Origin of the sequence: Burkholderia sp. RF4-BP95, from assembly GCF_001521985.1 — a bacterium.
In the GTDB taxonomy this organism is placed as follows: domain Bacteria; phylum Pseudomonadota; class Gammaproteobacteria; order Burkholderiales; family Burkholderiaceae; genus Burkholderia; species Burkholderia diffusa.
This window is the reverse complement of record NZ_LOSX01000033.1, coordinates 1-57,671: the sequence shown is the minus strand read 5'-3', so window position 1 is coordinate 57,671 and position 57,671 is coordinate 1. Positions and strand designations below refer to the sequence as shown.

General features: G+C 68.3%; 48 protein-coding genes (1 of these 48 running past the window's edge). 13 read left to right on the top strand and 35 right to left on the bottom strand.

What is annotated here, in order from left to right; genetic code table 11:
• On the bottom strand, positions 1 to 1,000 hold the 5' portion of the coding sequence (locus WS46_RS14230) for a methyl-accepting chemotaxis protein (RefSeq protein ID WP_059690903.1). Its footprint begins 674 nt before the window's first position; 1,000 of the gene's 1,674 nt are visible here — the first part of the coding sequence; its start codon is at positions 998 to 1,000; the stop codon falls past the left edge of the window.
• A gap of 399 nt (positions 1,001 to 1,399) precedes the next feature.
• On the opposite strand from WS46_RS14230, the gene WS46_RS14225 reads away from it, so the two are divergent.
• Positions 1,400 to 2,638 (top strand): MFS transporter, encoded by a 1,239-nt coding sequence (locus tag WS46_RS14225; protein ID WP_059690902.1) that lies wholly within the window; start codon positions 1,400 to 1,402, stop codon positions 2,636 to 2,638.
• 66 nt (positions 2,639 to 2,704) lie between these two features.
• Here the strand turns inward: WS46_RS14225 and WS46_RS14220 are convergent, their stop codons facing one another.
• Together WS46_RS14220 and WS46_RS14215 are read right to left on the bottom strand one after the other, a co-directional pair.
• The gene (locus WS46_RS14220) at positions 2,705 to 3,502 is read right to left on the bottom strand and encodes a 5'-methylthioadenosine/adenosylhomocysteine nucleosidase (protein ID WP_059690901.1); all 798 of its coding nucleotides are present in this window, start codon (positions 3,500 to 3,502) and stop codon (positions 2,705 to 2,707) included.
• Positions 3,499 to 5,862, bottom strand: a complete 2,364-nt coding sequence (locus WS46_RS14215) for a UvrD-helicase domain-containing protein (RefSeq protein ID WP_059524132.1) — start codon at positions 5,860 to 5,862, stop codon at positions 3,499 to 3,501. Before WS46_RS14215 ends, WS46_RS14220 begins: the two co-directional genes overlap by 4 nt.
• A 214-nt stretch (positions 5,863 to 6,076) precedes the next feature.
• Here WS46_RS14215 and WS46_RS14210 point away from each other — a divergent pair, with 214 nt between their 5' ends.
• Both WS46_RS14210 and galU read left to right on the top strand, forming a co-directional pair.
• Positions 6,077 to 8,944 (top strand): valine--tRNA ligase, encoded by a 2,868-nt coding sequence (locus tag WS46_RS14210; RefSeq protein WP_059690900.1) that lies wholly within the window; start codon positions 6,077 to 6,079, stop codon positions 8,942 to 8,944.
• 88 nt (positions 8,945 to 9,032) lie between these two features.
• Positions 9,033 to 9,917, top strand: a complete 885-nt coding sequence (galU, locus tag WS46_RS14205) for a UTP--glucose-1-phosphate uridylyltransferase GalU (RefSeq protein WP_059690899.1) — start codon at positions 9,033 to 9,035, stop codon at positions 9,915 to 9,917.
• 60 nt (positions 9,918 to 9,977) lie between these two features.
• Here galU and WS46_RS14200 read toward each other — a convergent pair whose 3' ends face one another.
• From WS46_RS14200 to WS46_RS14170, 7 genes are all read right to left on the bottom strand, one after another.
• Positions 9,978 to 10,592: a DUF4136 domain-containing protein gene (locus tag WS46_RS14200; protein WP_059524125.1), complete on the bottom strand. Its 615-nt coding sequence runs from the start codon at positions 10,590 to 10,592 to the stop codon at positions 9,978 to 9,980.
• A gap of 37 nt (positions 10,593 to 10,629) precedes the next feature.
• Entirely contained in the window at positions 10,630 to 13,017 is a 2,388-nt protein-coding gene (locus tag WS46_RS14195; protein ID WP_059524123.1) for a CHASE2 domain-containing protein, read from the bottom strand.
• 10 nt (positions 13,018 to 13,027) lie between these two features.
• A complete protein-coding gene (locus tag WS46_RS14190) occupies positions 13,028 to 14,389 on the bottom strand; it encodes a FecR domain-containing protein (protein WP_059524122.1) in 1,362 nt (453 codons plus the stop codon).
• On the bottom strand, positions 14,386 to 15,090 hold the full coding sequence (locus tag WS46_RS14185; RefSeq protein WP_006402120.1) for a response regulator transcription factor: 705 nt from the start codon (positions 15,088 to 15,090) through the stop codon (positions 14,386 to 14,388). The genes WS46_RS14190 and WS46_RS14185 overlap by 4 nt, the downstream gene beginning before the upstream one ends.
• A gap of 264 nt (positions 15,091 to 15,354) precedes the next feature.
• Positions 15,355 to 15,792: a hypothetical protein gene (locus tag WS46_RS14180; RefSeq protein WP_059524120.1), complete on the bottom strand. Its 438-nt coding sequence runs from the start codon at positions 15,790 to 15,792 to the stop codon at positions 15,355 to 15,357.
• 226 nt (positions 15,793 to 16,018) lie between these two features.
• Entirely contained in the window at positions 16,019 to 16,246 is a 228-nt protein-coding gene (locus tag WS46_RS14175; protein WP_006753156.1) for a sulfurtransferase TusA family protein, read from the bottom strand.
• 127 nt (positions 16,247 to 16,373) lie between these two features.
• On the bottom strand, positions 16,374 to 17,309 hold the full coding sequence (locus WS46_RS14170) for a LysR family transcriptional regulator (protein WP_059690898.1): 936 nt from the start codon (positions 17,307 to 17,309) through the stop codon (positions 16,374 to 16,376).
• Between the two features lie 107 nt (positions 17,310 to 17,416).
• On the opposite strand from WS46_RS14170, the gene WS46_RS14165 reads away from it, so the two are divergent.
• Entirely contained in the window at positions 17,417 to 18,937 is a 1,521-nt protein-coding gene (locus tag WS46_RS14165) for a CoA-acylating methylmalonate-semialdehyde dehydrogenase (protein ID WP_059690897.1), read from the top strand.
• A 62-nt stretch (positions 18,938 to 18,999) separates the two neighbouring features.
• On the opposite strand, the gene WS46_RS14160 is transcribed toward WS46_RS14165, so the two are convergent.
• The 8 genes from WS46_RS14160 to WS46_RS14120 all read right to left on the bottom strand — a co-directional run bounded on the left by WS46_RS14160 (position 19,000) and on the right by WS46_RS14120 (position 28,070).
• Entirely contained in the window at positions 19,000 to 19,884 is an 885-nt protein-coding gene (locus tag WS46_RS14160) for a MurR/RpiR family transcriptional regulator (RefSeq protein WP_059524114.1), read from the bottom strand.
• A 284-nt stretch (positions 19,885 to 20,168) separates the two neighbouring features.
• Positions 20,169 to 21,341 (bottom strand): Gfo/Idh/MocA family protein, encoded by a 1,173-nt coding sequence (locus tag WS46_RS14150; RefSeq protein WP_059690895.1) that lies wholly within the window; start codon positions 21,339 to 21,341, stop codon positions 20,169 to 20,171.
• A gap of 55 nt (positions 21,342 to 21,396) precedes the next feature.
• Entirely contained in the window at positions 21,397 to 22,323 is a 927-nt protein-coding gene (locus WS46_RS14145; RefSeq protein ID WP_059690894.1) for a TIM barrel protein, read from the bottom strand.
• Positions 22,324 to 22,408: 85 nt separating this feature from the next.
• Positions 22,409 to 23,422, bottom strand: a complete 1,014-nt coding sequence (locus WS46_RS14140; RefSeq protein WP_059690893.1) for a Gfo/Idh/MocA family protein — start codon at positions 23,420 to 23,422, stop codon at positions 22,409 to 22,411.
• Positions 23,423 to 23,495: 73 nt separating this feature from the next.
• Positions 23,496 to 24,410: a sugar phosphate isomerase/epimerase family protein gene (locus WS46_RS14135; protein ID WP_059690892.1), complete on the bottom strand. Its 915-nt coding sequence runs from the start codon at positions 24,408 to 24,410 to the stop codon at positions 23,496 to 23,498.
• A 37-nt stretch (positions 24,411 to 24,447) separates the two neighbouring features.
• Complete coding sequence (locus WS46_RS14130; RefSeq protein WP_040143986.1) at positions 24,448 to 25,473, bottom strand: ABC transporter permease; 1,026 nt, start codon at positions 25,471 to 25,473, stop codon at positions 24,448 to 24,450.
• Between the two features lie 27 nt (positions 25,474 to 25,500).
• Positions 25,501 to 27,075 (bottom strand): sugar ABC transporter ATP-binding protein, encoded by a 1,575-nt coding sequence (locus WS46_RS14125; RefSeq protein WP_059690891.1) that lies wholly within the window; start codon positions 27,073 to 27,075, stop codon positions 25,501 to 25,503.
• Between the two features lie 68 nt (positions 27,076 to 27,143).
• Positions 27,144 to 28,070, bottom strand: coding sequence for a sugar ABC transporter substrate-binding protein (locus tag WS46_RS14120; protein ID WP_059690890.1), 927 nt, complete (start codon positions 28,068 to 28,070; stop codon positions 27,144 to 27,146).
• Between the two features lie 308 nt (positions 28,071 to 28,378).
• On the opposite strand from WS46_RS14120, the gene iolC reads away from it, so the two are divergent.
• From iolC to WS46_RS14095, 5 genes are all read left to right on the top strand, one after another.
• Entirely contained in the window at positions 28,379 to 30,337 is a 1,959-nt protein-coding gene (iolC, locus tag WS46_RS14115) for a 5-dehydro-2-deoxygluconokinase (protein WP_059690889.1), read from the top strand.
• Positions 30,338 to 30,383: 46 nt separating this feature from the next.
• Positions 30,384 to 32,267: a 3D-(3,5/4)-trihydroxycyclohexane-1,2-dione acylhydrolase (decyclizing) gene (gene iolD, locus WS46_RS14110; RefSeq protein ID WP_059690888.1), complete on the top strand. Its 1,884-nt coding sequence runs from the start codon at positions 30,384 to 30,386 to the stop codon at positions 32,265 to 32,267.
• Between the two features lie 61 nt (positions 32,268 to 32,328).
• The gene (gene iolE / locus WS46_RS14105) at positions 32,329 to 33,258 is read left to right on the top strand and encodes a myo-inosose-2 dehydratase (protein ID WP_059690887.1); all 930 of its coding nucleotides are present in this window, start codon (positions 32,329 to 32,331) and stop codon (positions 33,256 to 33,258) included.
• Positions 33,259 to 33,300: 42 nt separating this feature from the next.
• Entirely contained in the window at positions 33,301 to 34,119 is an 819-nt protein-coding gene (gene iolB, locus WS46_RS14100; protein WP_059690886.1) for a 5-deoxy-glucuronate isomerase, read from the top strand.
• A 92-nt stretch (positions 34,120 to 34,211) separates the two neighbouring features.
• Positions 34,212 to 34,706, top strand: a complete 495-nt coding sequence (locus WS46_RS14095; protein ID WP_059690885.1) for a heme-degrading domain-containing protein — start codon at positions 34,212 to 34,214, stop codon at positions 34,704 to 34,706.
• Positions 34,707 to 34,728: 22 nt separating this feature from the next.
• Here the strand turns inward: WS46_RS14095 and WS46_RS14090 are convergent, their stop codons facing one another.
• The 8 genes from WS46_RS14090 to WS46_RS14055 all read right to left on the bottom strand — a co-directional run bounded on the left by WS46_RS14090 (position 34,729) and on the right by WS46_RS14055 (position 41,752).
• Positions 34,729 to 35,475, bottom strand: coding sequence for a glucose 1-dehydrogenase (locus tag WS46_RS14090; protein ID WP_059524088.1), 747 nt, complete (start codon positions 35,473 to 35,475; stop codon positions 34,729 to 34,731).
• A gap of 164 nt (positions 35,476 to 35,639) precedes the next feature.
• Positions 35,640 to 36,344 carry an ABC transporter ATP-binding protein gene (locus tag WS46_RS14085; RefSeq protein WP_059690884.1) on the bottom strand — a complete coding sequence of 235 codons (705 nt, stop codon included), beginning with the start codon at positions 36,342 to 36,344 and terminating at the stop codon, positions 35,640 to 35,642.
• Positions 36,341 to 37,090: an ABC transporter ATP-binding protein gene (locus WS46_RS14080; protein WP_059690883.1), complete on the bottom strand. Its 750-nt coding sequence runs from the start codon at positions 37,088 to 37,090 to the stop codon at positions 36,341 to 36,343. Before WS46_RS14080 ends, WS46_RS14085 begins: the two co-directional genes overlap by 4 nt.
• Entirely contained in the window at positions 37,087 to 38,313 is a 1,227-nt protein-coding gene (locus WS46_RS14075) for a branched-chain amino acid ABC transporter permease (protein ID WP_059690882.1), read from the bottom strand. The genes WS46_RS14080 and WS46_RS14075 overlap by 4 nt, the downstream gene beginning before the upstream one ends.
• Positions 38,306 to 39,241: a branched-chain amino acid ABC transporter permease gene (locus WS46_RS14070; RefSeq protein WP_059690916.1), complete on the bottom strand. Its 936-nt coding sequence runs from the start codon at positions 39,239 to 39,241 to the stop codon at positions 38,306 to 38,308. Before WS46_RS14070 ends, WS46_RS14075 begins: the two co-directional genes overlap by 8 nt.
• Positions 39,242 to 39,254: 13 nt before the next feature.
• Positions 39,255 to 39,692, bottom strand: a complete 438-nt coding sequence (locus tag WS46_RS14065; protein WP_059606502.1) for a thioesterase family protein — start codon at positions 39,690 to 39,692, stop codon at positions 39,255 to 39,257.
• Positions 39,693 to 39,831: 139 nt separating this feature from the next.
• Positions 39,832 to 40,368 carry an NUDIX domain-containing protein gene (locus tag WS46_RS14060; RefSeq protein WP_059690881.1) on the bottom strand — a complete coding sequence of 179 codons (537 nt, stop codon included), beginning with the start codon at positions 40,366 to 40,368 and terminating at the stop codon, positions 39,832 to 39,834.
• A gap of 121 nt (positions 40,369 to 40,489) precedes the next feature.
• Complete coding sequence (locus WS46_RS14055) at positions 40,490 to 41,752, bottom strand: YbfB/YjiJ family MFS transporter (protein ID WP_059690880.1); 1,263 nt, start codon at positions 41,750 to 41,752, stop codon at positions 40,490 to 40,492.
• A gap of 124 nt (positions 41,753 to 41,876) precedes the next feature.
• On the opposite strand from WS46_RS14055, the gene WS46_RS14050 reads away from it, so the two are divergent.
• Positions 41,877 to 42,794, top strand: coding sequence for a LysR family transcriptional regulator (locus WS46_RS14050; protein WP_059690879.1), 918 nt, complete (start codon positions 41,877 to 41,879; stop codon positions 42,792 to 42,794).
• A 141-nt stretch (positions 42,795 to 42,935) separates the two neighbouring features.
• On the opposite strand, the gene alaS is transcribed toward WS46_RS14050, so the two are convergent.
• Positions 42,936 to 45,560, bottom strand: coding sequence for an alanine--tRNA ligase (alaS, locus tag WS46_RS14045; protein WP_059690878.1), 2,625 nt, complete (start codon positions 45,558 to 45,560; stop codon positions 42,936 to 42,938).
• 239 nt (positions 45,561 to 45,799) lie between these two features.
• On the opposite strand from alaS, the gene WS46_RS14040 reads away from it, so the two are divergent.
• On the top strand, positions 45,800 to 47,020 hold the full coding sequence (locus WS46_RS14040; RefSeq protein WP_059690877.1) for a CaiB/BaiF CoA-transferase family protein: 1,221 nt from the start codon (positions 45,800 to 45,802) through the stop codon (positions 47,018 to 47,020).
• Positions 47,021 to 47,105: 85 nt separating this feature from the next.
• Here the strand turns inward: WS46_RS14040 and WS46_RS14035 are convergent, their stop codons facing one another.
• Together WS46_RS14035 and WS46_RS14030 are read right to left on the bottom strand one after the other, a co-directional pair.
• Positions 47,106 to 47,654, bottom strand: coding sequence for an alpha/beta hydrolase (locus WS46_RS14035; protein ID WP_059524070.1), 549 nt, complete (start codon positions 47,652 to 47,654; stop codon positions 47,106 to 47,108).
• A gap of 169 nt (positions 47,655 to 47,823) precedes the next feature.
• Positions 47,824 to 48,033 carry an ornithine acetyltransferase gene (locus tag WS46_RS14030; protein WP_006497729.1) on the bottom strand — a complete coding sequence of 70 codons (210 nt, stop codon included), beginning with the start codon at positions 48,031 to 48,033 and terminating at the stop codon, positions 47,824 to 47,826.
• Between the two features lie 252 nt (positions 48,034 to 48,285).
• Between WS46_RS14030 and WS46_RS14025 the strand changes: the two genes are divergently transcribed.
• A complete protein-coding gene (locus WS46_RS14025; RefSeq protein WP_059524069.1) occupies positions 48,286 to 49,995 on the top strand; it encodes a glutamine--tRNA ligase/YqeY domain fusion protein in 1,710 nt (569 codons plus the stop codon).
• Between the two features lie 111 nt (positions 49,996 to 50,106).
• On the opposite strand, the gene WS46_RS14020 is transcribed toward WS46_RS14025, so the two are convergent.
• From WS46_RS14020 to WS46_RS14010, 3 genes are all read right to left on the bottom strand, one after another.
• Positions 50,107 to 50,577, bottom strand: coding sequence for an NUDIX hydrolase (locus WS46_RS14020; RefSeq protein ID WP_059524067.1), 471 nt, complete (start codon positions 50,575 to 50,577; stop codon positions 50,107 to 50,109).
• An 11-nt stretch (positions 50,578 to 50,588) separates the two neighbouring features.
• The gene (locus WS46_RS14015) at positions 50,589 to 50,975 is read right to left on the bottom strand and encodes a hypothetical protein (protein ID WP_059524065.1); all 387 of its coding nucleotides are present in this window, start codon (positions 50,973 to 50,975) and stop codon (positions 50,589 to 50,591) included.
• Positions 50,976 to 51,087: 112 nt separating this feature from the next.
• On the bottom strand, positions 51,088 to 52,446 hold the full coding sequence (locus WS46_RS14010) for a cytochrome-c peroxidase (RefSeq protein ID WP_059690876.1): 1,359 nt from the start codon (positions 52,444 to 52,446) through the stop codon (positions 51,088 to 51,090).
• Between the two features lie 222 nt (positions 52,447 to 52,668).
• Here WS46_RS14010 and WS46_RS14005 point away from each other — a divergent pair, with 222 nt between their 5' ends.
• On the top strand, positions 52,669 to 54,255 hold the full coding sequence (locus WS46_RS14005; RefSeq protein WP_059690875.1) for an acid phosphatase: 1,587 nt from the start codon (positions 52,669 to 52,671) through the stop codon (positions 54,253 to 54,255).
• Positions 54,256 to 54,359: 104 nt separating this feature from the next.
• Here WS46_RS14005 and WS46_RS14000 read toward each other — a convergent pair whose 3' ends face one another.
• The 3 genes from WS46_RS14000 to WS46_RS13990 are packed head-to-tail and all read right to left on the bottom strand — an operon-like array spanning position 54,360 to position 57,456.
• Complete coding sequence (locus WS46_RS14000) at positions 54,360 to 55,850, bottom strand: alginate export family protein (protein WP_059690874.1); 1,491 nt, start codon at positions 55,848 to 55,850, stop codon at positions 54,360 to 54,362.
• Positions 55,847 to 56,545, bottom strand: coding sequence for a YoaK family protein (locus WS46_RS13995; RefSeq protein WP_059524057.1), 699 nt, complete (start codon positions 56,543 to 56,545; stop codon positions 55,847 to 55,849). The genes WS46_RS14000 and WS46_RS13995 overlap by 4 nt, the downstream gene beginning before the upstream one ends.
• Positions 56,542 to 57,456 (bottom strand): hypothetical protein, encoded by a 915-nt coding sequence (locus WS46_RS13990; RefSeq protein ID WP_059690873.1) that lies wholly within the window; start codon positions 57,454 to 57,456, stop codon positions 56,542 to 56,544. The genes WS46_RS13995 and WS46_RS13990 overlap by 4 nt, the downstream gene beginning before the upstream one ends.
• Between the last annotated feature and the right edge of the window lie 215 nt (positions 57,457 to 57,671).

The following is a 57,671-nucleotide window of genomic DNA, read 5'->3' as shown; positions in this document are numbered from 1 at the left end:
CGGTGCGGCGTGACAGGTCGAGGTTGCCGGTCGAGATCTCGCCGGACGCGGCCGCGATCGCCTCGGCGCTGACGGCGATCTCGCCGACGGTCGCCGCGAGCCCGGTCTGCATGTCGGACAGCGCACGCACCATGCTGTCGCGGTCGTGCCGGCCGAGCGATATCGGCCGTGCGAGGTCGCCGCGCGCGATGTCGGCGGCGATCGCCTTCGCCTCCGCGGGCTCGCCGCCGAGCTGCGACGCGAGGCGGCGCACGACCCCTTCGGCAATCGCGATCGCCAGCACGATCAGTGCGGCCGTCATCGCCGCGATCATCGCGAACGACGACGAGAAGATCGTTGCGGACGCATCGAGCGTCGCCTTCGACTTCGCGCCGCGCGTCTTCACGAGCATCGCGACGAGCTTCTCGAGCTTGCCGGTCTCGACCAGCAGCGACACGTCCTGCGTGCCGACCTGCCAGTTCATCTGCGACAGGTCGAGCGGCTGCGCCTGCACGAGCGCGACGAAATCGCGCAGATGGCCGCTCCACGTGCCGACCGCCATCGAGAATGCGCGCAGTCGCGCGGAATCGTCGGCATCGGCCGGATCCGCGTAGCGCTGCAGCGTCGCGAGCGCCTGGCCGATCGACGCGAGCCCCGCGCCGACCTCGGCGCCCAGGTCGTCGCGCTCCTTCGCGGTGGTGGCGGTCAGCAGCATCTTCTGCGCGCGGCTCGCGCGCAGCACCTCGGCGCGCACCTCCTCCGCCGCCCGGCTCGCGACGTGCCCCTGCTCGTAGACCGACGCAATCGACGCGTTCAGCCGGTTGATCTGCCACAGCGAAAACACGCCGATCGCGAGCGTGCCGGCCAGCAGGATCGCGAACGCGGCGCGCAACGTCGCCTTGACCGTCCACGGCCGGGATTCGCGCCGGGCTGCGCGCGCACGACGTGCGGCGGGCCGGGCGGCTGCGTCGGATGCGGCGGCGGCCGCAACCGGCCGCGGATGCAATGAAGCTGCTTTCATCGATATATCCCCGTATTGATCATGCCGCCGGAAAGGTCGGTTCCGGCGGCCGGCATTCCCGCGCTGGCCCGCCATGCCGCGCGCCCTGCGCTCGCCCGGCTCGTGGCCGGTGCCGCACTGTGATGTCATTGGTCCTTCTACGGCCGCCATCGGCGCGCCTTGAGTCCGGGCAAACACCGATCCGGTCCCGCGCGGCCCGACGAAAGCCGGACGTGCCGCAGCGTTATACCTGGCCAAAAAACGGCGTCATGGCCGAATCGTCACAACAATGTCCGAATCGCGACAAAACTTGGCCTGACATTCTCGATACGCCACATTAGACTTCTTTGACGCAACAACGATTCGAACGCGCCGATCCCCATCAGAGCGCGTCCCGCCACCTCAACTCGCTCAGCTCACATGGAAACCAGCCTCGATACGGGCGTCGGCGCGACAGCCGCAGCCCAGCCGTCTGCCCCACCCGCTCCGCGTACCGTCTACCCCGTGCTCGGCGCGATCAGCTTCTCGCACATGCTCAACGACATGATCCAGTCGTTGATCCTCGCGATCTATCCAATGCTCAAGAGCCAGTTCGCGCTGTCGTTCGCGCAGATCGGCCTGATCACGCTGACCTACCAGATCACCGCGTCGCTGCTGCAGCCGCTCGTCGGCCTGTACACGGACAAGCAGCCGAAGCCGTATTCGCTGCCGGTCGGGATGGGCTTCACGCTCGCGGGGCTGCTGCTGATGTCGGCCGCGCAGAACTTCCCGACGCTGCTGGCGGCGGCGGCGCTGGTCGGCTGCGGCTCATCGGTATTCCATCCGGAATCGTCGCGCGTCGCGCGGATGGCATCGGGCGGCCAGCACGGGCTCGCGCAGTCGCTGTTCCAGGTCGGCGGCAACGCCGGCTCGGCACTCGGGCCGCTGCTCGCCGCGCTGGTGATCATTCCGCACGGCCAGCACAGCATCGCGTGGTTCTCGGCGGCCGCGCTCGTCGCGATGGTCGTCCTCACGCAGATTGGCCACTGGTACAAGAAGCATCCGTCGATGAAGAAAAAGGCCGCGGCGGCCGGCCATCCGACGCTGTCGCAGGGCCGCGTGCTCGCCGCGATCGGCGTGCTGGTGCTGCTGGTCTTCTCGAAGTACTTCTATCTCGCGAGCATCAACAGCTATTTCACGTTCTACCTGATCGACAAGTTCCACCTGTCGGTGCAGGCCGCGCAGATCCACCTGTTCGTGTTTCTCGCGGCAGTCGCGGCCGGCACGCTGATCGGCGGGCCGGTCGGCGACCGGATCGGCCGCAAGTACGTGATCTGGGTGTCGATCCTCGGTGTCGCGCCGTTCACGCTGCTGCTGCCGTACGCGAACCTGTTCTGGACGAGCGTGCTGAGCGTGATCATCGGCGTCGTGCTGGCGTCGGCGTTCGCCGCGATCCTCGTCTACGCGACGGAGCTGATGCCCGGCAAGGTCGGAATGGTCGCGGGCCTGTTCTTCGGCTTCGCGTTCGGCCTGGGCGGCGTGGGTGCCGCCGTGCTCGGCCAGCTCGCGGATGCGACGAGCATCACGTTCGTCTACAAGGTGTGCTCGTTCCTGCCGCTGATCGGCGTGCTGACGGTGTTCCTGCCGAACCTCGAAAGCAGCCGGCGCAAGCAGGCGTGACGAACCGGCCGCGGCATGTGTGCCGCGGCCGGTCGACCGATTCGAAGGGAAAGTACGACGGCGGCTTCAGGCCGCCGTCGTCGCATGCAGCGTCAGGAAACGCTTGAGGATGCCAGACGAATAGTTGCTCGCGATCGCCGACAGGAAGTGCGAGAACGACTGCGTCGCATGATCGTCGGCCGTATCGGAGATCGTGCGCACGATGGCGAACGGCACGTCGTGCTCGGCGCACACCTGCGCGATCGCCGCGCCTTCCATCTCGACCGCGAGCGCGTCCGGCAGCGCGTCGCGCAGCGCGACGACTTCCCGCTCGCTCGACACGAAGCGGTCGCCGCTGATGATCAGCCCGCCGTGCAACGTCGCACCCGCCAGCCCGAAACGCTCGGCGAACCGCGCGCCCTCCTCGGCGACGAACAGCGTGCATGCGGCCTTCAGACGAGCCGTCAGCGCCGCATCGGTCGCGAACCGCGTGATGCCGAGCAGCGGCACCTCGTAGCGCGGAAACAGCGGCGACGCATCGAGATCGTGCTGCAGCAGCAGATCGGCGACGACGACGTCGCCGACGCGCACCGTGCGCGACACGCCGCCGGCGACGCCGGTGAAGACGATGCCGGACACGCCGAACACGTGAATCAGCGCGCTGACCGTCGCGGCGGCCGCCACCTTGCCGACCCGCGCGAGCGTGACGACGCAGGCCGCCCCGTGCACGGTGCCGACGTGATAATCGCGGCGGCCGAGCGTGATGGTCTTCATCGCGCCTTCGTCACGCATCGCGGCGATCAGGTCGCCGAGTTCCTCGGGCAGCGCGGCCAGAATGCCGAGCGGGCGCGTCGAAACCGTTTCAGCCATGTCGATGCCCATCATTCCACCGCCTGCAGTTTCGCGACCGCCAGCGCGAGCCACTTCTCGCCGTGCCGTTTGAACTTCACTTGCGCCTTCGCATCGGCGCCGTTGCCTTCGAGCGCGGTGACCGTCCCCTCGCCGAACTTGGTATGGAATACCTGCTGGCCGATGCGGAAGCCGGTGTCGGCCGCGCGCTGCTTGTCCGCGAACGCCGGCAGCGGCGCGGAGACCGCCGCGTCGACGACCTGTTCGCGACTGCCGCCGCCCGGCCGCGCGAACCAGTCGCGCCCCCAGCCGGCGTTGTCCGAGCGGCCGCCCCAGCGCGAGCCCGCCTCGACCTTCGGCGTGAGCCACTTCAGCACGTGCTCCGGCAATTCGTCGAAAAAGCGCGAGCGCACGTTGTAGCGCGTCTGGCCGTGCAGCATCCGGCTTTGCGCGAACGACAGGTAGAGCCGCTCCTTCGCGCGCGTGATCGCGACGTACATGAGCCGCCGCTCTTCCTCGAGGCCGTCCGATTCGAGCACGCTGTTCTCGTGCGGGAACAGCCCTTCCTCGAGGCCGGTGATGAACACGGCCGAGAATTCGAGCCCCTTCGCCGCGTGCACCGTCATCAGTTGCACCGCGTCCTGGCCGGCCTGCGCCTGGTTGTCGCCGGCTTCCAGCGACGCGTGCGACAGGAAGCCCGCGAGCGGCGTCATCGTGTCGGGGTTCTGCGCGGGGTCGCCGAGCGGCGCCGGATCGAGCACGTCGACCGTCGGATCGTCCGCGTCCACGCCGAGCTCCGGCGCCGCGATCGCGCCCGCGCGCAGCGGAATCGAGCGGGCCGGCGCATCGAGCCCGTAACCTTCCTCGCTGACGAACGCGGTGGCCGCGTTCACGAGTTCCTGCAAGTTCTCGAGGCGGTCCTGGCCTTCGCGCTCGCCCTGGTAGAAATCGGCGAGGCCACTCGCGCGCACGACGTATTCGACCGTCTCCGGCAGGCTCATCTGCTGCGTCTCGGCGCGCATCTTCGCGACGAGGTTCGCGAACGCGCCGAGGCTCGTGCCGGCCTTGCCGGTGACGTACGGAATCGCCGCGGCCATCGAGCAGTCGTACAGGCGCGCGGCGTCCGCGAGCTGCTCGATCGAGCGCGCGCCGATCCCGCGCGTCGGGAAATTCACGACGCGCACGAACGCGGTGTCGTCGTTCGGGTTGTCGATCAGGCGCAGGTACGCGAGCGCGTGCTTCACTTCCTGGCGCTCGAAGAAGCGCAGACCGCCATACACGCGATACGGGATGCCCGACGTCATCAGCGTGTGCTCGATCGCACGCGACTGCGCGTTGCTGCGATACAGCACGGCAACCTCGCTGCGCGACATCCCGGTGTTGATCAGCGAGCGGATCTCCTCGACGATCCAGCCGGCCTCCTGCGCATCGGTGCTGGCCTCGTACACGCGCACGGGCTCGCCGTGGCCGGCGTCGGTGCGCAGGTTCTTGCCGAGGCGATGCGAGTTGTTCGAGATCAGCTGGTTCGCCGCGTCGAGGATGTTGCCGTGCGACCGGTAGTTCTGCTCGAGCTTGATCAGGTTGCGCACGCGGAATTCGTCTTCGAAGTCGCGCATGTTGCCGACGTTCGCACCGCGGAACGCGTAGATCGACTGGTCGTCGTCGCCGACCGCGAAGATCGCGTTCTCGCCGCCCGCGAGCATCTTGAGCCACGCGTACTGCAGCTTGTTGGTGTCCTGGAACTCGTCGACGAGAATGTGCTTGAAGCGCGCCTGGTAGTGCGCGCGCAGCGGCGCGTTGTACGCGAGCAGCTCGTAGCAGCGCAGCAGCAGCTCGGGGAAGTCGACGACACCCTCGCGCTGGCACTGCTGGTCGTACGCCTGGTAGAGCTCGACGAACTTGCGGTTGAAGTTGTCGGACGCGTCGACCTTGTCGGGACGCAGCCCCTGCTCCTTCGCGTTGTTGATGAAATACTGGACGTTCTTCGGCGGATATTTTTCGTCGTCGACATTCGCCGCCTTCATCAGCCGCTTGATCGCCGACAACTGGTCGGCCGTGTCGAGGATCTGGAAGGTCTGCGGCAGGCCGGCGTCGCGCCAGTGCGTGCGCAGCATCCGGTTGCACAGCCCGTGGAACGTGCCGATCCACATGCCGCGCGTGTCGATCGGCATCATCGCCGACAGCCGCGCCATCATTTCGCGCGCGGCCTTGTTCGTGAAGGTGACGGCAAGCACGGTGGCCGGCGACGCGTAACCCTGCTGGATCAGCCACGCGATACGCGTGATCAGCACGCGGGTCTTGCCGCTGCCCGCCCCCGCGAGGATCAGCGCCGGTTCGTTCGGCAGCGTGACGGCGGCGTATTGTTCAGGGTTCAGATTGGCGAGCAGATCGGGCATGGAGCGGCAGCGGACGTGCGAGAAAAATGCGGACCCGCCATTATAAGTCGGCCGCGCGATGCCGTTTCCGATCCGTTCCGACGCCTGCCGTCGCCCGCGTTGCGGCGCCCCCGCGACCTGCCCGCCCGGGCAAGCGATGGCTGGCCGATGTGCATCCATTTATAATTGTCAGATTCGGCATCCAATTCACGCATTTTTCGGCAGATTTCCAACCATGAGCGACAGCACGCTTGCGAAGAGTTTCGAGCCCCACACCATCGAGTCCCAATGGGGGCCGGAGTGGGAAAAACGCGGCTATGCCGCACCGGCATTCGATCCGGCACGCCCCGATTTCGCGATCCAGCTGCCGCCGCCGAACGTCACCGGCACGTTGCACATGGGCCACGCGTTCAACCAGACGATCATGGACGGCCTCGCCCGTTACCACCGGATGCTCGGCGAGAACACGCTGTGGGTGCCCGGCACCGACCACGCGGGGATCGCGACCCAGATCGTCGTCGAGCGCCAGCTCGATGCACAGGGCGTATCGCGCCATGACCTCGGCCGCGAGAAGTTCGTCGAGCGCGTGTGGGAGTGGAAGCAGCAGTCCGGTTCGACGATCACCGGCCAGGTGCGCCGTCTCGGCGCGTCGACCGACTGGTCGCGCGAATATTTCACGATGGACGACAAGATGTCGGCCGCCGTGCGCGACGTGTTCGTCACGCTCTACGAACAGGGCCTGATCTACCGCGGCAAGCGCCTCGTGAACTGGGATCCGGTGCTGCTCACCGCAGTGTCGGATCTCGAGGTCGCGAGCGAAGAGGAAAACGGCCACCTGTGGCACATCCGCTATCCGCTCGTCGACGGTTCGGGGTCGCTGACCGTCGCGACCACGCGCCCGGAAACGATGCTCGGCGACGTCGCGCTGATGGTCCATCCGGAAGACGAGCGCTACGCGCACCTGATCGGCAAGCTCGTCACGCTGCCGCTGACGGGCCGCGAGATTCCGGTGATCGCCGACGACTACGTCGACCGCGAGTTCGGCACGGGCGTCGTGAAGGTCACGCCCGCGCACGACTTCAACGACTACCAGGTCGGCCTGCGCCACAACCTCGCGCCGATCGAGATCCTGACGCTCGACGCAAAGATCAACGACAACGGCCCCGAGCAGTATCGCGGCCTCGACCGCTTCGACGCACGCAAGGCGATCGTCGCCGACCTCGATGCGGAGGGTTTCCTCGACTCCGTCAAGCCGCACAAGCTGATGGTGCCGCGCGGCGACCGCACCGGCGTCGTGATCGAGCCGATGCTGACCGACCAGTGGTTCGTCGCGATGACGAAGCCGGCACCGGAAGGCACGTTCAACCCGGGCAAGTCGATCACCGAAACGTCGCTCGACGTCGTGCGCAACGGCCAGATCAAGTTCGTGCCGGAAAACTGGACGACCACCTACTATCAATGGCTCGAGAACATCCAGGACTGGTGCATCTCGCGCCAGCTGTGGTGGGGTCACCAGATTCCCGCATGGTATGGCGAAAACGGCGAGGTGTTCGTCGCGCGCAACGAGGAAGAAGCGCGCGCGCAGGCCGCCGCGAAGGGCTATGCCGGCGCGCTGAAGCGCGACGAGGACGTGCTCGACACGTGGTTCTCGTCGGCGCTCGTGCCGTTCTCGTCGCTCGGCTGGCCGAACGACACGCCTGAACTGCAGCACTTCCTGCCGTCGTCGGTGCTCGTCACCGGCTTCGACATCATCTTCTTCTGGGTCGCCCGGATGGTGATGATGACGACGCACTTCACCGGCAAGGTGCCGTTCCACACCGTCTACGTGCACGGCCTCGTGCGCGACGCGGAAGGCCAGAAGATGTCGAAGAGCAAGGGCAACACGCTCGACCCGATCGACATCGTCGACGGCATCGACCTCGAAACGCTGGTCGCGAAGCGCACCACGGGCCTGATGAACCCGAAGCAGGCCGCCACCATCGAGAAGAAGACGCGCAAGGAATTCCCGGACGGCATCGCCGCGTTCGGCACCGACGCGCTGCGCTTCACGATGGCGTCGATGGCGACGCTCGGCCGCAACGTGAACTTCGACCTCGCGCGCTGCGAAGGCTATCGCAACTTCTGCAACAAGCTGTGGAACGCGACGCGCTTCGTGCTGATGAACTGCGAAGGCCACGACTGCGGCGCCGACAAGCCGGAAATGTGCGGCGCGGGCGACTGCGGCCCCGGCGGCTACCTCGACTTCTCGGCGGCCGACCGCTGGATCGTGTCGCTCCTGCAGCGCACCGAGGCCGACATCGCGAAGGGCTTCGCCGATTACCGCTTCGACAACATCGCCACCAGCATCTACAAATTCGTGTGGGACGAGTACTGCGACTGGTACCTCGAACTCGCGAAGGTGCAGATCCAGAACGGCACGCCGGAACAGCAGCGCGCGACGCGCCGCACGCTGCTGCGCGTGCTGGAAACGGTGCTGCGCCTCGCGCACCCGATCATCCCGTTCATCACCGAAGCGCTCTGGCAGAAGGTCGCGCCGCTCGCCGGCCGTTATCCGCAAGGCAAGGCCGAGGGCGAAGCGTCGCTCATGACGCAGGCGTATCCGGTCGCGAACCTGCAGAAGATCGACGAGGCGTCGGAGCAATGGGCGGCCGACCTGAAGGCGATCGTCGACGCGTGCCGCAACCTGCGCGGCGAGATGAACCTGTCGCCGGCGACCAAGGTGCCGCTGCTCGCGGCCGGCGACGCCGAGCGCCTGCGCTCGTTCGCGCCGTACGTCCAGGCCCTCGCCCGCCTGTCGGAAGTGCAGATCCTGGCCGACGAAGCGACGCTCGACCAGGCCGCGCACGGCGCGCCGATCGCGATCGTGGGCCCGAACAAGCTGGTACTGAAAGTGGAAATCGACGTCGCGGCCGAACGCGAGCGCCTGTCGAAGGAAATCGCGCGCCTGACGGGCGAAATCGCGAAGTGCAACGCGAAGCTCGGCAACGAGGCGTTCGTCGCGAAAGCGCCGCCGGCCGTGGTCGAACAGGAGCAGAAGCGTGTCGCCGAATTCCAGAGCACGCTGGAAAAATTGCGCGCTCAGCTCGATCGGTTGCCTGCGTAACAAACGGTAAGGTCGTTTGCGTTCACTATAATCGGAACGTGAACATAAGACTGTCTGACAAGTCGATTACAGGAATAAAGGTTCGATCATGTTGAAAGTCACCAAGGCGGTATTCCCCGTTGCCGGTCTCGGCACGCGGTTCCTCCCGGCCACGAAGGCGAGCCCGAAGGAAATGCTGCCCGTCGTCGACAAGCCGCTGATCCAGTACGCCGTCGAGGAAGCAATCGCCGCAGGCATCACGGAAATGATCTTCGTGACCGGGCGCAGCAAGCGCGCGATCGAGGACCACTTCGACAAGTCGTACGAAGTCGAGGCCGAACTCGAGGCGCGCGGCAAGGAGAAACTGCTCGAGCTCGTGCGCAGCATCAAGCCGAGCCATGTCGACTGCTTCTACGTGCGCCAGCCGGAAGCGCTCGGCCTTGGCCATGCGGTGCTGTGCGCGGAGAAGCTCGTCGCCGACAACCCGTTCGCGGTGATCCTCGCCGACGACCTGCTCGACGGCAACCCGCCCGTGATGAAGCAGATGGTCGACGTGTTCGACCACTATCACAGCTCGGTGATCGGGGTGGAGGAGATCCCGCCGTCGGAGACGAAGTCGTACGGCATCGTCGATGGCAAGGAGTGGGAAGAATCGATCGTCAAGATGTCGGCGATCGTCGAGAAGCCGGCGCCGGAAGTCGCGCCGTCGAACCTCGGCGTGGTCGGCCGCTACATCCTGAAGCCGCGGATCTTCGAACATCTGCGCGCGCTGAAGCCGGGCGCGGGCGGCGAGCTGCAGCTCACCGACGCGATCCAGGCGCTGCTCGCCGACGAACAGGTGCTGGCCTACAAGTACCAGGGCACGCGCTACGACTGCGGCAGCAAGCTCGGCTACCTGAAGGCGACGGTCGAGTTCGCGCTGCGCCACCCGGAAGTCGGCGCCGAGTTCGACGCGTATCTGCGCGCGCGCGGCAACGGGCAACCGTCTGCCTGAACGCGGCACGGGCCGGCCTCGCCTGCGCGGCGGGCCCGCCCTCACCTCACGGCCGGCGCGTCAGCGCGCGGCGGCCGACTTCACCGAGACGACGCCCGGCATTGCGCCCGCGTCGTCTTTTTTCGTCTTCACGAGCCAGCCGTCGCCCTGCTCGAACGGCAGCTTCGCGAGCGCGCTCTTCACGAGCGTCGGCGCGGCCTGCTGCGTGCCCGCATCGCGGTCGCGCATCGACGCCGACACGCGATAGACGTCGGCACCCGACTTCGCGTCGACGAAACGCAGCGTCAGCACGTGGCGATACACGCTGCCCGCGAACGGGAGCGCGAACGGCGCCGGCCCGTCGACGGTCACGCACGCGCTGCTCGCCGCGCCGCACTGGTCGGCCGTCGCCGCGACCGACGCCGGCTGCGTCGCGTACGCGATCGACAGCCGGTAGCGCGCGGCTTGGCCAGGCTGCGCGTCGAAGCCGCGGTGCGCGAGCTCGTCGCGCACGAGCGTCTCGATCTGCCGGTATTCGGCATCGTCGGCCTGAGCGGCCGTGCGAACGAGCTCGTAGTCGTGCGAACCGGACTCGAACGCGTTCGGCTGCCCGAGCGCGCTCACGCCGGTCGTGACGCCGGCGCAACCCGTCAACAGCGTCACCGCGAGCGCGGTCGCTGCCCATTCCTTTCTCATGACTTCCCCCAAATGCCTGCCGTCGTGCCCGGCCCTGTCAGGCGGACGGCTCGTCGATCGCGGGCAGCGACACCGTCACCGCGGTGCCGACACCCACTTCGCTGTCGACCGTCACGCTGCCGCCGTGGCGCGTGACGACCGTCTTCACGAATGCCATGCCGAGCCCCGAGCCCGAGATTTCGGGCCGCTCGCCCGCATGGAATCGCTTGAAACGCTCGAACAGATGCCGCTGATCTTCCGGCGAGATGCCGTACCCCTGATCGCGAATCGTACAGAACATCCGCTTCGATGCATGCTCGACCGTCAGCGTACACGTGATCACCGTGTCGGACGGACTGTATTTGACCGCATTGTTCAGCAGGTTGACGAACGCACGCGTGATCAGCGAGCGGTCGGCACGCGCCCAGCACATGTCGGTGCCGACGTCGGTCTCGATGCGGATGCGCTTCGCCTGCGCCTGCGGCCACACTTCGTCGCTCGCGTCGATCAGCACGTCGACGAGGCTGGTCGGTTCGAGCTGGTACGCCTGCGACTCCGCGCGCGCCAGCTGCACGAACTCGTCGGCGAGCGACAGCGCACGGTGCGCATACCGCTCGATCCGCGCGAGCAGCCCGCGCATCGCGTCGGTTTCGACGCGATCGCGCTCGATCTCGACAAGCGCAAGGATCGACGACTGCGGCGAGCGCATGTCGTGCGACAGCAGGTGCAGCGCCTCCTCGCGCTGCCGCTCGGCCGCGTGCAGCTCGGTTACGTCGACGAGGCCGGCGATCCAGCCCGTCACATGGCCCTGCGCATTCGTACACGGGGCGTAGCGTAACAGATGGTCGAGCCCGTCGCGATCGCGCACCTCGATGCCGCGCGCCATCGCTTCGTCTTCGGCCCCGAGCGTCGGGTCAAGCGCGGCCGGCCAGTGTTCGCGGATCGTCACGTCGTGTTCGGCGTTGCCGTCGACGGTCTTCATGAAGGTCAACTCGCCGAGCGCGGCGCGCAGCGGCCGCCCTTCCGGCAGCGGCAGCGCGAGGCGCGCCCCGTAGCGCTTCGCCGCATGGTTCGCGATCAGCACGGTCCCGGCCAGGTCGGTGACGAAGATCGGCTCCGGCATGCTGTCGAGGCTGTCCCACACGAAGCGCTTCATGTCCTGCACGCGTTGCGCGGCCTGCGCCATCAGCGCTATCTGCCGTTCGAGCACGTCGCCGCCGACGCTGCGCGTGCGCGGTGCCTCGGGCAGCAGGTGCGGCTCGTCGGCCAGCCGCTGCAGCTCACGGCGCAGGTGCGACATCGTCATTTCCAGGCGCCGCCAGTTCCAGATCGGGTACACGGCGATCAGCCCGAAGATCGCCGGCGCGGGCGACAGCCACACGCGCGCCTCGAACAGCAGCGCCAGGCTCGCGACGACGGACAGCGCGGCCAGGCTCAGCGTCAGCAGCAGCGCGCGCCACGGTGACAGCATCAGGAAACCGCCCAGCAGCACGGCGAGCGGCAGCAGCGATGCGGCGAAGAGCCAGTCACGAGGCGCGGGCAGGATCGCGCTGCCGGTGGCCAGCATGTCGAGGACGTTCGCATGAATGTACACGCCGGCGAGCGGGCCGAAGTCCCCCGACACCGGGGTCGCGAAGCGGTCGAAGAGGCCCGATGCGGTCACGCCGACGACGACGATCTTGCCGCGCAGCGCGTCGGGTTTCACGCGCCCTTCGAGCACGTCGTCGAACGACACCGTCGGATAGGCGGGCGTATTGCGGCTGAACGGGATCAGGTAGCGGCCCTCGCCGTTCGCGTCGCGCGACAGGTCGTGCGCATTCGCCCCGGGCACACCGCCGACCGGATGCAGCCGGCCGGCCTGGATCGCACGATAGACGGGCACCATCAGTTGCGGCCAGCGCACGCGTCCGTCGCTTTCGAACAGCGCGACGCTGCGCACGATGCCGTCGGGATCGACTTCGAGATTGATGTGGCCGAGCCCCATCGTGCGTGCCGAGAGCTCCGCCACCGGCGGATCGACGGTGCGCGTGCCGTCCGCCTGCTCGGGGCTCAGCAAGACGGGCAGGAAGGTCGGCACACGGGTCATTGCGTCCGCGAACGCGCGATCCTCCGGCGACGGCTCGGTAAACAGCACGTCGTAGACGACCGCGGCCGGCTGCGCACGCGCCAGCGTGTCGAGCAGCCGCGCGTGCACGCTGCGCGGCCACGGCCAGCGGCCGAGTGCGGACACGCTCTGGTTGTCGATGTCGACGACGACGACATCGGGCGACAACGGCAGGCTGCGCAGCATCAGCAGCCGGTCGTAGATGAGCCCGTCGACGCTCGACGAGAACCGGCCGAACGCGCATGCGAGGATCACCGCGATCCCGAGGCAGCCGATCGCGATCCACTCGATGAGGAAGCGGCGGCCGAGGCGCCGCCGCGGGGAAACGGAGTCGGTTTTCATGCGCCGCGGGTCAGCGCGACAACGTGAACGCGCTGACCGGACTCGTCTTCTGATAGAACTTGCCGCCTTCGAACTCCTCGACCGTCACCGCCCAGTAGTAGTCGCCGGGCGGCAGGTGCGCGACCGTGATCCGGTGCGCCTGCAGGCCCATCTGGTCGACCACCGGCGCGCTCAGGTCCTTCGAGCGCGACAACACGAAGCGATAACGCGCATCCTTGCTCGCGCCATTCGGCGACCAGCGGAACTCATAGCCGTTCGGGCCGGGCGACGCGGTCGCGTCGAGCCCCATCAGGCGCCGCTCGAACGCGTAAATGTGCGGCATGCCCTCGAGGCCGTTGTCGTCGATCGCGGCAATCCGGACGAAGTACGTACCGTTCGGCACCTCGCGGAACACCGCGCGCGACGAGACGGTGCGCGTTTCGCTGAACAGCTCCAGCATGCCCGCGTCGCGCGCGAGTTGCAGGTGATAGGCGTGCGCATGCTCGAGCGGCGCGATGTCGAACGTGAGGTCGGGCTCGTCCTGCACCTTGTCGGGATGCGTGAGCGCGGGCGCCGGCAGCAGTTGCACCGGTGCGCCGACCGCGCCGGACGACGTCGAGACGCTGCCGAAGTTCGCATGCACGAGCGTCGGATCGGCCGATTGCTGCTTGCCCGCGACGCCGACGGTGCCGTCGAGCACCTCGACGCGCGTCGCCGCGTTGCCGGCGGCGTCGTAGTTCACGCGGAAGCGCGTGCCGCGCACACCGGCCACGACCGACGGCGAGCGGATCTGGAAGCGGTCGTCGCGTTTCTTCAGGTGCGTGACCTCGCTGTCGACCGAGCCGCGCGTGAGTTCGAATACGCGATCGAGCGCGCCGGTCAGCACGGTGCGGCGCAAGGTCTTCAGGTCGAGCTGACTGTCGGGCGGCAGGCTCATGTGCGTGCCGTCGGCCAGTTCGAGCGTCAGGAAGCCGTTCGCGCCGGTGCGCACGCGGTCGCCCTCGGTGAGCGTCGCATCGCTCGCGAGCGGCGCGTACGCGTTGCCGGACGCGCGCTCGGCCGTGCCCTGCACCGCGACGACGCGCGCGGTCAGCTTTTCCTTGCGCAGACGCGCGACGGGCAACTTCAGCGCGATGCCCGGCTGCAGGCGCTTCGGCGCGGGCACGCCGTTGATCTGCTGCAGCAGTTGCCAGTCGTCCGAGCCCTGCAGGTAGCGCGCGGCGACGTCGTACAGCGTGTCGCCGGCCTGCGTGCGGTAGACGACCGTCTTGCCCACGGCAGCAGGCGGCTGCGCGACGGCCTGCTGTGCCGCGAACGCGAACGCGACCGCGCACGCCGCATGCAGTGCCGCCGTGCGCAAGCGCGCCGTGCGCTGCGTGATTCGCTGGGTCACTCCGGTTCTCCCTGGCCGACCCGCTCGAGCCGGTAGCCGTAGCCGTAGATCGGCGCGAGGCGATAGCCGTTTTCCGGCCGCAGGCCGAGCTTCGTGCGCAGCATCGATATGTGCGTGTCCATCGTGCGCGACGGAATGTCGGTCGCCTGCTTCCACACGAGATCGAGAATATGCGCGCGCGACAGCGGTCGATCGAGGTGCTGGAACAGCAGCAGCGCGAGTTCGAATTCCTTCTGCGTGAGGCTCACGGCCTTGTCGCCGACGTACGCCTGCTTCAGGTTCACGTCGAAGCGGAACTGGTCGAACTCGCGAACGGTCGCCTCAGCGTTGACCGGATACGCGCGGCGCAGCAGCGAGCCGATGCGCGCGCGCAGGATCGGGCCCGACACGGGCTTGACCACGTAATCGTCGGCGCCGGCATTGAGGATCTGCGTAATCCCCGCCTCGTCGTCGCGGCTCGTCATGAAGATGATCGGCAGGCTGTGCTCGGTCTGGTTCGCGCGCACCCACTTGAGCACTTCCTCGCCGGACATGTCCGGCACGTTCCAGTCGAGCACGAGCAGATCGAACGTCTCGCGCTGCAGACGCTTCTTCAGGGCCTTGCCTTCCTTGAACGCATAGCATGTGTGGCCAGCGGCCGTCAGCGTTTGACTGACGAAATCCGTCTGGGCCGGATCGTCATCCAGTACAGCAATTCTCATAGCACCCCGCAAATCGAAAACGATTCGTCCAGTTCAGCTCCCCGCGCTCACCCCGCGCAGCATGCGCGCGGCCTTCGACACCGGCCGGCGAGCCGTCGTTTGCCGAGCGCGCGACCTGCGCGGCACGGCCGCCCCGGGAAAATATCTCAAAAACGGGGCACGGACGAACCGGCGATTTCATCATAGTAGTATGAAATTCGCCAAGAAATTGCGCGGACTACGGTCCTTTATTCGAATAATCCTTCCCGTCGCGCGATTGCGCGCCTAGTCGGAGCCCGCCTTGCCGGCCTTCGGCTCGGCCAGATCGTCGGTCGACAGTCGCCGCAGCCGCGCGACCGGGAACGCCTCCGGCCGCCCCAGCATCCGCTCGAGCTGGCCGCGCACGCGCTCCCACGCCGGCGCCGCGTAGTCGGGCTGGCTCGCCGCCCACGTCTGCGCGAGATCGAACACGCGCTCGATCGTTGCGCCGCAATACGTGAGGCCCGCGCCATCGTCCTGCGCGGCGCCGCGCAGCCGTTCGTCGAGCGATTCGGCCAGCCACGGCATCTCGGCCGCCGCCGAATCGGCATATGCCTCCAGCGCGGCACGCGCGTGGCGATCCCGTTGCGGGTCGAGCTCGATCCGGCTCAACCCCGCCGCGCGTGCGGGCGCGATGCATTCCGCTGCGGACGGACTTCGAATGGTCCCTGGTCTGAAGGACATGTCCTCTCCCCGTTTGTACGACGGTAGCGTCAGGCATGGCCCCCGTGCCAACCTCGTATGACGTACCGTGGCCGGCGCATCCATCCGAGACGGACGACCGGCCGGGTCAGTATACGCAGCCGACCGTGCGACGAGGTTTAAGAATTGTCAGAGGTGTCAGAGGCGCGGCCGGACCGCAACGGGCGCTGCCCGTGCGGTTGCCGCAAGCGGCGCGTGATGCGGGCCGTCAGCGGCGGCGCATCAGGAACACGAACGTCTTGTCCTGGGTCGTCACTTCGACGATCTCGTTGCCCGTCTGCTTCGCGAACGCGGCGAAATCGCGCTGCGAGCCCGGATCGGTCGCGAGCACCTTGAGGATCTGCCCGCTCTCCATATCGGCGAGCGCTTTCTTGGCGCGCAGGATCGGCAACGGGCAATTGAGCCCGCGCGCATCCACTTCCTTGTGAATCTGCATCGGCTGTCGACCTTCGAATGACGCGCCACACGGGCGCGGGAGGAAGCGGCGATTTTACCGCAGCGCGGCCACCCCTGCCCGCGCGGCCGGAGCCCGGCCATACGACCGGCGCACCCGCCCTCGCCTGTCAGGCGCCCGTGAAACCGCCCGCGAGCCGCTCGCGCAGGTGCCTCACGAGCGCGCGCACCGCGCTCGGCACGACCGGGCTGTACGGCCGGATGGCGAAGATGTGGTCACCGAACGCGCCCGACGGTCGCCAGCCGTCGAGCAGCGCGACGAGCCGGCCGGCGTCGAGATCGCGCCGCGCGCTGAAATCCGGCAGCAGCGCGATGCCGAGCCCGCCGAGCGCGGCCTCGCGCATCGCCTCGCTGTTGTTCGCCGCGAAGCTGCCGCGCACGGGCACGCTCACGCGCTGGCGCCGGCGGCCGTCCGGCTCGAAGCTCCACGCCGCCGGTTCGTTGTCGCGCAGGTAGCACAGGCAGCTGTGGTCGACGAGCTCGCTCGGGTGGCGCGGCGTGCCGCGCGCGTCGAGGTAGTCCCGGCTCGCGACCAGCAACGAACGCGTGTCGCACAGCTTCCACGCGACGTGGGTTTGCGGCGCGGTCGTCGTATGGCGGATCGCGAGGTCGAAACCCTCCTGCGTCAGCGAATGCAGCCGGTCGGACAGGTCGAGTTCGATATGCACGCCCGGATGCTGCCGCAGGAAATCGGGCAAGTGCGGCACGACCTGCTGGCGCCCCAGCGCGACGGGCGCCGTCACGCGCAGCAGCCCGCGCGGCTCGCCGGCCAGGTCCTTCACGCGCGCGAAGTGCTGGCCGATCGATTCGAACGCGTCGCGGGTGCTGTCGACCAGCGTCTGCCCCGCGTCGGTGAGCCGCACGCTGCGCGTCGTGCGCCGCACCAGCGGCACGCCGGCCGCCTTCTCGAGATCGGCGATGCGCTGGCTCATCGCGGCCTTGCTGATGCCGAGCCGCTGCGCGGCGGCGGTGAAACTGCCTGCCGCCGCCAGCACCGTCAGCGAATGGATGTGCGGCCAGAGCGCCTGGACATTTTGCTGATTCATTCGCCGATTATTCAGAATTCTGAACAGTGAATCAAGCTGCGCGGCCTTCTCCCGCCCCGCCGCTTTGCCTAGACTAGGTTCCATCCACCCCCATCTCAGGAGACACGATGAACCCGGTTCCCGCCTACACGTCCGACGCCGACGTCGGCCACTACGTCGACGGCGCGCCCGTTGCCGGCCGCAGCGGCCGCTTCCAGGACGTCCTCAATCCGGCGCTCGGCCGCGCGGTGCGCCGCGTCGCGCTCGCCGACGACGACGAGGTGCAGCAGGCCGTCGCGTCCGCCCACGCCGCATTCCCGGCCTGGGCCGCCACGCCGCCGATCCGCCGCGCACGCGTGCTGCACCGCTTCCTGCAGCTGATGAACGAACACCGCGACGCGCTCGCGGCGATCATCACGGCCGAGCACGGCAAGGTGTTCTCCGACGCGCAGGGCGAGGTCGCGCGCGGCATCGACATCATCGAATTCGCATGCGGCGTGCCGCAGCTGCTGAAGGGCGACTTCACCGATCAGGTCAGCACCGGCATCGACAACTGGACGATGCGCCAGCCGCTCGGCGTCGTCGCCGGGATCACGCCGTTCAACTTTCCGTGCATGGTGCCGTGCTGGATGTTCCCGGTCGCGCTCGCGACGGGCAACACGTTCGTGCTGAAGCCGAGCGAACGCGACCCGTCGGCGGCGCTGTTCATGGCCGACCTGCTCACGCAGGCCGGCCTGCCCGCCGGCGTGTTCAACGTCGTGCAGGGCGACAAGGGCGCGGTCGACGCGCTGCTCGACCATCCGGACGTGCAGGCCGTCAGCTTCGTCGGCTCGACGCCGATCGCGGCTTACGTGCAGCAGCGCGCGGTGCAGTCGGGCAAGCGCGTGCAGGCGCTCGGCGGCGCGAAGAACCACCTCGTCGTGATGCCCGACGCGAACATCGAGCAGGCGGTCGACGCGCTGATCGGCGCCGCGTACGGCTCGGCGGGCGAACGCTGCATGGCGATCAGCGTCGCGGTGCTGGTCGGCGACGTGGCCGACAAGATCGTGCCGGCGGTCGCCGAGCGCGCGCGCAAGCTGGTGATCGGCGACGGGATGTCGCCGGAAGTCGAGATGGGTCCGATCGTCACCGGCGAAGCGCTCAAGCGTATCGAAGGCTATATCGAGCAAGGCGTCAGCGAAGGCGCGCAGCTCGTGGTCGACGGGCGCGGGCTGCGCGTGCCGGGCCGCGAGGCGGGCTTCTTCACCGGCGGCACACTGTTCGATCATGTGACGCCCGACATGCGCATCTACAAGGAGGAAATCTTCGGGCCCGTGCTCGGCTGCGTGCGCGTGAAGGACTTCGGCGAAGCGGTCGACCTGATCAACGCGCACGAGTTCGGCAACGGCGTGTCGTGCTTCACGAGCGACGGCGGCATCGCACGCGAATTCGCGCGGCGCATCCAGGTCGGCATGGTCGGCATCAACGTGCCGATCCCGGTGCCGATGGCATGGCACGGCTTCGGCGGCTGGAAGAAGAGCCTGTTCGGCGACATGCATGCATACGGCGAGGAAGGCGTGCGCTTCTACACGCGCCAGAAGTCGGTGATGCAGCGCTGGGCGTCGAGCATCGGCAAGGGCGCGGAATTCGCGATGCCGACCGCGAAGTAAGCGCGATGCGCATGCCGCCCGCCGGATGTGCCCGCGGGCGGCACGCATGCGCAAGGTCGGCGTCAGCCGGCCTTCGTGTCGTGGCCGCCGTCGGCGGTCGGCAGGTACGACAGCTCGAGCCGATAGGCGAGCGCCACGAACAGGCTCTGCGCGAGGCCCATCGTCGCGGTCAGCGCACGGAACCCGAACGTCGCGCTGTCCTGCACCATCAGCGTCACCTCGGCCTCCCGCGCCAGCGGGCTCATCCGGCTGTCGGTGATCGCGATCAGGCGCGCGCCGCGCTGCACGGCCTGCTGCGCGACCTGCACCGTCTCGTCCGCATACGGCATGAACGAGATCACGATCATCACGTCGCCCTCGCGCACCGACCGGATCTGCCCGAGATGCATGCTGCCGAGCGCGCTGAACAGGCCGATGCGCTTGTCGGTGTGCTGCAGCGCGTAGTCGAGATAGACGGCGATCGGAAACGCGCGGCGCGAGCCGGCGATCCAGATCGCCTGCGTGTCGGCGAGCAGGTCGACGGCCTGCGCGAGCGCCTGCGGGTCGAGCGTCTGCCGCAACTGTTGCATCCCGGCAATGCTGCCCTTGATGAATTCGTCGGCAATCTGCTCGGGTTGCAGGCTCGACGAGCCCGATTCGATCACGTCGCGCAATCGCAGGTTGTACGCGCGGCCCGGCGCGATCTGCTGGGCCAGGCCCTCGCGGAACAATCGCTGCATCTCGGAGAAGCCGGAAAAGCCGAAATGCTTCGCGAACCGCACGACGGCCGACGGCTGGACCCCGCACGCCTCCGCGAGCGACTGGATGCCTTCCAGGCCAAGCTGGTCCCGATGCGTTTCCACGTGACGCGCGATCACCTTCAAGCGATTGCTGAGGCCGTCGTACTCCTGCGTCAGATGCTGCAGGAACTGCTCGACGGTGGCGGGAGGTTTCTCGGATGAACTCATCGGATAGCGCGAAGTTGACGGCCCCGATGCGCGCGCGATACCGACGCACGCCGCCCGGGACTCACCTGTACACATGCATGAAGGGCGAATTTAATCACGTTTGCGGCACGGACCGCGCCGCACGCTCGCTCCCACGCGCTCGATCATCACCTGCACACGCTCCACGGCGGTAATGGAAACGATTTTCCAACGCGCTCGCCGTGCCGTAAAGATTAGGGCGTCTACCGACGCGGACGCCGACACCCGCCGCCGCTGGCCGATGACGCGCATCGGCCGTCCATGGCTCAACGATAGTCGACCCACACGCCGCCCGCATCGGCGGACCGCACGCAGTTCTCGACCCAGCGCACGCCTTCGACGCCCGCGTGGACGTCCGGAAAGCGGATCTGCTTCAATGCCTGCGCGTCGCCGCGGTCGGCCGCGTCCATCGCGAGCGCGAAACGCGCATACAGGTTCGACCACGCTTCGAACAGCCCTTCCGGATGCCCGGCGCCGATGCGATCCTCGCGCAAGGCGTGCGGATGCAGATAGCCCATTCCGCGATCGAGCACCTGCGCGGGTTGCCCCTGGATTTCGTAGCGCAACTGGTTCGGATGTTCGTCCCACCATTCGACGCTCGCCTTCGAGCCGATCACGCGCACCTTCTGCCCGTGCATCGAGCCCGCGTTCACCGCGCTCGACCAGACGTAGCCGATCGCGCCCGTGTCGTATTCCATGATCGTGAACGCGTTGTCCTCGAGCGGCGCGCGGCTCTTCACGAAGCTTTGCCGCGAGCACATCAGACGGCGGATCTTCAGCTCGGGCGCCATCACTTCCGAGATGTACAGCGGATGCGTGCCGATGTCGCCGAGCACGTAGCTCGGGCCCGCGAATTTCGGGTCGACGCGCCAGCGGGCGGCCGCGCTCGCGGCCTCGACGCCCTCGCTGTGGAAGCCGTGCGCGAACTGCATCTGCACGATGCGGATCTCGCCGAGATCGCCGCGCGCGATCATTTCGCGCGCCTGCTCGATCATCTGGTGACCTGAATAACCGTACGCGACGCCGACGATGCGGTTCTTCTCGACGGACAGCCGCTGCAGCGTCTCGGCCTCCTCGGTCGTGAAGCAGAGCGGCTTCTCGCAAACCACATGAAGCCCCGCGTTCAGCGCCGCGCGGCAAATTTCGAAGTGCGTATTGTTCGGCGTCGCGATGGACACCGCGCGAATGCCGTCGGCGCGCTTCGCCTCGACCTCGAACATCGTCCGGTAGTCGGAATAGCAGCGCTCGGCGTCGACGCCGAGCTTCACGCCGAACTGCCGGCCGCGCTCGGCATCGATGTCGAATGCGCCGGCGACCAGCCGGAAGCTGCCGTCGCGCAACGCGGCCGACCGGTGGCTGTAGCCGATCTGGCTGCCGAGCCCGCCGCCGACCATGCCCCAGGGAATCGAATGTCCGAGCAGAATCTGTCCGTCGATCATGATTGTCGTGTTCCTGTCCGTGTTCAGTGTTCAGAATGTCTGGGCCGACGGCCGATTACGCGAATCCGGCCGACGCGAGGAACGCGCGGCTCGCCGCGACGTCGCGCAGGCTCGTGCCGGCATTGCGCGGATCGCGCTCCTGTTCGATCGTGATGTAGCCCGCATAGCCGATGTCGTCGAGCGCGCGACGGATCGCGCGGTAGTCGAGCACGCCGTTGCCGATCGGGCACATCACGCCGCGCGCGCACGCCGCGAAGAACGCGATGTGTTCGCCCATCACCGCGTGGTACACGGCCGCGTCAATATCCTTGAAATGCACGTAGTCGAGCCGCGCCGCGTGACGGCGCAGCCACGTCTCGGGATCCATCCCCGAGTAGTACAGGTGCCCGGTGTCGAGACAGAGGCCCGCCGTATCGGCAGCGATGTCGGCGACGATCCGGTCGATCTCGTCCGCGAACTCGATGTAGCCGCCCGCATGCGGATGGATCACCGCGCGCACGCCGAATTCGTCGCGCGCGATCGTCGCGATCTCGCGAATGTGGTCGACCATGCGCGCCCAGCGCTCGTCGGACAGGCGCGGCGCACGATCGGCATGGCCGGCCGCGTAGTCGCGTTCGTCGTGCCCCCAGTCCATCACGACCAGGTACGGCGCCGCATGGCGCTGACCCGGCTGCGTCGGCAGCTTCGGCAAGCGCGAGATGAGCGCGCAAATCTCGCGCGTCTGGCGCAGCAGGTTCGGCAGGTTCTCCGGCGACACCAGGTCGTCGAAGATCGTGCCGGCGGTGATACTCAAGCGCTGCCGTTCGAGCTCGGCGCTCACCACGTCGAGCTCGAGCGGGATGTAGCCGTACGGGCCGAGCTCGATGCCCGAATAGCCCGCCTCCGCAGCTTCGGCGAGCACGCGCCGCCACGGCGGCAGGTGCGGGTTCTTCACATCGTCGACGCCCCAGCAGCAGGGCGCGCAGCCAATCTTCATCGTCATGTCGGTCGGTTCATCAGGAAAGCGGCGCGCGGCCGCGAGCGTGGCCGCATGAACACGCGGCCCGGTATCAGCGTGTTCAGCCTGTTCAGCCGCGATAAAACGCCGGACGTTCGGCCATCGCGATCGGCTCGACCGCCCCGCTCTGCTGCGCGCGCACGCACGCATCGGCCGCGACCGCCGCCGCATAGCCGTCCCATGCGGACGGGCCGGTCAGCGCCCCGTGTCGCACGCCGTCGACGAACGCCTGCAGCTCGACGTCGTACGACGCGATGAAGCGCTCTTTCCAGTCGGTCATGATCTCGACCGACTGCCGCGCCGCATGCTTGAGCCCGACCGCGGGCGGATCGGGCAGCTTCGCGATGCCGTTCTCGCCGACCACCTCGCACTGGATGTCATAGCCGTACTGGCAGTTGACGAAGATCTCGACGTCGATGCGCACGCCGCTCGCGGTTTCGAGCAGCACGATCTGCGGATCGGCGAGATGCGCGCTCGCATGACGCGTCTTCTTCGGGTAGACGACCTGCGCGCTCGTGTAGTCCTCGCCGAGCAGCCAGCGCAGCACGTCGAGTTCGTGGATCAGCGTGTCGGTGATCGCCATGTCGGTCGTATAGCGCTCGCCGACCGACTGGTTGCGGTGCGCGCAATGCAGCATCAGCGGCGCGCCGATCTCGCCGCCGTCGATCACGCGCTTCAGCGCGCGATAGCCTTCGTCGTACGGCCGCATGAAGCCGACCTGCACGAGCCGCTTGCCGTGCGCGACCTCGGCCTCGACGATGCGCATGCAGCCGTCGGCCGTCACCGCGAGCGGCTTCTCGCAGAACACCGGCTTGCCGTGCGCGATCGCGTCGAGCACGAACGCTTCGTGCGTCGGCCCCCACGACGTGACGAGCACGGCCTGCACGTCGGCGGCCGCGACCACCTCGTGGCCGTCGCCGTAGATTTCCGCGTCGAGCCCGTACTTCGTCACCGCGTCGCGCGCCTGCTGCGGATCGATGTCGTTGACGGCCACCACGCGCGCGCCGGACAGCGTGCGTGTGAGCCTGCGGATATGGTCCTGGCCGATCGCGCCGCAGCCGATCACGCCGATTTGCAAGGTCATCCGGATATCTCCAGTCTGTCGTTCATCAACGGCACGGCCCGTGCCGCGCCGGTCAGCAATGGTTCCAGGCGGGTCAGCGCGCGGTCGCCCGATCGAAATGGCGCTCGACGTAGCGCTGGATCGTGTCGCGCATGTAGCGCGACGACGCTTCGGCGCGGTCCTCCCACGCGAACACACACGACGACATCACGCCGTCGAAGCCGACGCTGCCGAGTGCGCGGAAAAACACGTCCCAGTCGATCTCGCCCTGCCCGATGTCGAGATGCTGGTGCACGCGGATCTGGTTCGAGCCCGGCGGGTTCACGATGTAGCGTAGCTGGCTGCTCTTGCGGTGATCGAAGGTGTCGGCCACGCGCACGTGCGCGAGGATCGGCGCGGCGGCCGCGATCATCGCCGCCATGTCGTCGCCGTAGTAGAACGTGTGCGGCGCGATGTACGACAGTTTCAGCGACGGCGAGCCGATGTTCGTGACGATGTCCATCGCCGGCTGCAGCTGCTCGATCCAGTCCTCCGGATGCGGCTCGACCGACAGCACGATGCGTTCGCGCTCGAGGATCGGCAGCAGCTCGTCCATCGAACGGAACCATGCGGCTTCGCACAGCTCCTTCGGGTTCGCGCCCGGCCGTTCGCCGACCGAGCGCTCCGGCGACGCACCGCGCCCGAATTCGGACACCATCAGCGGGCATTCCATCTCGACCGCGACCTCGATCGCCTTCTTCCAGCAGCGCACGGCCCACTGCCGCTCGTCGTCGAACGGGCTGGCCCAGCGATACATCGGCTGCAGCGACGCGAGGCCCACGCCGCTTGCGCGCAACGCGTGCCGGAACGCGGCCATGCGCTCGCGCGTCGCGCGCGGCATCACCCACCAGTCGAGAAAGTCGCTGCGCGGGGACAGCTCGATCTGGTCGTAGCCGAGCTCGGCGACGGCATGCGGCAGCCGGTCGAGCGGCAGGTGGCGAATCATGTAGGGATCCAGAGCGATCTTCATCTTCTTCCCGGAAGGTTGGACATTCGGACGTGGCGAATCAGCGCCGCGACTTCTTGTTGCGATACTGGTCGGCGATCACGGCCGCGACGATGATCGCGCCCTTGACCATTTCCTGGTAATACGCGTCGATCCGGATGAACGTGAAGCCCGACGTCATCACGCCGAGGATCAGCACGCCGATCACGGTGCCCGTCACGCGCCCGAGACCGCCCGACAGCGACGTGCCGCCGATCACGACGGCCGCGATCGCGTCGAGCTCGTACATCACGCCCATGCCCGACTGGCCGGAAATCGCACGCGCGGCCGTCACGGTGCCCGCGATTCCGCTCAGCAAGCCCGCGATCGCATAGACGAATACCAGGTGGCGCGTCACGTTGATGCCCGACACGACGGCCGCGTGGCGGTTCGCGCCGATCGCATACGTGTACTTGCCGAAGCGCGTGTAGCGCAGCACGACGTGGAAGATCGCCGCCACCACGACGAAGATGATCACCGGGTTCGCGCCCGCGCCGATCGCCGCGAACTGGTCGGTCAGCATCGACACCGGCATCCCGTTGGTGAACCACTTCGCGAAGCCGCGCGCGGCAACCATCGTGCCGAGCGTCGCGATGAACGGCGGGATCCCCGTCAGCGCGATCAGCGAGCCGTTCAGGAGTCCGACCAGCAGGCCGACGCACACGCCGGCCAGCACCGGCCAGATGACCGGCAGGTCGGTCAGGTGCGGGAACACCGCGCGCGGAAAATCCGACACCTGTGCGAGGCTGGCCGACACGACGGCCGCCGCGGCGACGACCGACCCCGACGACAGGTCGATCCCGCTGGTGATGATCACGAGGTTCACGCCGACCGCGATGATGCCGATCACGGCCATCTGCAACACGATGATCTCGAGCCGCTCCGCGTTGAACAGGAAGCTCTGGCCGACGACGAGCCAGCCGATCACCTCGAAGAACAGGCTGATGCCCACCAGCACGAGGAAGATGCTCAGTTCGGGCGGCCACTTCGCGTGCCGCGTCTTGATCGTCATGGACTGTGCGTCCGCGACCGGGTTCAGGTTGCCCATTTCAGTTGTCTCCATGCTTGTTGCGGCTCAGCGCGAGGCCAGGTCCATGATGCGGACCTGGTCGGCGTCCTTGCGCTCGACGATGCCGGTCATCCGGCCTTCGTGCATCACCATCACGCGGTCGCTCATGCCGAGCACTTCCGGCATTTCCGACGAGATCATCAGAACCGCGACGCCCTTGCCGGCGAGCGCGCTGACGAGCCGGTGGATCTCGGCCTTCGCGCCGACGTCGATCCCGCGCGTCGGCTCGTCGAGGATCAGGATGCGCGGTTGCGTCAGCAACCATCTGCCGATCAGCACCTTCTGCTGGTTGCCGCCCGACAGGTTCTGGATTTCCTCGTGCAGCCCCGGCGTCTTCACGCGCAGCATCCGGCTCATTTCCTCGCAATCGCGCTTCAACTGCGCCTGCCGCACGAAATTGAACTTCACGTAGCGGTTGCTGAGCACCGCCGCTTCCATGTTCGCGAGCAGGTCGAGATTCAGGAAGCAGCCGGTGTCCTTGCGGTCCTCGGTGAGGAACGCCATCCCGTGCTTCATCGCCTGCGCGGGCGTGGAAATTCGCACCGGCTTGCCGTCGATCCGGATCTCGCCCGAGGTCGCCGGCACGACGCCGAACAGCGCCTCCGCGACGTTCGAGCGCCCCGAGCCGACGAGGCCCGCGACGCCGAGGATCTCGCCCGCGCGCAGCTCGAAGCTGACGTCGCGGAACACGCCGCCGACGCCGAGGTTCTTCACGGCCAGCACGACGTCGCCGATCGGCACCTCCTCCTTCGGGAACATCTGCGTGATCTCGCGGCCGACCATCATCCGGATGATGTCGTCGCGCGTGACGTCGGTCGACGCATGCGTGCCGATGTACTTGCCGTCGCGGAACACCGAGAACTCGTCGGCGATCTCGAACAGCTCGTTCATCTTGTGCGTGATGTAGACGATGCCCTTGCCCTGCTCGCGCAGCTGGCGAATGATCCGGAACAGGTGCGTGACCTCCTTGTCGGTCAGCGCGGAGGTCGGCTCGTCCATGATCAGCACGTCCGAGTCGAACGACACCGCCTTCGCGATCTCGACCATCTGGCGGCTCGCGACCGTCAGCGTGCGCACGTCGGCTTCGGGGTCGATGTCGATCGACAGCCGCTCGAACAGCGCGGCGGTGCGGCGGCGCAGCTCGGCGTGATCGATCAGGCCGAAGCGGTTCTTCGGTTCGCGGCGGATCCAGATGTTCTCCGCGACCGTCATGTACGGCATCAGGTTGAGTTCCTGGTGGATCATCGCGATCCCGCGATCGAGCGCGTCGAGCGGACCGCTCAGCACGACCGGCTCGCCGTTGATCAGGATCTCGCCCTGGTCGGGCGTGTAGACGCCGGCGATGATCTTCATCAGCGTCGACTTGCCGGCGCCGTTCTCGCCCATCAGCGCATGCACGGTGCCGCGGCGCACGCGGAACTGCACGCCGTCGAGCGCGACGACGCCGGGAAACGACTTGCCGACGCCGCGCACCTCGAGCAGGCAATCGTCGACGGGCGCACCGGACGAACCCGACGCGGCGAACGAGGCGGCCGGCGCGCTTTCGCTGGCCATCGAGCGCGCCATCCTGGCTGTAAACATGGACGTTCCTCGAAAGTCACACGCGAACCCGGACGCGCCGGGCTCGCGCAATTCAGCGGAAAAACCGGTCAGTGCTTCGCGTACTGGTTCATGTTCTCCGGCGTGACCAGCTCGAACGGCACGTTCACGTAGCGGTCGACCGGCTGCTTCTTCGCGAGCTTCAGCGCGGTCGCGACGGCCTGCGCCCCCTGCCCGGCCGCGTTCTGGTACACGGACACCTTCAGGTCGCCGCTCTTCATCGCCGCGAGCCCGTCCGGCGTCGCGTCGATGCCCGCGACGACCGTCTTCGGCGTCAGCTTGCGCGCGGCCTTCAGCGCGTTGATCGCGCCGATCGCCATTTCGTCGTTGTTCGACACGATCGCGTCGAACTTCGTCCCCGAGCTCAGCCAGTTCATCGTGATGTCCTGGCCCTGCGTGCGGCTCCACTTGCCTTCGCGCTTGTCGACGATCTTCATGCCGGAACAGTCCTTGGTCGCGATCACGTCCTCGATGTCCTTGGTGCGCGCGCGCGCCGACTCGTTGGACAGCTCGCCCATCAGCACGAGGATGTCGCCCTTGCCGCCGAGCAGCTTGCACACCTGGCGCGCCTGCAGCGTGCCCGACTGCTTCTCGTCGGACGCGACCACCGCGACGCCGGCCGGCAGCTTGTCGAAATCGACCGGCTTGCGGTTCACGTAGACGAGCGGAATCTTCGCGGCGGTCACCATCTTCGTGATCTTCGGCGTCGCGTCGGTGTCGACCGCATTCACGATGATCGCGTCGACCTTCTGCGCGATCATGTTCTGGACCTGGCTCAACTGCTTGCCGACGTCGTTGCCGCCGTCCTCGATCTGTACGGTCGCGCCGTCCTTCTTCGCCGCGTCGCCGATGCTGTTGCGCAGGATCGTCAGGAACGTGTCGTCGAACGATGCCATCGTCACGCCGATCTTCTCGGCATGCGCGAGCGGCATGGCCAGGATCGCGGCGGCCGCGGCGGCCATCAGCTTGGTCTTCATGATCACTCTGTCTCCTCATCTCCGGGGGGCGGAAAACGGCGCGTTGCGCGCCGCCGGGCCGAGTCCGATAACGGACTGAAGCATCCGGATGAAACTGTAGATCACTTCGTCGAAAATTTGGAAATTTATTTCTACGTGATTTCACCTAGGGAACTGGATTTCCAAAAAGTCTAGACTCCGTTCCGTAGCCCGAGTCGTTGCGGCACGCGCATTCGCGTCGCGTCGCGACATGCGACGAAGATCCGTCGCTGGATCGGTCCCCAATCCGCCGGCAAGGTCGAACGCCGGCCGCGAGCGTGATACGTGATATGAGCCCGTTGAACTTTCCGACTGACCGCCCCATCGATCTCGCCTGCCTCGGCCGCGTCGCCGTGGACCTTTACGCGCAACAGTACGGCAGCCGCCTGGAAGACGCGCGCAGCTTCCAGATGTATCTCGGCGGCTCGTCGGGCAACGTCGCGTTCGGCGTCGCCCGGCTCGGGCTGAAGACCGCGATGATCTCGCGCGTCGGCGACGAGCAGATGGGCCGCTTCGTGCGCGAGACGCTCGAACGCGAAGGCTGCGACACGAGCCAGCTGCAGACGGATCCGGAACGGCTGACCGCGCTGGTGCTGCTCGGTCTGAAGGATCGCGACACGTTCCCGCTGCTGTTCGTGCGCGAGAACTGCGCGGACATGGCCGTGCGCGCCGACGCAATCCGCGAGGACTTCATCGCCGGTTGCCGCGCGCTCGCGATCACCGGCACCCATCTGTCGACGCCGGGCACCCGCGAAGCATCGCTGACCGCGCTCGGCTACGCGCGCCGCCACGGTGTCGTGCGCATTCTCGACATCGACTATCGGCCGGTGCTGTGGGGGCTGACCGCGCGCGGCGCGGGCGAGAACCGCTACGTGCCGGACGCGCAGGTCACGCGCCAGTTGCAGCAGGTGCTCGGCGAGTTCGACCTGCTGGTCGGCACCGAGGAGGAATTCCTGATCGCGGGCGGCGTGCCGCACGACCTGATTGCATCGCTGCAGGCCGTGCGTCGCGCGAGCGGCGCGGCGCTGGTGGTCAAGCGCGGTGCGCTCGGCTGCTGCGTGATCGAGGGCGACATCCCCGCGCGTATCGAGGATGCGCCGACCTTCCACGGCGAGCGCGTCGACGTGCTGAACGTGCTCGGCGCGGGCGACGCGTTCCTGTCCGGCCTGCTGTCCGGGCTGCTGCGCGGGCGCGACTGGGCCGAATCGACGCGCATCGCGAACGCGTGCGGCGCGATCGTCGTGTCGCGCCACGCGTGTTCCGCCGCGATGCCGACGCCGGCCGAACTCGCGCACTGGTTCGGCGGCAGCCGCAGTCCGCGGGTGGACGCCGATCGCACGCTCGCGCACCTGCACCGTGTGACGGTGCCGCGCCGCGAATGGGACGACCTGTGCGTGATGGCGTTCGACCATCGCAGCCAGTTCTACGAACTCGCGGTGCAGGCCGGCGCGGACGAGACGCGGATCAAGACGCTGAAGCGCCTGCTCGTGCGCGCGGCCGAACAGGTCGAGCGCGATCGCCATATCGAAGGCCATGTCGGCGTGCTGATCGACGGCGGCGCGTACGGCAGCGACGCGCTCGCGTCGGCCACCGGCCGCGGCTGGTGGGTCGGCCGCCCGGTCGAACTGCCCGGCTCGCGGCCGCTGTGTTTCGACGACACGCGCTCGGTCGGCTCGTCGCTCACGCACTGGCCGACCGAGCAGGTCGTGAAGTGCCTCGTCCACTACCACCCCGACGACGACGTCGACCTGCGCGTCGCGCAGGAGCAGCGCGTGCTGGAGCTGTGGGAAGCCACGCGCGCGAGCGGCAACGAGCTGCTGCTGGAAATCATTCCGCCGCGCGCGGTCACGCCGGCCGGCACCGAGGACGACGCGGTGCTGCGCACGGTCGCGCGCTTCTACAACCTCGGCGTGATGCCCGAGTGGTGGAAGCTCGCGCCGATGAGCGCCGACGGCTGGGCGCGGCTCGAAACGCTCGTGGCCGAGCGCGATCCGTACTGCCGCGGCGCGGTGATCCTCGGGCTGAACCAGCCGTTGCAGTACCTCGTCGACAGTTTCCGCTCGGCGACCAACCCGATCGTCAAGGGCTTCATGGTCGGCCGTACGCTGTGGGCCGACGCGTCGCTGCACTGGCTCGCCGGCCGGATCGACGACCAGGCGCTGATCGACGAAGTGGCCGGCAATTTCGCGCAGCTGGTCGACGCCTGGCTCGGCCGCCGTGCCGCCGCGCGCGCCGCGGCGGCAGCCTGATGCAGATGTCCGTGATGACCACCCGACTCCTCCTGATCGACAGACGATGACCACCACCGTGAGACTGACCGTCAGCCAGGCGCTCGTGCGCTATCTGGCCGCCCTGCGCGCCGAAGTCGTCCAGCCGGACGGCCGCACCGAAATCCTGCCGTACTGCGGCGGCGTGTTCGCGATATTCGGGCACGGCAACGTGGCCGGGCTCGGCGAGGCGCTGCACGCCGAAAAGGACCGGCTGCCGACGTTCCGCGCGCACAACGAGCAAGGCATGGCGAATGCGGCCGTCGCGTTCGCGAAAGCGAATTTCCGCCAGCGGATGATGGCCGCGACGTCGAGCATCGGCCCCGGCGCGACCAACATGCTGACCTCCGCCGCGCTCGCGCACGTCGGCCGGCTACCGCTGTTGCTGCTGCCCGGCGACGTGTTCGTGTCGCGGTTGCCCGACCCGGTGCTGCAGCAGGTCGAGGATTTCGAACAGGGCGACGTCAGCGCGAACGACTGCTTCCGGCCGGTGACGCGCTACTTCGACCGGATCACGTCGCCGGAGCAGCTGCTCGTCGCGCTGCCGCGCGCGATCCAGGTGATGACCGACCCCGCGCAGTGCGGGCCCGTGTGCCTCGCGCTGCCGCAGGACGTGCAGACCTTCGCGTACGACTGGCCGGAGGAATTCTTCGCGCCGCCGGTGATCCGGATGCGCCGGCCACCCGCCGACGCGCTCGAACTCGCGGACGCGCTGGACGTGCTGAAGGCCGCGAAGAAGCCGCTGATCGTCGCCGGCGGCGGCGTGCTGTACAGCCAGGCATGGGATGCGTTGTGCACGTTCGCCGACACGCACGGCGTGCCGGTCGCCGAATCGCAGGCCGGCAAGGGCAGCCTCGCGTGGGACCACCCGCTGAACCTCGGCTCGATCGGCGTGACGGGCTCGCCCGCCGCGAACCGCGCAGCCGCGCAGGCCGACGTGGTGTTCGCGGTCGGCACGCGCCTGCAGGATTTCACGACCGGCTCGCACGCGCTGTTCGGCAACGCGACTCTGCTGAGCCTGAACGTGCAACCGTTCGATGCGGGCAAGAAACGCGGCCGGCAATTGATCGCCGACGCGCGCACCGGCCTCGGCCAGCTGTCGGCCGCGCTCGCGGGCTGGCAGGCGGATGCGGCGTGGACCGCCGCGAACCGCGACCAGGCCGCCGCGTGGAACGCGCGCGTGACCGAGCTGACCACGCGCGTGCCGAAGGACACGCTGCCGTACGACGCGGAAGTGATCGGCGCGGTGCGCGACTCCGCGGCCGACGCGGAGCGCGACAGCGCGCGCGACGATCTCGTCGTGTGCGCGGCCGGCACGCTGCCGGCCGAGCTGCACAAGCTGTGGCGCAGCGGCGTGCCGGGCAACTATCACATGGACTACGCGTACTCGTGCATGGGCTACGAGGTCGCGGGCGGCCTCGGCGCGAAGCTCGCGCGGCCCGAGCGCGAAGTGATCGTGATCGTCGGCGACGGCTCGTACATGATGCTCAACGCGGAGCTCGCGACGTCCGTGATGCTCGGCCGCAAGATCATCGTCGTGATCCTCGACAACCGCGGCTACGGCTGCATCGAGCGGCTGCAACTGAACTGCGGCGGTGCGAGCTTCAACAACATGCTCGACGACTGCGTGCCCGAGGGCGGCGAACGCTCGACGATCGACTTCGCGATGCATGCGCGCGCGATGGGCGCCGAAGCCGTGCACGTGCGCGACGTCGGCGAACTGCGCAGCGAAATGAAGCGTGCGCGCGCGGCGAAGACGAGCCAGGTCATCGTGATCGACACGACGCACGAGCGCACGACCGCGGACGGCGGCGCATGGTGGGAAGTCGCGGTGCCGCAGGTGTCCGCGCGCGCCGGCGTCGGCGATGCGCATCGCGCGTATCTCGACGCGAAGACCCGGCAGCGGCGCTGACACGCTTTCCGTTTCAATCCTCCGCCCCGCGACGACAACAATCGAACCAAGGAAGCAAGTCATGAGCTGGAACGTTCGCATCGGTATCAATCCCCTGTCGTGGATGAACGACGACCTGCCGTCGCTCGGCGGCGAGACGCCGCTCGAGACGGCGCTGAAGGAAGGCGCCGAAATCGGCTATGCGGGCTTCGAGCTCGGCAACAAGTTTCCGAAAACGGGCCCCGAGCTGAAGGCGAAGCTCGCCGAATTCGGGCTCGTATGCGTGTCGGGCTGGTATTCGGGCTTCCTCGCGGAAGTCGAACCGGGCATGAGCGATGCCGATGCGCTCGCCGCCGAAATCGAGCGCTGCCGCGCGCACATGACGAAGCTGCAGTTCAACGACGTGAAGGTCGCGGTGTACGGCGAATGCGCGGGCACGATCCAGGGCAGCATCGACACGCCGGTCGCGAAGCGTCCGCGTTTCGTCGACGACGAAGCCTGGCGACGCTACGCGGCACGCCTCGACGCATTCGGCGCGTACCTGCTCGAGACCTACGGGATCAAGCTCGCCTACCATCACCACATGGGCGCATACGTCGAATCGCCCGCCGACGTCGACCGGCTGATGGCGCTGACCGATCCGGCGAAGGTGTTCCTGCTGTTCGACACGGGCCACGCGTATTTCGGCGGCGCGGCCGATCCGGTCGCACTGCTGAAGAAACACGTGTCGCGCGTCGTGCACGTGCACTGCAAGGACGTGCGGCCGCAGGTCGTCACGCAGGCGCGCAACGGCGGCTGGAGCTTCCTGAACGGCGTGATCAACGGCACCTTCACGGTGCCGGGCGACGGCGCGCTCGATTACGAAGCGACGCTGCGCACGCTGAAGGACGCCGGCTACGAAGGCTGGCTCGTGGTCGAGGCCGAGCAGGACCCGGCCGTCGCGCCGAGCTATCAGTATGCGAAGAAGGGCTACGAATCGCTGCGCGCGATCGTCGACCGGTTGAGCGCTTAAGCCCCGTCACCCCGCTGTCACCCCATTGTGGAGCCCCGTTCCATGACGATTTCTCCCCTGCTGGTCAAGGCATCCGCCGACCGCGAAATCTGCAACGTGACGCCCGAGTCGGCCGGCTGGAAACACGTCGGCTTTCGCGCGCTGCGCCTGAAGACCGGCGACACCGAAACGCTCGATACCGGCGCGCGCGAACTGTGCGTCGTCGTGCTCACGGGCACGCTGCGCGCGCAAGTCGACGGCGAGACCTACGATGCGCTCGGCAAGCGCGACAGCGTGTTCGAGGAAGTGTCGCCGGACGCGCTGTACGTGCCGGGCGGCAAGACCGTCACGCTGGTCGCGACGCGCGATGCGGAAGTCGCGCTGTGCACCGCGCCTTACGCGAGCGGCGACAAGCGCGTGCAACGCCTCGACGGCGAACGGATGCGGCGCGCGGTGCGCGGGCAAGGCACCAACACGCGCTACGTGTGCGACATCCTGATGGGCGACAACCCGGCGGCCGATCGCCTGCTCGTCGTCGAAGTGATCACGCCCGCGAGCCACTCGAGCAGCTATCCGCCGCACAAGCACGATCGCGACGCGGCGCCGGACGAAACGTCGCTCGAGGAAACCTATTACCACCGGATCGATCCGCCGCAGGGTTTCGCGTTTCAGCGCGTGTACACGGACGATCGCAGCCTCGACGAAACGTGCACGGTCGAGAACCACGACGTGGTGATGGTGCCGCGCGGCTATCACCCGGTGGTCGCGCCGCATGGCTACAACCTGTATTACCTGAACGTGATGGCCGGGCCGAGCCGCGCGTGGGCATTCAAGAACGACCCCGCGCACGAATGGATGCTCGACGCGGCACCCAGGCGCTGACGCGTTGATGCGCTGAACGATCGACGGCTCGCGCGCGACACGCAGGACGAGAACGCGTGCCCGAGCCGGATTTGCGACGACACGGAGCTGCCATGGCGACCCCCTTCCCCCGCTTCGCACCCGCGCCCTTCGGCGACACCGCGTCGACTCCGACGCTGTCGCACTTCGATGCCGACGTCGCGCGCCGGCTCGGCGACATCGCCGTCAATCTCGCGGCGCGCCGGGGACTGCCGATCGCGGTCGGCATCGTCGGCGAAGCCGCGCCGCTGTTCTACTGCGCGCTGGACGGCAGCCGCGCGAACGACAGCGACGCGATCCGCCGACGACAGAACACGGTGTTCCGTTTCGGCGTCAGTTCGCTCGAGGTCGGCGCGCGCTTTCGCCGCGCCGGCTGGTCGTTGCAGTCGCAGGGATTGTCGGAAGTCGACTATGCGCTCGACGGCGGCGGCGTGCCGTTGCGGCTTGCCGGCGGCGGCATCGTCGGCGCGATGACGATCGCGGGGCTCGACGACGCATGCGATCACGCACTCGTCGTCGAAAGCCTGCGCTGGCATGTCGGCGCGAACGCGCTCGCGATGAGCGCGTAGCCGCGCGCGCCGACTCGCGCGGTCAGTGCAGCCCGCCGCTCGCGACGAGGCGCTCGCCGGTCAGCCAGCGGGAGTCGTCCGATGCGAGGAACACGGCGACCGACGCGATGTCGTCCGGCTCGCCGAGGCGGCCGAGCGGCGTTTCGCTGAGCACCTGCTTCTCGAGATCCGAACCGATGATGCCCGCGCTGTGCGTGCCTTCGGTCACGATCATGCCCGGGTTGATCGCGTTCACGCGGATCTTGCGCGGGCCCAGCTCGAGTGCGAGCACGCCGGTGATCGCGTCGACGGCGCCCTTCGTGCCGCTGTATACGGCGCTCGCGGGCGGCGTGATGCTCGTCACCACCGAGCTGATGTTGATGATGCTCGCGCCTTCGCCGAGATGCTTGACGGCGGCCTGCGTGGTCAGCAGCACGCCGAACACGTTCGTGTCGAATTGCCGGCGGTAGTGCTCTTCGGTGATCGCCTCGATCGGCGCGAATTCGTACACGCCGGAATTGTTGACCAGCACGTCGAGACGGCCATAGGTCTCGATCGCGGTGTCGACGATGCGCTGGGCGTCCGCTGCCTTCGACACGTCGCCGCCGACCGCGACCGCGCGGCCGCCCGCCTCGACGATCGCGCTCACGACCGCGTCGGCACCGGCCTTGCTGCTCGCGTAGTTGACCACGACCGCCGCGCCTTCGGCGGCCAGCGCCTTCGCGATCGCGGCGCCGATCCCCTTGGAGCCGCCCGTGACGATCGCTACCTTGCTTGCCAGCTTGCTCATGATTTCATTCCTCAGTCGGAAGACTTTCGATGGATGGGTGCCGATCGCGCCAGTCGCGGCGCACACCGGCCTTGCTGGCAATATTGGCGGCTCGCGCGACGGCGATAAAGCGGCTCGACGCGAATTGACTGGCGGAGTTATCCGAACAATCGGCGGACGGACGGTCAGCCGGCACTCAACCATGCACTGACGACGTCGGCGCCGAGCCCGTCCAGCGGGCCGTCGTAGACGATCCGACCGCGCCCCATCACCGCGACGCGCCGCGCGAGCCGCGGCGCGAGTTGCAGCCGCTGCTCGATCAGCAGGATCGCGACGCCGTCGGCCTGCAGCGCGGCGAGACACGCGCCGACCTCGTCGACCGCGAGCGGTGCGAGCCCTTCTGCCGGTTCGTCGACGATCAGCACGCGCGGGCGGCCGGCGAGCGCGCGCACCAGCGCGAGCACCTGCTGTTCGCCGCCCGACAGCCGTCCGGCCTTCACGTCCGCCCGCGCGGCCAGCAGCGGAAAGCGCACGAGCAACCGGTCGAGCGCCGCGCGTTCGGCCGCGCCGTGCACGCCGCGCAGCCCGAGCCGCAGGTTGTCGCGCACGCTCAGCAGCGGAAACACGTCGCGGCTTTCAGCAACGTAAGCGACCCCGCGCCGCGCGATCTCGAACGTGCGCGCGCCCGCGCATTCGGCGCCGGCGATGCGCACCGAGCCCGCTGTGCGTACGAGCCCCATCACGGCCTTCGCGAGCGTCGAGCGGCCCGAGCCGTTGCGGCCGAGCAGCGCGAGCGTCTCGCCCGGCGCGAGCGCGAGATCGACGCCGTCGAGCACGGGCTGCATTCCGTACCACGCGCGCAGGCCACGAATGTCGAGCAGCACGCTCATGCGCCCTCGCCAAGATAGGCCGCACGCACGGCCGGGTCCGCGCGGATCGCGTCGGGTGCGCCGGTCGCGACCACCGCGCCGCGCACGAGCACCGTGATGCGCTCGGCGAAGCCGAACACCGCATCCATGTCGTGCTCGATCATCAGCACCGTGCGGCCCTGCGTCGTCGCGCGGATCAGCGCGATCATCCGCGCCGCCTGATCGCGGTTCATGCCGGCCGTCGGTTCGTCGAGCAGCAGCGTGCGCGCGCCGCTCGCGAGCGCGATGCCGAGATCGAGCGCGCGCTGTTCCGCGTAGCCGAGTTCGCCGGCCGGCGTGTCGCGCCGCGCATCGAGACCGATGTCGCTCAGCACGCGCGCGGCCGCGCGATCGACCGACGCGGATTCGCGCAGCCGGTTCCACCAGCGCCGCCGCTCGGCCGGCGCATGCAGCGCCGCGCAGCGCAGGTTGTCGAACACGCTCAATCGCGCGAACGCGCTCGTCTGCTGGAAACTGCGGCCGATGCCGAGCCGGCTCGCCACGACCGGCCCGCGCCCGCGCAGCTCGACGCCGTGCAGCATGACGCGCCCGCGCGTCGGCCGCGTCGCGCCGGCGATCACGCCGAACAGCGTCGACTTGCCCGCGCCGTTCGGCCCGATCAGCGCGTGACGCTCGCCGGCCGGGACGTTCAGCTCGATGCCGTCGAGGACGGTCTGCGCACCGAAGCGCTGCACGATCCCGTGCAGCGCGATCGCGTTACCGTTCATCGCCCGTCCTCCCGCTTGCCGTGCCCGTGGTTCTGGAACCGCGCGCGCCAGCCCCACAGCAACGTGCCGATGCCGGCCGCCGAGCATGCGACGGCCCAGCCCGCCGGCGCGTCGGCGTCGATGCCCCACGCGCCGAACGCGATGCCCGCGCCGTCGTCCTGCGCGAAGCGCCATGCATAGCCGAGTTCGGCCGCGCAGACGATCGCGACGGCCCAGAACGCACATGCGCCGATGCCGCACAGCACGCGCCAGCGCTCGGCGGGCGGCGCGTCGCCGCGCGACGCATGCGCAAGCGTCTGCGCGATGCCCGCGATCCCGCGCGGCGCGGCGACGACGACCGCGACGAACAGCACGCCGAGATACAGCGCCCAGGCGCGCGACACGCCCGCGACGACGATGCTCAGCGCGGTCAGCACCACCGCGCCGGCCGCCGGCCCGAAGAACGTGCCGGTGCCACCGATCACCGCGGCGATCAGCACGGTCGCCGAACGCGCCATCGACACGCTGTCGGGCGTCGCGATCTCGACGTCGATCAGCGTCAGCGTGCCGGCAATGCCCGCGAAGAACGACGCGCAGGTCACCATTGCGAGCCGCACGCGACGCGGCTCGGTGCCGAGCGCGGCAACGCGCGCGGGGTTGTCGCGCACCGCGTTCGCGAGCCGCGCGAGCGGCGTGCGCGTCAACGCGTGCATCGCCACCGCGGAGACGATGCACCACGCGGCAATCACGGCATAGGCCTGCGTTTCCGCGCCGAAATGCCAGCCGCCCAACGGCGTGCCGCTCGCGCGATCGATCGGTACGCCGCCGAGGCCGCCGAACCACGCGGGCACGCTCCACGCCGCGGCCGCGACGCACTCGCCGAGACCGAGCGTGATCATCGCGAACACGGTGCCCGCGCGGCGTGTCGCGAGCAGGCCGGCGACGAACCCGAAGCCCGCGCCGGCCACCCCGCCGACGAGCGGCAACAGCGGCAGCGGGCCACCGACATGATTGAACCAATGTGCGGCGGCGAATGCGCCAAGGCCCGCGAACGCGGCATGACCGAACGACAGCAGCCCCGTCGTGCCGAGCTGCAGGTTGTACGACAGCGCGAGCACGACGAGCGCGGCCGTCTGTGCGAGATAGCCGAGCACCGCGCCATGCGGCCACAGCCACGCCGGCAGGATCAGGCACGCGGCGAACGGCACCCAGCGCAGTGCGCCGGCCCGTGCGCGGCTAGCCATCGACACGCTCGCCGAACAGGCCGCGCGGACGGGCGACCAGCACCGCGACGAGCAGCAGGTACGGGACCAACGGTGCGAGCTGCGCGATCGACACGGCAGCGACGCTGTCGGGCAGCGCGACGCCCGACCATTGCGCGAGGTCGCGCAACGACGTGTCGCTGGCCGCCGCGAAGGTCTGCGCGAAGCCGACCGCGAGCGATGCGACGAACGCGCCGCCGAGCGAGCCGAGCCCGCCGATCACGACGACCGCGAACACGACCGACCCGACGGTCTCGGCCAGCGCCGGTTCGATCACCGCGAGCGGCGCGCCGATCACGCCGGCCAGCGCCGCGAGCGCCGTGCCCGCGCCGAACAGCCCCGTCATCATGCGCGGCACGTCGTAGCCGAGCGCCTCGACGGCCGCGCGGTGCGTGAGCGCGGCGCGCACGACGAGCCCGATGCGCGACGCGCGCAGCAGCACGCCGAGCGCGACCAGCATCGCCGTGGACATCGCCATCATGAAGAGCCGGTAGCGCGGCAGCGCGAGGCCGAACACGGCCACGGGCGCGCCGTCGAACAGCGGCGGCACCGGGGCCGGCAGCGGCGCGAGGCCCCAAAAAAGTTTCGCGCCCTCGCCGATCAGGTATGCGAGCCCGAAGGTCAACAGCAGCTCGCTCGTGTGCCCGTGCGGCTGTACGCGGCGCAGCAGCCAGCGCTCGCAGCCGGCGCCGAGCAGCCCGACCGCGAGCGGCGCGAGCGCGAGCGCGGGCCAGAAACCCGCGCGGGCCGCGATGCTGTATCCGATGTAGGCGCCGAGCATGTAGAAGCTCGCATGCGCGAAGTTGAGCACGCCCTGCACGCTGAAGATCAGCGTGAGGCCGGCCGACAGCATGAACAGCAGCAACCCGTAGCTGAGGCCGTTGAACGCCTGGAGCGCGAACGCGTGCACCGCCACGCGCCCGTCAGCCGGCGAGCGGTTCGAGCGCCGCGCGCAGCGCGTCGGGCAGCGGCACCGGGCGGCGCGTGCCGCGATCGACGTACACATGCACGAAATGCCCCTGCGCGGCCGGCGCGGCCTCCCCTGCCGCGAACAACCCGATCTCGTAGCGCACGCTCGACGTGCCGAGCTTCGCGACGCGCAGCCCCGCATCGACCGACTGCGGAAACACGAGCGGCGCGAAGTAGTTGCACTGCGTCTCGACCACGAGCCCGATTGTCTGCCCGTGCTCGACGTCGAGCACACCCGCGCGGATCAGGTATTCGTTCACGACGGTGTCGAAGTAGCTGTAGTACACGACGTTGTTCACGTGTCCGTAGACGTCGTTGTCCATCCAGCGGGTCGTGATCGGCAGGAAGTGGCGATAAGCGTCGCGGGAACGCGGCTGCGGCTTGTCGGACATGGCGATGGCGGTCAGGAGGAAGAAGACGAAGCGGACCGCGCGCGGTGGCCGTGCGAGACGGCGCGCCGGCGAACGGCGGATTGCCGCGTCGCGACCGTGCGCAGCGCGGCGGATGACGTGCCGGAAGCGGCGCGGCCCGTCACTGCCCCGCTCGATCGACGAATTCGAAATCGAGGCCGCGCGCGCGCATCCAGTCGGCCAGCGCGTAGCCTGTGCCGGCGCGCCACGGGCGCAGCAACGGCGGCTCGACGAGCCGGTATTCGAGCAGCTCCGGCGACAGCGCGACGGTGCCCGATGCGCGCACGTGATACGCGATGATCAGCTCGTTCTTGCGGATGAATTCATACACGCCGACCAGCGTGACCTGCTCGGCCTTCAGCGCAGTTTCCTCGAACACTTCGCGCGCGATGCCGTCCTCGGGCGTCTCGCCGTTCTCGAGGAAACCCGTGATCAGCGCGAACATCCCCTCCGGCCAGGCCGCATTGCGCGCGAGCAGGATCTTGCCGTCGAGCTCGACGATCGCCGCCACCACCGGCAGCGGGTTGTTCCAATGGACGTAGCCGCACTCGTCGTCCGGGCAGGCCTGGCGGACACGCCCGCCCTCGTGTTCGGGATCGGCGCGCTCGGTCAGCGGACGCGCGCAGCGTGGGCAAAAACGGTAGTCGGCGAGGGTCATCGATGAGAATCTGGCAAGCGCCGACGGCGACCGGCAAGCCGCCTCGCACGCCTGCCCGGCGCGGGAAAGGCTTCATTCTAGCGAGTTTGCCCGCGTCGCTGACGATCCGGCCCCGATGATGTCAGGGTTGCATGCGCGGTTGCGCACGCCCGCGTGCGGCCGTCGCCGCGAAGCCGGCGGCACCGACGAGCAAGGCACCCGCCGCGACCCACAACGCCGGCGAGAACGACCCGAAGCGCGCGGTCAGCGGCGCCGCGACGAGCGGGCCGAGAATCTGCCCGACCCCGTATGACGCGGTCGCATAGCCCATCAGCCCGGCCGCGCGCTCGCCGTGCAGCCGCCGCGCCTCGCGCATCGCGAACAGCGTGATCGCAGTGAACGGCAGGCCGAGCAGCGCGCTGCCGATCGAGAAGCCCGCCGCATTCGGCCACACGATCCCCGCCGCGATTCCGAGCGCCTGCGTCGCGCAACCGGCGGCGAGCAGCAGCCGGTTGTCCCAATGGCCGGGCAGCCGCGCGGCCGCGATTGCGCCGACGATCAGCGCCGCACCGAACATCGGCCAGAACAGATCCGGCCACGGCGAGCCGGCCGGCAGCGCGGCGCGCGCGATCACCGGCAGGAACGTCGCGGTGATGATGTAGCCGAAGCCCGGCATCCCGTACAGGACGACGAGCCATGCGGCGTCGGCGCGATGGCGCCGCGCGTCGTGCGGTGACGCGTCCGTCACCGCATGCCGGACGCGCGCGGCCGACGATACGGTTGCCGCCGCCGACACCGGCGCACTGCCGAACGTGCGCCAGATCGCGATCGACAGCACCGCAGACAGCGCCGCGAAACCGAGCCAGCCGGGCGCCGCGCGATGGCCGGCCAGTGCGCTGCCGATCAGGCCCGTCAGCACGATGCCGACGCCCGGCCCCGCGTAGATCACCCCGCTCCACTCCGGCGCGTGCAGCTCGGCGAGCCGCCGCAGCCCCCATTGCGACACGAACACGAACGTCCATGCGCTGACGACGCCCGCGACGAAGCGCACCACGAGCCACACGGGCAGCAGGTGACCGACGCCCATCGCGGCGGTCAGCAGCACGGTGGCGCCAAGCCCGAAGCGCACCATCCGCGCATGCTCGATCCGCACCGCCGCGCAACTGACCGCGCCGACGAAATAGCCCGCGTAGTTCGCCGACGCGAGCCAGCTGCCGGCCTTCAGGCCGATCGAGCCGTCGGCGAGCATCAGCGGCAGCAGCGGCGTGAACGCGAAGCGGCCGACGCCGAGCGCGACCGCGAGTCCGATCATGCAGGCAAGCGCGGCCGCGCGGGCGCGCCGGTCGGCGTCATCGGACAGGTGTAGGTGTACGCCGGCGGCGCTCGGGGCATCGGAACGGGACATGGCGGCATGGGCCGCGCGGGTTGCGCGACGGCCGGAACGGGAATCGGATTGCTTGTATCGTAGCTTGACCGAACGTTCTCTAAAAATGAATAATTGAGAATCCATCCATCGCATGGAGAGAATCATGGACCTGGCGGCGCTGGCGATTTTCCGGGCCGTCGTGCGCGAGAACGGCATCACGCGCGCGGCGGCGAAGCTCAATCGCGTGCAATCGAACGTGACGACGCGCATCAAGCAGCTCGAGGAGGAACTCGGCGCGGCGCTGTTCGTGCGCGACGGCCGCCGGCTCGTGCTGACGCCGGCCGGGCACACGCTGCTGCCGTACGCGGAGCGGCTGCTCGAGCTTGCCGACGAGGCGCGTGACGCGGTGCGCGAGGACACGCCGCGCGGGAGGCTGCGGCTCGGCACGATGGAAAGCACGGCCGCGAGCCGGCTGCCGACCGTGCTCGCGCGCTATCACCATGCGTGGCCCGACGTGTCGCTGGAGCTCGTGACCGGCACGACCGGCTGGCTGATCGACAAGGTGCGCGACTTCGAGATCGACGCGGCGCTGTTCGCGCGGCCGCCCGAGCCGGACACGCTGCCCGACACGTTCGAGACGGTGCCCATCTTCCGCGAGGATCTGGTGCTGCTGACGCCGCGCGGCCATCCGCCGGTGCGCACGCCGCGTGACGTGATCCTGCCGACGCTGATCGCGTTCGAGCGCGGCTGCACGTACCGGAAGTATGTCGAGCGATGGTATGCGGCGCACGGGATGAAGCCCGCGCGCGTGCTCGAACTGGGTTCGTATCACGCGATCGTCGCGTGCGTCGCGGCCGGTGCGGGCATCGCGGTCGCGCCGCGCTCGGTGCTCGAGCTTCAGCCCGAGACCGGCAACGTCGCCGCTCATACGATCGCGGAACTCGAAGGGATCGACACGCTGCTCGCGTGGCGGCACGGTTACGCGTCGGCGGCGCTCGCCGCGTTGCGCAATGCGCTCGGCGATGCTGCGCGGGAATCGGGGGATGCGCCCACGTTGCCGGCGACGGCATTACCGGCCTGATTCCGCCGCGCCGCCGCGCCGGCACGCGCTCATCCTGGGCACCGGCAAAAACAAAACGACCCGACCGGCCACCGCCGATCGGGTCGTTCTTTCGTGCGCTGCGATGGAGTCAGCAAGACCGCATCGCATCAACCATACCGATCAAAGACGCTCTTCGACCCAGCCCTTGACGCCTGCCAGCGCGCCCGGCAGGTTCGCCGGTTCCGTGCCGCCTGCCTGCGCCATGTCCGGACGGCCGCCGCCCTTGCCGCCCACCTGCTGGGCGACGAAGTTCACGAGCTCGCCGGCCTTGACCTTCTTGCTCGCATCCGGCGTGACGCCCGCGATCAGGCTGACCTTGCCGCCTTCGACGGCCGCCAGCACGATCGCCGCGCTCTTCAGCTTGTCCTTCAGCTTGTCGACCGTCTCGCGCAGCGTCTTCGCGTCGGCACCGTCGAGCGTCGCCGCGAGCACGAACACGCCGCCGATTTCGACGGCCTGCTGCGCGAGCTCGTCGCCCTGGCTCGACGCGAGCTTCGACTTCAGCGCGCCCAGTTCCTTCTCGAGCGACTTCACCTGGTCCTGCACCTGCGCGATACGCTGCGTGAGTTCCGACGGCTGCGCCTTCAGCGCGGCCGCGGCCTGGTTCACGCGGGCGTCGAGCTCCTGCACGTAGCGCACCGCGTTGTCGCCGGTGATCGCCTCGACGCGGCGGATGCCGGCCGCGACGCCGCCTTCGACGACGATCTTGAAGAAGCCGATGTCGCCGGTGCGATGCACGTGCGTGCCGCCGCACAGTTCGCGCGAGAAGCCGAGGTCGAGCACGCGCACTTCGTCGCCGTATTTTTCGCCGAACAGCGCCATCGCGCCGCCCTTCACCGCTTCGTCGTACGGCATCACACGCACGATGCCCGGCGCGTTCGCGAGGATTTCGTCGTTGACGATCTGCTCGACGCGACGGATTTCGTCGTCGGTCATCGGCGCGTTGTGCGCGAAGTCGAAGCGGGTTTTCTCCGCGTCGACGAGCGAACCCTTCTGTTGCACGTGCGAGCCAAGCACTTCGCGCAGCGCCTTGTGCATCAGGTGGGTGGCCGAGTGGTTGCGCTGCGTGCGCGCGCGGCGGTGCGCGTCGATTTCCGCGCGCAGCACGTCGCCGATCTTCAGCGTGCCCTGTTCGAGCGTGCCGTGATGGCCGATCACGTCGGCCTGCACCTTCAGCGTGTCGGCCACCGCGAAGCGCGTCGCGGCGTTCGCGAGCACGCCCTGGTCGCCGACCTGGCCGCCCGATTCCGCGTAGAACGGCGTGTGGTCGAGCACGACGACCGCATCCTGGCCGTGCTTCACTTCGTTGACGGCCGAACCGTCGACGTACAGCGCGACGACCTTCGCGTCGTCGAACGCGATTTCCTCGTAGCCGTGGAACGTGGTCTTCGCGCCCGAATACTCGAGGCCCTGCGTGGCCTTGAACTTGCCGGCCGCACGCGCCTGTTCGCGCTGGCGCGCCATCGCGTCGTCGAATGCCGGCTCGTCGACCGTCATCCCGCGCTCGCGACACACGTCGGCCGTGAGGTCGAGCGGGAAACCGTAGGTGTCGTGCAGCTTGAACGCGAGTTCGCCGTCGAGCACCTTGCCGCCCTTCGCCTCGACCTCCGCCAGCGCGGCCTCGAGGATCGACATCCCGTGCTCGATCGTCTCGAAGAAGCGCTCTTCTTCCTGGCGCAGCACGTCCGTCACGCGCTGTTCGGCTTCCTTCAGTTCCGGATACGCGGCGCCCATCTCGGCGACGAGGTCGGCCACCAGCTTGTGGAAGAACGAGCCCTTGCGGCCGAGCTTGTAGCCATGGCGGATCGCGCGGCGCACGATGCGGCGCAGCACGTAGCCGCGGCCTTCGTTGCCGGGAATCACGCCGTCGACGATCAGGAACGAGCACGCGCGGATGTGATCGGCGATCACCTTCAGCGAGTTGTTGTTCAGGTCGCTGATCTCGGTCACGCGCGCGGCGGCCTTGATCAGGTTCTGGAACAGGTCGATCTCGTAGTTGCTGTGCACGTGCTGCAGCACCGCGGCGAGACGCTCGAGGCCCATGCCGGTGTCGACCGACTGCTTCGGCAGGCGCGTCATGTTGCCCTGCGCGTCGCGGTTGAACTGCATGAACACGAGGTTCCAGATCTCGATGTAGCGGTCGCCGTCTTCTTCAGGCGACCCCGGCGGGCCGCCCCACACGTCCGGGCCGTGGTCGTAGAAGATTTCCGTGCACGGGCCGCACGGGCCGGTGTCGCCCATCGTCCAGAAGTTGTCCGACGCGTAGCGCGCGCCCTTGTTGTCGCCGATGCGGATGATCCGCTCGGTCGGCACGCCGACTTCCTTCGCCCAGATGTCGTACGCTTCGTCGTCTTCCTGGTAGACGGTGACCCACAGCTTTTCCTTTGGCAGCTGGTAGACCGTGGTCAGCAGCTCCCACGCGAACTTGATCGCGTCGTGCTTGAAGTAGTCGCCGAACGAGAAGTTGCCGAGCATCTCGAAGAACGTGTGGTGGCGCGCCGTGTAGCCGACGTTCTCGAGGTCGTTGTGCTTGCCGCCCGCGCGCACGCTGCGCTGCGCCGTGGTGGCGCGCGAGTACGGACGCGGGTCCGTGCCGAGGAACACGTCCTTGAACTGGACCATGCCCGAGTTCGTGAACATCAGCGTGGGGTCGTTACCGGGCACGAGGCTCGACGAGCGGACGATCGTGTGGCCCTTCGATTCGAAGAATTTGAGAAATTTCTCGCGGATTTCGGCAGCTTTCATGGCGTGCGGGGAATGTCTGGCTGAGACGGCTTCAAACGCCGGCCGTCCTCGCGGACGCACGGCGGGCAAATATCGTAAACGGTCGATTATACGATACAGATCGGCGCCCCAGACGGCAGCGGCCCGGCGCGGCGGACGACCGGCCTGGGCCACCCATGCGGCCGATTCGCCTTAAGATGCTCGGCATGCCAATCCGCCTTGCCCCGGCCGGGCGAGCCATGAAAGGAGACGATTCGACGATGGGTGCCCTGAGCCATATTCGCGTGCTTGACCTGACCCGCGTGCTCGCGGGCCCGTGGTGCGCGCAGACGCTCGCCGATTTCGGCGCGGACGTGATCAAGGTCGAGCGCCCCGGCGCGGGCGACGACACGCGCCACTGGGGGCCGCCGTACCTGAAGGACGCGAACGGCGACGATACGGCGGAGGCCGCGTATTACCTCGCGGCGAACCGCAACAAGCGCTCGGTGACGGTCGACATCGCGACGCCGGAAGGCCAGCAGATCGTGCGCGAGCTCGCCGCGCAGAGCGACGTCGTGCTCGAGAACTACAAGGTCGGGCAGTTGAAGAAGTACGGGCTCGATTACGAATCGCTGCGCACGGTGAAGCCCGATCTCATTTACTGCTCGGTCACGGGCTTCGGCCAGACAGGCCCGTACGCGCACCGCGCGGGCTACGACTTCATCGTCCAGGGAATCGGCGGTTTCATGAGCATCACCGGCGAGCGCGACAGCGAGCCGGGCGGCGGCCCGCAGAAGGCCGGCGTCGCGATCGCCGATCTCGCGACGGGCCTCTACTCGACGATCGCGGTGCTCGCCGCGCTCGCGCACCGCGACCGCACGGGCGAAGGCCAGTACATCGACATGGCGCTGCTCGACGTGCAGGTCGCGCTGCTCGCGAACATGAACACCAACTTCCTCGCGAGCGGCAAGCCGCCGGTGCGCTGGGGCAACGCGCATCCGAACATCGTGCCGTACCAGACGTTCCAGACGCGCGACGGCTGGATCATCGTCGCGGTCGGCAACGACGGGCAGTTCCGCAAGTTCGTCGAGGCCGGCGGCCGGCCCGAGCTGGCCGACGACGAACGGTTCGCGACCAACCCGTCGCGCGTGCGCCATCGCGACACGCTGGTGCCGATCCTCGCGGAAATGGTGAAGACGCGCGGCAAGGCCGACTGGATCGGCGCGCTCGAAGCTGCCGGCGTGCCGTGCGGGCCGATCAACGAACTCGACGAGGTGTTCGACAACGAGCAGGTGGTCGCGCGCGGGATGCAGGTGTCGCTGCCGCACCCGTGCGGCGCCGACGTGAAGCTCGTGCGCAATCCGATCCGGATGAGCGCGACGCCGCCCGACGCGCGTACCGCCCCGCCGCTGCTCGGCGCGCAGACGGAAGACGTACTGCGCGACATGCTCGGCTACGACGAGGTGCGCATTGCCGCGCTGAAGGCGAAGCAGGCGATCTGAACCGACCCGGACGAGCGCGCCGCGGCACCTCCGGGTGCCGGCGGACGCTGACGGGATCGATGGACCGACGGTTAGCGGTTAGCTGCTAGCGCGCGAGCGCATCGAGCCAGCCTCGCGCGTCGGGCCAGTCGCCGAGTCCGCTGTCCGCGTTGATGTGGCCGCGCGGGCCGAGGTCATGGAAGGTGCTGCCCCACGCGTGCGCGCAGCCGCGCGCGAACGCGATCGAGCCGTACGGATCGTCGCTGCTTGCCACCACGCAGGTCGGAAACGGCAGCCGCTCATGCGGCACCGGCCCGAAACCGTGCGCGTCGGCCGGAAACGCCGGCCCGGCCGGATCGGGCAACGCGACGAGCAACGCGCCGCGCACCTTCGCGAGCGCGGCCGGCCGCGCGTAGCGGGTCGCCCACCACGCGGTGGTCAATGTGCCGAGGCTGTGCGCGGCGATCGTCACGGGGCCCGGTGCGGCCTCGACCGCGCGGTCGAGCGCGAGACACCAGCCGTTGCGGAACGCACGGTCCCAGTCGGGCATCGCGACGCGCACGAAACGCGCGTCGGCGCGCTCCCAGCGGCTTTGCCAGTGGAGCGGACCGGAGTTGCCGTAGCCCGGCAGCACGAAAACGAGAGAATCGCTCATGGAGGGTTCGTCGACGAATGAAGTCGTTATGTGACGTCGACGAAGTGTCGCACACCCGCTCCTCCCTGATGCTGCCTGTCGAATCGCGGAATGGATGTGCGGAGCAGGAACGGGCCGTGATGCGGCAACGCCGTCACGACCAGCCGGCGCTCACGCGCGCCGGCTTCGATCAGCGCACGCCGGCGCCGACCAGGCCGCCTGCCGCGGCGCCGGCAACCGTGCCGACCGGGCCGCCCGTGATCAGGTAGCCGAGCGCACCGCCCGCGGCCGCGCCGATACCGGCGTTACGTTGCGTATGCGTCATCGCGCATGCGCCGAGTTGCGACAGGGCCGCGACGATTACCGCGGTACGAACGAGAAAAGTGGTCTTCTTCATCATGATTGTTGGTGTCCTCCCGCCAGCAAAAAATACGAATGGCGGCATTGAATCGGTAAAGCCATCATAGGAAACGCCGAATGCGCCGGGCAATCCGATTTACGTCGTGTTACAGCCGACACACAATCGAGATATTGCGGTTCCGCACCGCGAACCGGCCCGCCCGGTGGCGCACCCGCGCGGGACGGACCCCGGTCAGGTAGAATTACGGGATTAAACCGGCGCGACGCGCCGACACAACCTGACGCCAACCGCATGAGCACCGAACGCAACGACGCCCCCGCGGCTTCCAACTTCATCCGCAACATCATCGACGACGACAACCGCACCGGCAAATGGGGCGGCCGCGTCGAGACGCGCTTTCCGCCCGAGCCGAACGGCTATCTGCACATCGGCCATGCCAAGAGCATCTGCCTGAACTTCAGCGTCGCGCGCGACTACGGCGGCGTGTGCCACCTGCGCTTCGACGACACGAACCCGGAAAAGGAAAGCGTCGAATACGTCGACTCGATCGTCGACGCGGTCCGCTGGCTCGGCTTCGACTGGCGCAAGGACGCGGTCGATCACCAATATTTCGCGAGCGATTACTACGACAAGCTGTACGAATTCGCCGAATTGCTGATCCAGCGCGGCAAGGCGTACGTCGACAGCCAGAGCGCCGAGGAAATGCGCGCGAACCGCGGCTCGCTGACCGAAGGCGGCAAGCCGTCGCCGTACCGCGACCGTTCGCCCGAGGAAAACCTCGACCTGTTCCGCCGGATGAAGGCCGGCGAGTTCAAGGAAGGCGAGCACGTGCTGCGCGCGAAGATCGACATGGCTTCGCCGAACATGAACATGCGCGACCCGGTGATCTACCGGATCCGCTACGCGCACCACTACCGCACCGGCGACGCCTGGTGCGTGTACCCGATGTACGACTACACGCACTGCATCTCGGATGCGCTCGAAGGCATCACGCACTCGCTGTGCACGCTCGAGTTCGAGGATCACCGCCCGCTGTACGACTGGGTGCTGAACGAACTCGCGGACGCCGGCATGTTCACGCGTCCGCTGCCGCAACAGATCGAATTCTCGCGCCTGAACCTCACGTACGCGATCACCAGCAAGCGCAAGCTGCTGCAGCTCGTCACCGAAGGCCACGTCGAAGGCTGGGACGACCCGCGCATGCCGACGATCGTCGGGATCCGCCGCCGCGGCTTCACGCCGGAAAGCATCCACCTGTTCTGCGAGCGGATCGGCGTGACGAAGGTCGATTCGTGGATCGACATGAGCGTGTTCGAAGGCGCGCTGCGCGACGACCTCGACGACAAGGCGCCGCGCTCGGTCGCCGTGCTCGATCCGCTGAAGCTCGTGATCGACAACTATCCGGAAGACCTCGAGGAAGCGTGCACGGCCCCCGTGCATCCGCATCACCCGGAGCGCGGCGTGCGCACGTTCCCGATCTCGCGCGAGCTGTGGATCGAACGCGAGGACTTCGTCGAGAACCCGCCGAAGGGCTATTTCCGCCTGTTCCCGGGCAACAAGGTGCGCCTGCGCTACGGCTACGTGATCGAGTGCACGGGCTTCGACAAGGACGCCGACGGCAACGTGACGGCCGTGCACTGCAACTACTTCCCGGACAGCAAGTCGGGCACCGAAGGCGCGAACAACTACAAGGTCAAGGGCAACATCCACTGGGTCAGCGTGAAGCATGCGCAGGCGGCCGAAGTGCGGATCTACGACCGGCTGTTCAAGGAGCCGCATCCGGACGCGGGCGGCGCGAACTTCCTCGAGGCGCTGAACCCGGATTCGAAGAAGGTCACGCAGGCCTATGTCGAGCCGGGCGCCGGCGACGTCGCGCCGGAAACGCGCCTCCAGTTCGAGCGTCACGGCTATTTCGTCGCCGACCGCGTCGATTCGAAACCGGGCAAGCCCGTGTTCAACCGGATCGTCGGGCTGCGCGACAGCTGGGGCAAGCCGGCCTGACGGCGTGCTCCATGCGCGGCGCCGAGCCGGCGTCGCGTGACGATAAAAAACCGGCCTTCGGGCCGGTTTTTTATTGCATGCGCGGGATCGTCGGGATCGAAGCGGCTGCGCTCACGCCCCCGCCAGCCGCCGATGCAGATCCGCGAGCGACAGCGTCGTGCGAAACAGCCGCGCGAGGCTGCGGCTCGCATACGCGTCGACGTCGCCGGGCGCGGTCCAGCGATACGCGTCCATCTCGGGAATCGGCGAGCCGTCGCGACGGCTCGGGAACAGCGACGTGCACGTGCAGTGCGCGGGATCGATTTCGTCGTCCGCGACCCGCACCGCGAACAGGTGCAGGTCCTTGTCGTGACGGTATGCGAAGCGGCCGAGGTCGAGCAGCCGCGCCGCCGCGAGTTCGATGCCGGTTTCCTCGCGCAGCTCCCGCAGCGCCGCGTCGGCCGGCGATTCGCCGGGCTCGCCCTGCCCCTTCGGAATATCCCAGTGCGTGGTGTCCGTCGCGTGCGCGAGGAACACGCGGCCGGCCCCGTCGAGAATCACGACGCCGCACGAAACCGTGCGCGGCGCGCCGCTGCGCTTCATTGCTCGCGCGCTCAGCGCTTCTGCAGCTGCCACTTGCCCGCGGCGGTCTTGCAATAGACGGGCTTGAGCGTCATCGTCTGGCCCTTCGCGGAAATGTCGGTGGCGATTTCGCGGCAGGTCTTGCCGTCGTTCTCGGACGTCGACGGCGTCAGCTTCGCGTCGATCTGGGTGCCGCGACCGCTGCTCTGCCACGTCGTGGTCTCGCCGTCCTTGCCTTCATCACGCGCCTGCACGACGGCCTTGGCCAGCGACGCGCGGTCGGCCTTGCTGAAGTAGGCCAGCGGCGTGTCGTTCAGGAAGCCGAGGTTGCTTTGCGCGTGGGCGGGCAGCATCGCGGCTGCGCACGCGGCGCCGGCCAGCACGCGCGTGACGACGGAAAGGGATGCACGCATCGACATGTGTTGTTCTCCTTGGATGTTCGATCGAACGGCGTGGCGCACGGCCGGCACACCGGCACGCGCCACGCCCGTCAGCCAGCGAGCATAGCATGCGTGCCGCAAGGGCCGCGTTCTAGCGCGCGGCCGACGTGGCCGCCGGTTGATATCCGTCGGTCAGCGTGTTCAGGAACGCGATCACGTCCTTGATCTCGGCCGCGTTCAGCGCGGGGGCGTCGCCGCGCTTGCGGTCGAACGGCGGCTCGCGGTTGATGTTCGGCCAGTAGCGCTTCGGCAGGTCGTCGTACACCTGCACCTTGCCGTGCACGACCGGATAGAACTTCTCCGGATGGATGTCGCGCTCGACGTAGAAGCGCATCACGTCCTCGAGCGAGTGGTACACGCCGTTGTGGAAGAACGTCTTGCGCAACGCGACGTTGCGCAGCGACGGTGTCCGGAACAGCCCGCAGAATTCGTCGCGGCCCTTCAGGTCGGTGCGCTCGGGGCCGCACGCGCCGAGATCGTGGAAGCGCGGATCGCGATTGACCGGCAGCGCGCGGTTGCGCGGCACCGCGATCGCGATCAGACCGAAATCGCTGAACTGCGGCGGCCCGCCTTCGAGCGTGCGCTGGCTCACGTGACAGCTCGCGCAGTTGCCCTTCTTCTCGTCGTTGAACAGTTGCAGCCCGTGCAATTCGGCAGGCGTGAGCTGCGCGTGGCCGGCCAGATACGCGTCGTACTTGCTCGTGTACGGATCGAACAATGCCGGCTGCTGCTGGAATGCGTCGAGCGCACGCAGCACCGCACCGAAAGTCGCCTGATCGTCGCCGAGGACCCGATCGCCGAACGCCTTGCGGAACGCGTCGGCATAGGGCGCGGCACGCACCGCCTGCGCGACCCGCGCCGGCGAGCTGCTCATCTCGAATGGCGACGTGAGGGGAATGCGCGCCTGCGCATCGCGCGTGTCGACGCGACCGTCCCAGGTCAATCCGCCGGTCGGGCCTGCGTCGATGCTTTCGTCGCCTTCGTCGGGCGAATCGTGGAAGTGCTCGGTGAACGGCGGAATGCCGCGCACGTATTTCAGCGACGGCACCGCGCGAAAACCCATGCGATGCATGTCGTCGCCGCCGAGTTGCACCGACAGCGCGTTCGGCGGGCCGAACGCGTGCTCGACGCTATGACACGACGCACATGCGAGCTTGCCTGAGCCGGACAGCGACGGATCGAAGAACAATTGCTTGCCGAGCGCCGTCATCTGCTTCACGCCCTCGAATACCTGCGCACGCGTCTGCGGCTGGCTGGCCGGCGCGACCGCCGGCGCGGCCGGGGTGGCCGGAGCGGCTTGCGCCGCCGACACGACGGCGACCGCCTGCGCGTTCGCGCCGGGCCGCGCATCGCAACCGGCGAGCGGCGCGAGCCCGCCCATCAGCGCGAGCGTCGCCGCGGCAGGAATCAACGATCGCGCGAACGCGAGGGATTTCAGAAGGCTGTGCATCGTCGTTCTTCTTGTAGCGGTGGGCAATCGGCCGGAGCTTATGTCAGTTCCGTGACCGGTGCATGACGTTCGACCGACAGTCAATTGAAAGCGCCCCTACACCCGGCTGTCAAACGGGTTCCAGATAATGCGCGCAGCCGGTCGGTGCCCCGCGGCCCCTGCTCCGGCCTGACGCCACCCGGTTCCCACACGCGACAAACGACGAATGAGAGAGAACATCGCATGAAGAAGCACGCCTGGATTCGCTACACGCCGATCGCCCTCGCGGCCGCGCTCAGCCTGACCGCCTGCGGCGGCGACGACGTCACGCAGCAAGGCCTGTCGGCCGTGAAGAACGTCGTCGTGATCTACGCGGAAAACCGCAGCTTCGACAACCTCTACGGCAACTTCCCGGGCGCGAACGGTCTGCAGAACGCAACGGCAGCGAACTCGGTGCAGAAGGATCGCGACGGCTCGACGATGGCGACGCTGCCGAAAATCTGGGGTGGTCTCACCGCAACCGGCATCACGCCCGCGGTCACCGAAGCGATGACGGCGAACCTGCCGAACGCCCCGTTCGCGATCGACGATCCCAACGGCTTCAACCAGTCGATGAGCATCGCGACGCGCGACATCGTGCACCGCTTCTACCAGGACCAGATGCAGATCGACGGCGGCAAGAACGACATGTATGCCGCATGGACCGATGCGGGCGGTCTGACGATGGGCCACTACACGCCGGATCCGTCGAAGCTGCCGCTGTGGAAGATCGCGCAGCAATACGTGCTCGCCGACAACTTCTTCATGGGCGCGTTCGGCGGCTCGTTCCTGAACCACCAGTACCTGATCTGCGCGTGCGCGCCGTTCTACGCGAACGCCGACAAGAGCCCGGCGGCCGGCAAGATCGCAGTCCTGAACGCCGACGGCAAGTCGCTGGCGGTCGCCGCGAACTCGCCGGCATCCGCGCTGAGCGGCCCGCCGAAGTTCGTCAACGACGGCGCACTGACGCCGGACTTCTACGGTGTCAACACGATGCAGCCGGCGTACCAGCCGAGCGGCAACAAGGCCGCCACGGGCGGCGACCCGCTGCTCGCCGACCCGGCCAACCCCTCGACGATGCCGCCGCAGACGGCGACCAACATCGGCGACCTGATGACCAATGCCAACGTGACGTGGGCATGGTATAGCGGCGCATGGGGCCAGGCACTGCAGGCGAGCCAGAACGGCACGTCGAACGTGATCTACGGCGCCGACCTCTCGACGCCGAACTTCCAGCCGCACCATCAGCCGTTCAACTACTACGCGAACCAGGCGCCGGGCACCGCGAGCCGCGCGCAGCACCTGCTCGACGGCGGCGCGAACGGCGCGGAATTCATCAAGGCGATCGACGCGGGCACGCTGCCGCAAGTCACGTTCTACAAGCCTCAGGGCAACCTGAACGAGCACCCGGGGTATACGGACGTCACCTCCGGCGATCAGCACATCGCGGATGTGATCGCGCACCTGCAGGCCAGCCCGCAGTGGAAGAACATGGTCGTGGTCGTTACGTACGACGAAAACGGCGGCTTCTGGGATCACGCCGCACCGCCGAGCGGCGATCGCTGGGGCCCGGGCACCCGCATTCCGGCGCTGATCGTGTCGCCGTTCGCGAAGAAGGGTTTCGTGGACCATACGCAATACGACACGGGTTCGATCCTGCGCTTCATCACGCGTCGCTTCTCGCTGCCGCGCCTCGCGGGCCTGCAGCAGCGCGACGACGCGCTGAAGGCAAATGGCGCGCAGCCGATGGGCGACCTGACGAACGCGCTCGCGCTGTCGCCGAACCTGTAACGGCATCGCGGCGAACGGGCCGGCCGCGCTGCCGGCCCGGACGAACGAAGGGCGGCCCCGCGGGCCGCCCTTTTTGTTACGTGCGCGGTTGCCACGCGGCCGCGTCACCAACCGTACTTCAGCTCGACGCCGGCGTAGTCCGCGTTGTGGCCGCCCGCCTGCCGGATCGCGTCGCCGACCTGGAAGTGCACGGCCTCGACCGAACCGATCAGGTTCGCGGCGATCGTCCAGTCCGCGCGCAACTGCACGTACATCCCCGTCCACAGGCCGCCCTTGCCTGCCGTGCCGGGCACCGCGACGTTCGGCTGCTGATAGACGGCGTCGCCGGTCGTCTCGCGCCACTGGAAGCCGAGCGCACCGAGCAGCGACAGGTTCGGCGACGGCTTCAGCGTCACCGACGGCTTCACGTGGATCAGGTTCGAATAGCCCGTATAGCCGGCCAGCGTAAAGTAATAGCCATTCGGAAACAGCGGATTGAAGGTGCCGACGCGGCCGTCGTGCGGATGCCGGTCGCCCGATGCCGCATCGAACTGCAGCGCGATGCGCGGCGACCACGGCGCATCGAGCTTGTAGCCGGCGATCGAGCCGACGGCCCACGCACCGATCGTGTCGTTACCGACCGTCCCCGTCTGCAGCATCGTCTCGAAATCCCAGTCGAAGCGGCCCTGCGTGCCCGTGTAGCGCAGGTCCCACACGTCGCGATGCTCGGGGCCGCTCGCATCGAGGAAACGCGCGTTGCTGCGGTTGTAGCGCGACCAGTAGCCCGACAGGTCGCCCGGCCCGACCGACTGCCGCTCGAAGCGCACGCCGCTGAACGTGAGGTCGCGGTTCGACACGTCGTCGAACGCGGACACCGTGCGGTTCTGCACGGGCTGCGTCGCATACGCGATGAAGCGCCACTTTTGGTATTCGTAGTCGGCCCATACGGCATCGAACGCCTGCCGCACGTTCGGACCGTCGCGCGTGGCGATGAAGCGCTGCAAGTCGAACGCCATTTCCTGCCGGCCGACGCGGAACTTGAACGTGCCGCCGCCGAGCGCGCCCGTGTAGGTCGCGAATGCCTGTTCGAGATCGAGCGGATTCCTGTCGACCGGCGAGATCGTGTTCTTGCCGAATGCGCGGTCGTCCTGCAACTGCACGAAGAACTGCCAGTGCTGGCCCAGATGCGCATCGGCATGCACTTCGACGCGCTGGATCAGGTAGGTGTCCGATTGCGCGGAGCTGATGCCGAACAGCGGCGCGTCGTTGGTCTCCAGCCGCTCGCGCAGGTTCACGCCGAGCGATAGATAGGATGCCGGATCATTACCGAGCGGAATGTATTTGAGCCCGTCGAGCGGCGCGCGCGGCACGCACGGATTCGCCAGCACCGACCAGTCTTCCTGCCAGCGGTTGAACAGCACCGTCGGCCGCTTCGCCGTGCAGGTCGGGGCGGTTGCATCACCGGATGTCGATGTCGACGCGGATGTCGCCGCCGTTTCCGCGAACGCCGCGTCGGCGCCCGCGAGCAGCATGCCCGCGACGATCGACACGCGCGCGGCCCGCTCGAAGCGGCGGCCGTGGCGCCTCCCTTGTCTCCCCCGCGCCCGCGCGATCATGCGCGCTCCTGCGTGGCGGGTCCGGCCGCTTGCGCCGCACGCAGTGCAAGCATCGCAAGCGCGCCGACGGGCACGAGCAGCGCCAGGAATCCGACATGGCGGAACCCGAGCGCACCGCCCGCCGCGCCGAGCGCGAACGCGACGATCGCCGGCAGCATCTTGCCGAAGCGCGCCCGTGCCGCCGCGCGCGCGGCGTCGGACGTGCCCGCCGACAGCAGGTCGACGACGTCGAGGATCGCTTGCGTCACGTTGCCCGTCATCACCGTATTCGGCACGCCGCCCGCGCGCGAAATCACGCGCGGATGCGCGTTCTGGACGCCCATCGCGAACGTGCCGACGATGCCGGCCACGAGTGCCGGCAAGGCGTCCGGCTGCGTGACGGGCGTCGCCCACACGCCGGCCGCGCAGAAGCCGAGCAGCAGCACGGCCTGCACCGCGTGCAGCGCGCGCGCACCTTGCCAGGCGGGCCGCCCGGACATCGACCGCGCGATCAGGCTCGCCGCGATCACGCCGCACACGAACGCGGGAAACACGCTGAGCTTCAGCACGACACCCTGGCCGAAGCCCGCGATGCCCGCGCCGATCAGCACGAAGTTGCCGGTCACGTGTGCGGTGAACAGCCCGAACAGCGCGACGAAGCTCAGCGTGTCGACGAAGCCGGCCACCGCGGCAAGAATCGTGTCTTCGTGCTTCATCGCGCCACGCTCGCATGAATCTCGGCGACATAGCCGCCCGGGAACTGCACGAGTGCAGCGTCGCGCCCATCCGCCGCGAACGGCGGCACGAGCACGGTCGCGCCCGCGGCTTCGGCCTTCTTCAGCGTCGCGGCGAGATCGGGCACTTCGTAGCCGGTCATCTCGCGCCCGAACGGGTAAGGCAGATGGCCGTCGGTCACGAGCACGGTCATCTTGCCGAAGCCCGACTCGATGCGGATGCGGCGATACGTGTCGTTCGGCCGGCCGATCTCGATGCCCGGCGCGTTCAGGTTGTCCGACACCACCTTGCCCTTCGAGAACTTGACGAAGTCGTGCACGAACTTGCGTACGCTTTGCGACGACACGTAGACGCGGTTTTCGGGGATCGTCTGCAGCGCGTCGTAGTTCGGCGTCTGCGTGTGCCAGTAGAGCTGCATCTTCACACCGCCTGCCCATGCAATGACCGCATCGCGGCCGATGGGATCCGGGAACGTGTCGACGATCACGTCGGCGCCGTGCTCGCGCGCCGACTTCACGGCGACGTCCATGTCCGTGACGAGATAGCCGGTGCGCTCCGCGCAGAACGGATACGGGATCGGTGTCTTGAAGCCGAACACCGAGATCGTGCCGACGGGCGTCAACACGAGCTGCGACATCGTCTGGCTCGGTGTCGGCGTGACCTGGAACACGCCCTGCTTCGACTTGCTGCCGCCGAATGTCGCGACGAAGCTGTCGGTGAAGCGGTCGAAGTCTTCCGGTGCCACGCACACGTGCGTCGTATCGTACTGCGAACCGACGGCCACCGTGGGCGCGACGGCGGGCGGCACGGGCGGTTTCGCGAACGCGGCAGGCGCGGCGACGAGGCCGCTGGCAATCGCAAGCGCCAGCAACGCGGAACGAAGAAAGTTCATAACGGAGGTCCTTGTTGTTTCATCAAATGGTGCAGCGGCTCGGGCGATCCCGGTCACTCTCGACCCGTCGCCGGCCGGTTGTCGTCGACATGTCAGACCGCCCAGCACGAACAGCCGAACGCGCCCCAGAAGCCCTTGGCGTCCGACGTCGGCAATGCGCTGCCCCACGCGCTCGCATGCGCATGCTGGTGCACGTTGCACGCATTCGCGCAGCC

Coding starts and splice junctions, on each gene's coding strand:
- WS46_RS14225 (WP_059690902.1), top strand. CDS start 1,400: ATGGAAACCAGCCTCGATACGGGCGTCGGCGCGACAGCCGCAGCCCAG.
- WS46_RS14220 (WP_059690901.1), bottom strand. CDS start 3,502: ATGATGGGCATCGACATGGCTGAAACGGTTTCGACGCGCCCGCTCGGC.
- WS46_RS14215 (WP_059524132.1), bottom strand. CDS start 5,862: ATGCCCGATCTGCTCGCCAATCTGAACCCTGAACAATACGCCGCCGTC.
- WS46_RS14210 (WP_059690900.1), top strand. CDS start 6,077: ATGAGCGACAGCACGCTTGCGAAGAGTTTCGAGCCCCACACCATCGAG.
- galU (WP_059690899.1), top strand. CDS start 9,033: ATGTTGAAAGTCACCAAGGCGGTATTCCCCGTTGCCGGTCTCGGCACG.
- WS46_RS14200 (WP_059524125.1), bottom strand. CDS start 10,592: ATGAGAAAGGAATGGGCAGCGACCGCGCTCGCGGTGACGCTGTTGACG.
- WS46_RS14195 (WP_059524123.1), bottom strand. CDS start 13,017: ATGAAAACCGACTCCGTTTCCCCGCGGCGGCGCCTCGGCCGCCGCTTC.
- WS46_RS14185 (WP_006402120.1), bottom strand. CDS start 15,090: ATGAGAATTGCTGTACTGGATGACGATCCGGCCCAGACGGATTTCGTC.
- WS46_RS14180 (WP_059524120.1), bottom strand. CDS start 15,792: ATGTCCTTCAGACCAGGGACCATTCGAAGTCCGTCCGCAGCGGAATGC.
- WS46_RS14175 (WP_006753156.1), bottom strand. CDS start 16,246: ATGCAGATTCACAAGGAAGTGGATGCGCGCGGGCTCAATTGCCCGTTG.
- WS46_RS14170 (WP_059690898.1), bottom strand. CDS start 17,309: ATGAATCAGCAAAATGTCCAGGCGCTCTGGCCGCACATCCATTCGCTG.
- WS46_RS14165 (WP_059690897.1), top strand. CDS start 17,417: ATGAACCCGGTTCCCGCCTACACGTCCGACGCCGACGTCGGCCACTAC.
- WS46_RS14160 (WP_059524114.1), bottom strand. CDS start 19,884: ATGAGTTCATCCGAGAAACCTCCCGCCACCGTCGAGCAGTTCCTGCAG.
- WS46_RS14150 (WP_059690895.1), bottom strand. CDS start 21,341: ATGATCGACGGACAGATTCTGCTCGGACATTCGATTCCCTGGGGCATG.
- WS46_RS14145 (WP_059690894.1), bottom strand. CDS start 22,323: ATGACGATGAAGATTGGCTGCGCGCCCTGCTGCTGGGGCGTCGACGAT.
- WS46_RS14140 (WP_059690893.1), bottom strand. CDS start 23,422: ATGACCTTGCAAATCGGCGTGATCGGCTGCGGCGCGATCGGCCAGGAC.
- WS46_RS14135 (WP_059690892.1), bottom strand. CDS start 24,410: ATGAAGATCGCTCTGGATCCCTACATGATTCGCCACCTGCCGCTCGAC.
- WS46_RS14130 (WP_040143986.1), bottom strand. CDS start 25,473: ATGGGCAACCTGAACCCGGTCGCGGACGCACAGTCCATGACGATCAAG.
- WS46_RS14125 (WP_059690891.1), bottom strand. CDS start 27,075: ATGTTTACAGCCAGGATGGCGCGCTCGATGGCCAGCGAAAGCGCGCCG.
- WS46_RS14120 (WP_059690890.1), bottom strand. CDS start 28,070: ATGAAGACCAAGCTGATGGCCGCCGCGGCCGCCGCGATCCTGGCCATG.
- iolC (WP_059690889.1), top strand. CDS start 28,379: ATGAGCCCGTTGAACTTTCCGACTGACCGCCCCATCGATCTCGCCTGC.
- iolD (WP_059690888.1), top strand. CDS start 30,384: ATGACCACCACCGTGAGACTGACCGTCAGCCAGGCGCTCGTGCGCTAT.
- iolE (WP_059690887.1), top strand. CDS start 32,329: ATGAGCTGGAACGTTCGCATCGGTATCAATCCCCTGTCGTGGATGAAC.
- iolB (WP_059690886.1), top strand. CDS start 33,301: ATGACGATTTCTCCCCTGCTGGTCAAGGCATCCGCCGACCGCGAAATC.
- WS46_RS14095 (WP_059690885.1), top strand. CDS start 34,212: ATGGCGACCCCCTTCCCCCGCTTCGCACCCGCGCCCTTCGGCGACACC.
- WS46_RS14090 (WP_059524088.1), bottom strand. CDS start 35,475: ATGAGCAAGCTGGCAAGCAAGGTAGCGATCGTCACGGGCGGCTCCAAG.
- WS46_RS14085 (WP_059690884.1), bottom strand. CDS start 36,344: ATGAGCGTGCTGCTCGACATTCGTGGCCTGCGCGCGTGGTACGGAATG.
- WS46_RS14080 (WP_059690883.1), bottom strand. CDS start 37,090: ATGAACGGTAACGCGATCGCGCTGCACGGGATCGTGCAGCGCTTCGGT.
- WS46_RS14075 (WP_059690882.1), bottom strand. CDS start 38,313: ATGGCTAGCCGCGCACGGGCCGGCGCACTGCGCTGGGTGCCGTTCGCC.
- WS46_RS14065 (WP_059606502.1), bottom strand. CDS start 39,692: ATGTCCGACAAGCCGCAGCCGCGTTCCCGCGACGCTTATCGCCACTTC.
- WS46_RS14060 (WP_059690881.1), bottom strand. CDS start 40,368: ATGACCCTCGCCGACTACCGTTTTTGCCCACGCTGCGCGCGTCCGCTG.
- WS46_RS14055 (WP_059690880.1), bottom strand. CDS start 41,752: ATGTCCCGTTCCGATGCCCCGAGCGCCGCCGGCGTACACCTACACCTG.
- WS46_RS14050 (WP_059690879.1), top strand. CDS start 41,877: ATGGACCTGGCGGCGCTGGCGATTTTCCGGGCCGTCGTGCGCGAGAAC.
- alaS (WP_059690878.1), bottom strand. CDS start 45,560: ATGAAAGCTGCCGAAATCCGCGAGAAATTTCTCAAATTCTTCGAATCG.
- WS46_RS14040 (WP_059690877.1), top strand. CDS start 45,800: ATGGGTGCCCTGAGCCATATTCGCGTGCTTGACCTGACCCGCGTGCTC.
- WS46_RS14035 (WP_059524070.1), bottom strand. CDS start 47,654: ATGAGCGATTCTCTCGTTTTCGTGCTGCCGGGCTACGGCAACTCCGGT.
- WS46_RS14030 (WP_006497729.1), bottom strand. CDS start 48,033: ATGATGAAGAAGACCACTTTTCTCGTTCGTACCGCGGTAATCGTCGCG.
- WS46_RS14025 (WP_059524069.1), top strand. CDS start 48,286: ATGAGCACCGAACGCAACGACGCCCCCGCGGCTTCCAACTTCATCCGC.
- WS46_RS14020 (WP_059524067.1), bottom strand. CDS start 50,577: ATGAAGCGCAGCGGCGCGCCGCGCACGGTTTCGTGCGGCGTCGTGATT.
- WS46_RS14015 (WP_059524065.1), bottom strand. CDS start 50,975: ATGTCGATGCGTGCATCCCTTTCCGTCGTCACGCGCGTGCTGGCCGGC.
- WS46_RS14010 (WP_059690876.1), bottom strand. CDS start 52,446: ATGCACAGCCTTCTGAAATCCCTCGCGTTCGCGCGATCGTTGATTCCT.
- WS46_RS14005 (WP_059690875.1), top strand. CDS start 52,669: ATGAAGAAGCACGCCTGGATTCGCTACACGCCGATCGCCCTCGCGGCC.
- WS46_RS14000 (WP_059690874.1), bottom strand. CDS start 55,850: ATGATCGCGCGGGCGCGGGGGAGACAAGGGAGGCGCCACGGCCGCCGC.
- WS46_RS13995 (WP_059524057.1), bottom strand. CDS start 56,545: ATGAAGCACGAAGACACGATTCTTGCCGCGGTGGCCGGCTTCGTCGAC.
- WS46_RS13990 (WP_059690873.1), bottom strand. CDS start 57,456: ATGAACTTTCTTCGTTCCGCGTTGCTGGCGCTTGCGATTGCCAGCGGC.